At 68.6% G+C, this 54,834-nt stretch carries 61 protein-coding genes and 2 pseudogenes (2 of these 63 cut by a window edge); 32 read left to right on the top strand and 31 right to left on the bottom strand.

The window, feature by feature from the left end:
* Both H0524_RS00655 and H0524_RS00650 read right to left on the bottom strand, forming a co-directional pair.
* Positions 1 to 583, bottom strand: partial view of a dihydrofolate reductase family protein gene (locus H0524_RS00655; protein WP_180196915.1) — the 5' end (the start) only. 680 nt of this gene lie to the left of the window's left edge; 583 of the gene's 1,263 nt are visible here — the first part of the coding sequence; its start codon is at positions 581 to 583; its stop codon lies off the left edge, out of view.
* Positions 584 to 656: 73 nt separating this feature from the next.
* Complete coding sequence (locus H0524_RS00650) at positions 657 to 1,226, bottom strand: hypothetical protein (RefSeq protein WP_180196914.1); 570 nt, start codon at positions 1,224 to 1,226, stop codon at positions 657 to 659.
* A 69-nt stretch (positions 1,227 to 1,295) separates the two neighbouring features.
* Between H0524_RS00650 and H0524_RS00645 the strand changes: the two genes are divergently transcribed.
* Together H0524_RS00645 and H0524_RS00640 are read left to right on the top strand one after the other, a co-directional pair.
* Positions 1,296 to 1,901: a TetR/AcrR family transcriptional regulator gene (locus H0524_RS00645; protein ID WP_180196913.1), complete on the top strand. Its 606-nt coding sequence runs from the start codon at positions 1,296 to 1,298 to the stop codon at positions 1,899 to 1,901.
* A 27-nt stretch (positions 1,902 to 1,928) separates the two neighbouring features.
* Positions 1,929 to 2,210: a hypothetical protein gene (locus H0524_RS00640; RefSeq protein ID WP_180196912.1), complete on the top strand. Its 282-nt coding sequence runs from the start codon at positions 1,929 to 1,931 to the stop codon at positions 2,208 to 2,210.
* On the opposite strand, the gene H0524_RS00635 is transcribed toward H0524_RS00640, so the two are convergent.
* Both H0524_RS00635 and H0524_RS00630 read right to left on the bottom strand, forming a co-directional pair.
* Complete coding sequence (locus H0524_RS00635) at positions 2,211 to 2,405, bottom strand: hypothetical protein (protein WP_180196911.1); 195 nt, start codon at positions 2,403 to 2,405, stop codon at positions 2,211 to 2,213.
* A 163-nt stretch (positions 2,406 to 2,568) separates the two neighbouring features.
* Positions 2,569 to 2,871, bottom strand: a complete 303-nt coding sequence (locus H0524_RS00630) for a hypothetical protein (protein WP_180196910.1) — start codon at positions 2,869 to 2,871, stop codon at positions 2,569 to 2,571.
* A gap of 35 nt (positions 2,872 to 2,906) precedes the next feature.
* Here H0524_RS00630 and H0524_RS00625 point away from each other — a divergent pair, with 35 nt between their 5' ends.
* From H0524_RS00625 to H0524_RS00610, 4 genes are all read left to right on the top strand, one after another.
* Positions 2,907 to 3,416, top strand: a complete 510-nt coding sequence (locus tag H0524_RS00625) for a GNAT family N-acetyltransferase (protein ID WP_180196909.1) — start codon at positions 2,907 to 2,909, stop codon at positions 3,414 to 3,416.
* A gap of 233 nt (positions 3,417 to 3,649) precedes the next feature.
* Positions 3,650 to 4,726: a MerR family transcriptional regulator gene (locus H0524_RS00620; protein WP_180196908.1), complete on the top strand. Its 1,077-nt coding sequence runs from the start codon at positions 3,650 to 3,652 to the stop codon at positions 4,724 to 4,726.
* A gap of 8 nt (positions 4,727 to 4,734) precedes the next feature.
* Positions 4,735 to 5,241, top strand: a complete 507-nt coding sequence (locus tag H0524_RS00615) for a hypothetical protein (RefSeq protein ID WP_180196907.1) — start codon at positions 4,735 to 4,737, stop codon at positions 5,239 to 5,241.
* Positions 5,242 to 5,380: 139 nt separating this feature from the next.
* Entirely contained in the window at positions 5,381 to 6,769 is a 1,389-nt protein-coding gene (locus tag H0524_RS00610; protein WP_180196906.1) for a cellulase family glycosylhydrolase, read from the top strand.
* A 113-nt stretch (positions 6,770 to 6,882) separates the two neighbouring features.
* Here the strand turns inward: H0524_RS00610 and H0524_RS00605 are convergent, their stop codons facing one another.
* On the bottom strand, positions 6,883 to 7,806 hold the full coding sequence (locus H0524_RS00605; protein ID WP_180197109.1) for an aldo/keto reductase: 924 nt from the start codon (positions 7,804 to 7,806) through the stop codon (positions 6,883 to 6,885).
* Between the two features lie 476 nt (positions 7,807 to 8,282).
* Between H0524_RS00605 and H0524_RS00600 the strand changes: the two genes are divergently transcribed.
* From H0524_RS00600 to H0524_RS00595, 3 genes are read left to right on the top strand one after another with little or no spacing between them, the layout of a single operon-like run.
* Positions 8,283 to 8,654 (top strand): VOC family protein, encoded by a 372-nt coding sequence (locus H0524_RS00600; protein WP_180196905.1) that lies wholly within the window; start codon positions 8,283 to 8,285, stop codon positions 8,652 to 8,654.
* Positions 8,641 to 8,805: a hypothetical protein gene (locus H0524_RS24245; protein ID WP_218941299.1), complete on the top strand. Its 165-nt coding sequence runs from the start codon at positions 8,641 to 8,643 to the stop codon at positions 8,803 to 8,805. Before H0524_RS00600 ends, H0524_RS24245 begins: the two co-directional genes overlap by 14 nt.
* 7 nt (positions 8,806 to 8,812) lie before the next feature.
* The gene (locus H0524_RS00595) at positions 8,813 to 9,196 is read left to right on the top strand and encodes a nucleoside triphosphate pyrophosphohydrolase (protein WP_180196904.1); all 384 of its coding nucleotides are present in this window, start codon (positions 8,813 to 8,815) and stop codon (positions 9,194 to 9,196) included.
* Positions 9,197 to 9,563: 367 nt separating this feature from the next.
* On the opposite strand, the gene H0524_RS00590 is transcribed toward H0524_RS00595, so the two are convergent.
* The 10 genes from H0524_RS00590 to H0524_RS00545 form a co-directional block, all read right to left on the bottom strand.
* Positions 9,564 to 9,956: a cupin domain-containing protein gene (locus H0524_RS00590; protein WP_033665817.1), complete on the bottom strand. Its 393-nt coding sequence runs from the start codon at positions 9,954 to 9,956 to the stop codon at positions 9,564 to 9,566.
* A gap of 82 nt (positions 9,957 to 10,038) precedes the next feature.
* Positions 10,039 to 10,950 (bottom strand): SDR family oxidoreductase, encoded by a 912-nt coding sequence (locus tag H0524_RS00585; protein ID WP_180196903.1) that lies wholly within the window; start codon positions 10,948 to 10,950, stop codon positions 10,039 to 10,041.
* Positions 10,947 to 11,564, bottom strand: coding sequence for a TetR/AcrR family transcriptional regulator (locus H0524_RS00580; RefSeq protein WP_180197108.1), 618 nt, complete (start codon positions 11,562 to 11,564; stop codon positions 10,947 to 10,949). The genes H0524_RS00585 and H0524_RS00580 overlap by 4 nt, the downstream gene beginning before the upstream one ends.
* Positions 11,565 to 11,677: 113 nt before the next feature.
* Positions 11,678 to 12,982, bottom strand: coding sequence for an MFS transporter (locus H0524_RS00575; protein WP_180196902.1), 1,305 nt, complete (start codon positions 12,980 to 12,982; stop codon positions 11,678 to 11,680).
* Entirely contained in the window at positions 12,975 to 14,177 is a 1,203-nt protein-coding gene (locus tag H0524_RS00570) for a cytochrome P450 (RefSeq protein ID WP_180196901.1), read from the bottom strand. The genes H0524_RS00575 and H0524_RS00570 overlap by 8 nt, the downstream gene beginning before the upstream one ends.
* A 53-nt stretch (positions 14,178 to 14,230) precedes the next feature.
* The gene (locus tag H0524_RS00565; RefSeq protein ID WP_180196900.1) at positions 14,231 to 14,908 is read right to left on the bottom strand and encodes a DUF5825 family protein; all 678 of its coding nucleotides are present in this window, start codon (positions 14,906 to 14,908) and stop codon (positions 14,231 to 14,233) included.
* Positions 14,889 to 16,793, bottom strand: a complete 1,905-nt coding sequence (locus H0524_RS00560; protein ID WP_180196899.1) for a RiPP maturation radical SAM C-methyltransferase — start codon at positions 16,791 to 16,793, stop codon at positions 14,889 to 14,891. The genes H0524_RS00565 and H0524_RS00560 overlap by 20 nt, the downstream gene beginning before the upstream one ends.
* An 83-nt stretch (positions 16,794 to 16,876) precedes the next feature.
* Positions 16,877 to 17,035, bottom strand: a complete 159-nt coding sequence (locus tag H0524_RS00555) for a hypothetical protein (RefSeq protein ID WP_018215451.1) — start codon at positions 17,033 to 17,035, stop codon at positions 16,877 to 16,879.
* A 5-nt stretch (positions 17,036 to 17,040) separates the two neighbouring features.
* Positions 17,041 to 18,855: a S9 family peptidase gene (locus H0524_RS00550; protein ID WP_180196898.1), complete on the bottom strand. Its 1,815-nt coding sequence runs from the start codon at positions 18,853 to 18,855 to the stop codon at positions 17,041 to 17,043.
* A gap of 261 nt (positions 18,856 to 19,116) precedes the next feature.
* Positions 19,117 to 19,806 carry an ElyC/SanA/YdcF family protein gene (locus tag H0524_RS00545; protein WP_180196897.1) on the bottom strand — a complete coding sequence of 230 codons (690 nt, stop codon included), beginning with the start codon at positions 19,804 to 19,806 and terminating at the stop codon, positions 19,117 to 19,119.
* 86 nt (positions 19,807 to 19,892) lie between these two features.
* Here H0524_RS00545 and murJ point away from each other — a divergent pair, with 86 nt between their 5' ends.
* Complete coding sequence (gene murJ, locus H0524_RS00540; protein ID WP_180196896.1) at positions 19,893 to 21,494, top strand: murein biosynthesis integral membrane protein MurJ; 1,602 nt, start codon at positions 19,893 to 19,895, stop codon at positions 21,492 to 21,494.
* Here murJ and H0524_RS00535 read toward each other — a convergent pair.
* Positions 21,471 to 23,054, bottom strand: coding sequence for a DUF6194 family protein (locus tag H0524_RS00535; protein WP_180196895.1), 1,584 nt, complete (start codon positions 23,052 to 23,054; stop codon positions 21,471 to 21,473). The two genes, murJ and H0524_RS00535, sit on opposite strands and share 24 nt — an antisense overlap.
* Before the next feature lie 83 nt (positions 23,055 to 23,137).
* Between H0524_RS00535 and H0524_RS00530 the strand changes: the two genes are divergently transcribed.
* Positions 23,138 to 23,893 carry a MerR family transcriptional regulator gene (locus tag H0524_RS00530; protein ID WP_180197107.1) on the top strand — a complete coding sequence of 252 codons (756 nt, stop codon included), beginning with the start codon at positions 23,138 to 23,140 and terminating at the stop codon, positions 23,891 to 23,893.
* Here H0524_RS00530 and H0524_RS00525 read toward each other — a convergent pair.
* Entirely contained in the window at positions 23,867 to 25,129 is a 1,263-nt protein-coding gene (locus H0524_RS00525; protein WP_180196894.1) for a M48 family metalloprotease, read from the bottom strand. The genes H0524_RS00530 and H0524_RS00525 overlap by 27 nt on opposite strands.
* A 64-nt stretch (positions 25,130 to 25,193) precedes the next feature.
* Entirely contained in the window at positions 25,194 to 25,805 is a 612-nt protein-coding gene (locus H0524_RS00520; RefSeq protein ID WP_180196893.1) for a GNAT family N-acetyltransferase, read from the bottom strand.
* A gap of 183 nt (positions 25,806 to 25,988) precedes the next feature.
* Between H0524_RS00520 and H0524_RS00515 the strand changes: the two genes are divergently transcribed.
* From H0524_RS00515 to H0524_RS00505, 3 genes are all read left to right on the top strand, one after another.
* A complete protein-coding gene (locus tag H0524_RS00515) occupies positions 25,989 to 27,179 on the top strand; it encodes a cytochrome P450 (RefSeq protein ID WP_180196892.1) in 1,191 nt (396 codons plus the stop codon).
* A 265-nt stretch (positions 27,180 to 27,444) separates the two neighbouring features.
* Positions 27,445 to 27,741: a hypothetical protein gene (locus H0524_RS00510; RefSeq protein ID WP_255435724.1), complete on the top strand. Its 297-nt coding sequence runs from the start codon at positions 27,445 to 27,447 to the stop codon at positions 27,739 to 27,741.
* 81 nt (positions 27,742 to 27,822) lie between these two features.
* Positions 27,823 to 28,200 (top strand): VOC family protein, encoded by a 378-nt coding sequence (locus H0524_RS00505; RefSeq protein WP_180196891.1) that lies wholly within the window; start codon positions 27,823 to 27,825, stop codon positions 28,198 to 28,200.
* A gap of 175 nt (positions 28,201 to 28,375) precedes the next feature.
* Here the strand turns inward: H0524_RS00505 and H0524_RS00500 are convergent, their stop codons facing one another.
* The 3 genes from H0524_RS00500 to H0524_RS00490 all read right to left on the bottom strand — a co-directional run bounded on the left by H0524_RS00500 (position 28,376) and on the right by H0524_RS00490 (position 29,993).
* Positions 28,376 to 29,104, bottom strand: coding sequence for a bifunctional 2-polyprenyl-6-hydroxyphenol methylase/3-demethylubiquinol 3-O-methyltransferase UbiG (locus H0524_RS00500; protein ID WP_180196890.1), 729 nt, complete (start codon positions 29,102 to 29,104; stop codon positions 28,376 to 28,378).
* 9 nt (positions 29,105 to 29,113) lie between these two features.
* Positions 29,114 to 29,413, bottom strand: coding sequence for a TnsA-like heteromeric transposase endonuclease subunit (locus H0524_RS00495; RefSeq protein WP_309224964.1), 300 nt, complete (start codon positions 29,411 to 29,413; stop codon positions 29,114 to 29,116).
* 187 nt (positions 29,414 to 29,600) lie between these two features.
* Positions 29,601 to 29,993 (bottom strand): hypothetical protein, encoded by a 393-nt coding sequence (locus tag H0524_RS00490; protein ID WP_180196889.1) that lies wholly within the window; start codon positions 29,991 to 29,993, stop codon positions 29,601 to 29,603.
* A gap of 358 nt (positions 29,994 to 30,351) precedes the next feature.
* Here H0524_RS00490 and H0524_RS25530 point away from each other — a divergent pair, with 358 nt between their 5' ends.
* Complete coding sequence (locus tag H0524_RS25530; protein WP_180197106.1) at positions 30,352 to 30,585, top strand: recombinase family protein; 234 nt, start codon at positions 30,352 to 30,354, stop codon at positions 30,583 to 30,585.
* Positions 30,549 to 30,833 carry a recombinase family protein gene (locus H0524_RS00480; protein WP_309224963.1) on the top strand — a complete coding sequence of 95 codons (285 nt, stop codon included), beginning with the start codon at positions 30,549 to 30,551 and terminating at the stop codon, positions 30,831 to 30,833. The genes H0524_RS25530 and H0524_RS00480 overlap by 37 nt, the downstream gene beginning before the upstream one ends.
* A gap of 11 nt (positions 30,834 to 30,844) precedes the next feature.
* Here H0524_RS00480 and H0524_RS00475 read toward each other — a convergent pair whose 3' ends face one another.
* Entirely contained in the window at positions 30,845 to 32,437 is a 1,593-nt protein-coding gene (locus tag H0524_RS00475) for a DUF6194 family protein (protein ID WP_180196888.1), read from the bottom strand.
* 92 nt (positions 32,438 to 32,529) lie between these two features.
* On the opposite strand from H0524_RS00475, the pseudogene H0524_RS25525 reads away from it, so the two are divergent.
* The 6 genes and pseudogenes from H0524_RS25525 to H0524_RS00445 form a co-directional block, all read left to right on the top strand.
* A pseudogene (locus H0524_RS25525) lies at positions 32,530 to 32,646 on the top strand (MerR family DNA-binding transcriptional regulator); the annotation flags it as partial.
* A 184-nt stretch (positions 32,647 to 32,830) separates the two neighbouring features.
* Positions 32,831 to 33,226, top strand: coding sequence for a nucleoside triphosphate pyrophosphohydrolase (locus tag H0524_RS00465; RefSeq protein WP_255435723.1), 396 nt, complete (start codon positions 32,831 to 32,833; stop codon positions 33,224 to 33,226).
* A gap of 133 nt (positions 33,227 to 33,359) precedes the next feature.
* On the top strand, positions 33,360 to 34,262 hold the full coding sequence (locus H0524_RS00460) for an ABC transporter ATP-binding protein (protein WP_180196887.1): 903 nt from the start codon (positions 33,360 to 33,362) through the stop codon (positions 34,260 to 34,262).
* Between the two features lie 31 nt (positions 34,263 to 34,293).
* Positions 34,294 to 34,989: an ABC transporter permease gene (locus tag H0524_RS00455; RefSeq protein ID WP_180196886.1), complete on the top strand. Its 696-nt coding sequence runs from the start codon at positions 34,294 to 34,296 to the stop codon at positions 34,987 to 34,989.
* A gap of 2 nt (positions 34,990 to 34,991) precedes the next feature.
* On the top strand, positions 34,992 to 36,236 hold the full coding sequence (locus H0524_RS00450; RefSeq protein ID WP_218941194.1) for a sensor histidine kinase: 1,245 nt from the start codon (positions 34,992 to 34,994) through the stop codon (positions 36,234 to 36,236).
* On the top strand, positions 36,229 to 36,870 hold the full coding sequence (locus tag H0524_RS00445) for a response regulator transcription factor (RefSeq protein ID WP_180196884.1): 642 nt from the start codon (positions 36,229 to 36,231) through the stop codon (positions 36,868 to 36,870). The genes H0524_RS00450 and H0524_RS00445 overlap by 8 nt, the downstream gene beginning before the upstream one ends.
* A gap of 356 nt (positions 36,871 to 37,226) precedes the next feature.
* On the opposite strand, the gene H0524_RS00440 is transcribed toward H0524_RS00445, so the two are convergent.
* Genes H0524_RS00440 through H0524_RS00430 form a run of 3 tightly spaced genes read right to left on the bottom strand, consistent with a single transcriptional unit; the run spans position 37,227 to position 38,750 of the window.
* Complete coding sequence (locus H0524_RS00440) at positions 37,227 to 37,553, bottom strand: DUF885 family protein (protein ID WP_255435722.1); 327 nt, start codon at positions 37,551 to 37,553, stop codon at positions 37,227 to 37,229.
* On the bottom strand, positions 37,496 to 38,041 hold the full coding sequence (locus H0524_RS00435; RefSeq protein WP_180196883.1) for a DUF7010 family protein: 546 nt from the start codon (positions 38,039 to 38,041) through the stop codon (positions 37,496 to 37,498). Before H0524_RS00435 ends, H0524_RS00440 begins: the two co-directional genes overlap by 58 nt.
* A gap of 28 nt (positions 38,042 to 38,069) precedes the next feature.
* Positions 38,070 to 38,750 (bottom strand): alpha/beta fold hydrolase, encoded by a 681-nt coding sequence (locus tag H0524_RS00430; protein ID WP_180197103.1) that lies wholly within the window; start codon positions 38,748 to 38,750, stop codon positions 38,070 to 38,072.
* Between the two features lie 425 nt (positions 38,751 to 39,175).
* Between H0524_RS00430 and H0524_RS00425 the strand changes: the two genes are divergently transcribed.
* The 5 genes and pseudogenes from H0524_RS00425 to H0524_RS24380 all read left to right on the top strand — a co-directional run.
* On the top strand, positions 39,176 to 39,673 hold the full coding sequence (locus tag H0524_RS00425; protein ID WP_180196882.1) for a hypothetical protein: 498 nt from the start codon (positions 39,176 to 39,178) through the stop codon (positions 39,671 to 39,673).
* A 1,291-nt stretch (positions 39,674 to 40,964) separates the two neighbouring features.
* On the top strand, positions 40,965 to 41,279 hold the full coding sequence (locus H0524_RS00420) for a hypothetical protein (protein WP_180196881.1): 315 nt from the start codon (positions 40,965 to 40,967) through the stop codon (positions 41,277 to 41,279).
* Positions 41,276 to 41,677: a hypothetical protein gene (locus H0524_RS00415; protein WP_180196880.1), complete on the top strand. Its 402-nt coding sequence runs from the start codon at positions 41,276 to 41,278 to the stop codon at positions 41,675 to 41,677. Before H0524_RS00420 ends, H0524_RS00415 begins: the two co-directional genes overlap by 4 nt.
* A gap of 238 nt (positions 41,678 to 41,915) precedes the next feature.
* Positions 41,916 to 43,823, top strand: a complete 1,908-nt coding sequence (locus H0524_RS00410; protein ID WP_180196879.1) for a prolyl oligopeptidase family serine peptidase — start codon at positions 41,916 to 41,918, stop codon at positions 43,821 to 43,823.
* Between the two features lie 39 nt (positions 43,824 to 43,862).
* A pseudogene (locus H0524_RS24380) lies at positions 43,863 to 44,106 on the top strand (GNAT family N-acetyltransferase); the annotation flags it as partial.
* Positions 44,107 to 44,239: 133 nt separating this feature from the next.
* On the opposite strand, the gene H0524_RS00405 reads toward H0524_RS24380, so the two are convergent.
* From H0524_RS00405 to H0524_RS00380, 6 genes are read right to left on the bottom strand one after another with little or no spacing between them, the layout of a single operon-like run.
* Positions 44,240 to 45,034 carry an ABC transporter permease gene (locus tag H0524_RS00405; RefSeq protein WP_180196878.1) on the bottom strand — a complete coding sequence of 265 codons (795 nt, stop codon included), beginning with the start codon at positions 45,032 to 45,034 and terminating at the stop codon, positions 44,240 to 44,242.
* A gap of 8 nt (positions 45,035 to 45,042) precedes the next feature.
* Entirely contained in the window at positions 45,043 to 45,795 is a 753-nt protein-coding gene (locus H0524_RS00400; RefSeq protein ID WP_180196877.1) for an ABC transporter permease, read from the bottom strand.
* On the bottom strand, positions 45,795 to 46,727 hold the full coding sequence (locus tag H0524_RS00395; RefSeq protein WP_180196876.1) for an ABC transporter ATP-binding protein: 933 nt from the start codon (positions 46,725 to 46,727) through the stop codon (positions 45,795 to 45,797). Before H0524_RS00395 ends, H0524_RS00400 begins: the two co-directional genes overlap by 1 nt.
* A gap of 8 nt (positions 46,728 to 46,735) precedes the next feature.
* Positions 46,736 to 47,812 carry a hypothetical protein gene (locus H0524_RS00390; protein WP_180196875.1) on the bottom strand — a complete coding sequence of 359 codons (1,077 nt, stop codon included), beginning with the start codon at positions 47,810 to 47,812 and terminating at the stop codon, positions 46,736 to 46,738.
* Entirely contained in the window at positions 47,802 to 48,596 is a 795-nt protein-coding gene (locus tag H0524_RS00385; RefSeq protein ID WP_180196874.1) for a hypothetical protein, read from the bottom strand. Before H0524_RS00385 ends, H0524_RS00390 begins: the two co-directional genes overlap by 11 nt.
* A complete protein-coding gene (locus tag H0524_RS00380) occupies positions 48,593 to 49,780 on the bottom strand; it encodes a pitrilysin family protein (RefSeq protein WP_180196873.1) in 1,188 nt (395 codons plus the stop codon). Before H0524_RS00380 ends, H0524_RS00385 begins: the two co-directional genes overlap by 4 nt.
* 584 nt (positions 49,781 to 50,364) lie before the next feature.
* Here H0524_RS00380 and H0524_RS00375 point away from each other — a divergent pair.
* The 5 genes in view from H0524_RS00375 to H0524_RS00355 are tightly spaced (at most 19 nt apart) and all read left to right on the top strand, a layout consistent with a single transcriptional unit that may run on beyond the window.
* Complete coding sequence (locus H0524_RS00375) at positions 50,365 to 51,903, top strand: B12-binding domain-containing radical SAM protein (protein WP_218941192.1); 1,539 nt, start codon at positions 50,365 to 50,367, stop codon at positions 51,901 to 51,903.
* Positions 51,904 to 51,917: 14 nt separating this feature from the next.
* Positions 51,918 to 53,192: a radical SAM/SPASM domain-containing protein gene (locus H0524_RS00370; RefSeq protein ID WP_180196872.1), complete on the top strand. Its 1,275-nt coding sequence runs from the start codon at positions 51,918 to 51,920 to the stop codon at positions 53,190 to 53,192.
* Positions 53,193 to 53,211: 19 nt separating this feature from the next.
* Entirely contained in the window at positions 53,212 to 53,598 is a 387-nt protein-coding gene (locus H0524_RS00365) for an inorganic pyrophosphatase (protein WP_180196871.1), read from the top strand.
* Positions 53,595 to 54,503: a phosphotransferase gene (locus H0524_RS00360; RefSeq protein ID WP_180196870.1), complete on the top strand. Its 909-nt coding sequence runs from the start codon at positions 53,595 to 53,597 to the stop codon at positions 54,501 to 54,503. The genes H0524_RS00365 and H0524_RS00360 overlap by 4 nt, the downstream gene beginning before the upstream one ends.
* Positions 54,497 to 54,834: the start of a hypothetical protein gene (locus H0524_RS00355; RefSeq protein ID WP_180196869.1), read on the top strand. 661 nt of this gene lie beyond the right edge of the window; only the first 338 of its 999 coding nucleotides appear in the window; the start codon lies at positions 54,497 to 54,499; its stop codon lies beyond the right edge, outside the window. Before H0524_RS00360 ends, H0524_RS00355 begins: the two co-directional genes overlap by 7 nt.

Genomic DNA, 54,834 nt, shown 5'->3' with positions numbered 1-54,834 from the left:
CCGCGACGAGGCGTACGTGACCCTCGGTGGGGGAGGGCAGCGCGTAGCGTTCGTGGAGTTCGTCTTCGTCCAGGTCGATCAGTCCGGCGGCCGGCCACATGTCGCGGATCCGAGAACCGGCGGCGGGCGGCGGCGGGCCCGCCAGCCGCCAGACCAGCTCGGCGAGCCGCTCGGTGAGAAGGGCAGGAAGGCCGATGCGGTCCGCGACTGCCGTGCCGCTGCTGCGGTGCTGTTCGGCATCGTGTCGGTGGCCCCGCACGAGGTACTCCCGGCCGGTGCGGTCCATGGCGTAGCCAAGGTGCTGGCCGTCGACGTCGCCCGAGACGGCGACCGCGTCAACACCGAGGTCCCGCTGCGTGTTGCCGATGCCACGATGACGGCGGCACTGGTCGACCCAGTGGGCCAGGAGTTCGAGCGGGCCATCCCCGTCGACGCCGTTGGCGAGGACGGCGGGCACGGTCGGCTTCGGCGGCCGATGGCTGATCGTGAGCAGCGTCGGTGGGCCGCCCCGGCGCCCGGTGACGCTGAGTTCTTCCAACACCGACAAGATCGAACTGCTCGGGTCCCGCTGGGCTGATGTCATACCTGACCGTTTCGCGCTGGTGGTGGCGTGCTGGTCTGACCCGACCAGCACCGGAGCTGCCCTGGTTGACGACTCATCCCTCTGGGCCCGCAGCGCTAGCGGGGCGGCGTGGTTCCCGTTTGGGGAACACCGTGTACGCGAGGGGCCAGAAGACGAGCCAGATCACCATCGCCAGGCTGAGCTGCCCGATCCACCCCCAGAGTTGCTGGGTCCGCTCGGCGTCGCCGACGAGGGCGATACCAGCGAGCAGAAGAGCGCAGGCAACAGCCCAGGCGAGCAGGCCCCGACCCCACTCGCGCCACTCGTGTCGGGTGCGCTCCGGCCCGTACTGGGGCGCCCGGGTCGGTGGTGGCCCGCCGGCGAACCGGTGTGCGAAGCGTACGTCGGCCCAGCGGACCATGCGGTGACCGAACGCCACGGAGAAACCGAGGTACGCCGCGGCGAGGCCGTGCGCGGCGGTGGCGGTCCCGCCGCGGCGGAGGTCGATCGTCGTGGCGGCAAGCAGGACGAGGTCGACCGTCGGAACCAACAGAAGCAGGATGGCGCCGACGCGGGGAAGGCGAAGCGGGTATCGGGCCAGCAGTCCGGCCGCGAGCAGCAGCCAGAAGGCCACCTCACAGGCGACGATCACCGCGATAAGCACCCCGGACCCCCTTTTTGGCACGCTGTACGATCACCGTAGCAGGGGCTGTCATCGACTGCCGGAGGAGCCGTGCCGAAGATCGTTGACCACGACGCGCGCCGCGCCGAGTTGGCCGAGGCGATGTGGCGCGTCGTCTACCGCGATGGCGTCGCCGCGGCCACGGTGCGAAGCATCGCTGCCGAGGCCGGCTGGTCACCCAGTGCGCTGCGGCACTACTTTGCCACCCAGGCCGACTTGTTGACCTTCGCCATGGAACATGTGATCGCGAAGGCGACCGAACGCTTCGCCGCGGAGAGCTGGACCGGGCCACCCCGCGAGACCGTTCAGCGGGTGCTGGAGGAGTTCCTGCCGCTGGATCGACAGCGCCGCAGAGCGGCTGAGGTGTGGCTGTGGCTGACCTTGCACGCCCAGGTTGACCCGGCCGCCCAGGCGCGACTCAGCGAGGCCGACGACGGCGTCCGGGGGGTCGTCGATGTCGCTGTCGACGCCCTCGCGGCGGCCGGTCTGGTGGCCCGGGGTGCCGACCTCGGCGCGGAGAAGGCCCGACTGCACGCCCTGCTCGACGGGCTCACCCTGCACGCGCTGGTGCGTACCGAGCTCATGCCGCCCGGCCGCCTCCGCGCGTTGCTCGCCGAGTACCTCGACAGCCTGACGAACGCCCGGGACGGTCCGTAAGGAAGTGGATACAGTGAGCCGCAGGTCGTGGCGCTCTACGACGTGTTGGCGCGGGTGTCCCCATCGCCGGTGGTCGACCTCAACTGCGCCGTGGCCGTGGCCATGCGCGACGGCCCGGAGGCTGGTCTGGTGGCCCTGGACGCATTGGACGCCGACGCGTTGCGCGGCTATCACCTGTTCCCGGCGGCACGAGCGGACCTGTTTCGCCGGCTCGGCCGGGCCTCGGAGGCCGCAACGGCCTACCAGACAGCGCTCGAACTCACCGCGAACGAGCGGGCATTCCTGCGCAGACGGCTGGCCGACCTGTGATCACCGAAACGCAAGAGGTGGCCGGTCGCCCTCGAAAGGCCGAGCGTGCCGGGCCTGCCCAGACGCCCGCTTCACCACCGCCTTGGCCGCATTGCGCTCGGCCCGGCCGACCAACTCGTTGGCCATGAACACGTTAAGCAGCTCCAGCGCGTTATCGGTCGCGGTGGCTTCCAACCAGCGCGCCGTCGCCAACAACGTCGCGATCTTGCGCTGGTACCCCAGCGCGGCCAGCCTCGGCGCCTTGTCATCGAACCCCTGCGAGCCAGCTCGATCAACCGGCGCGTCGGCACACCCGTGGCGGCCATATCCACCGCACCCAGGTGCAACCCTGCGATCTCCGCCAGCCGGTCCAACGACTTCACCAGGCCCCGGCCCGTTGGGTTGGTCGGGCCAAGCCGCCACAGATCCAGCTGCGAACGGCGCTGCCCCTCCGGCACCCGCAGCACGTTCTCCAGTTTGGTGGCCTGCTCGCCGTGATCGCACCCGCCAGCGCCGCGTACAGCCGGACCTCTGCCTTCTTCCGTGTGCTGGCCACGTCATCGCGCAGCGTCGTCACCCCCGGCAGCAGCACCCGCTCCGCCTCCCGTCCATCGCCGCCCGCGCCGCCGCGCTCCGCCAGCACGTCCTTGACCTGCCCGCCCCGCCAGTACCTGTTCTTCAATCCAGTACAGGGAACGACCGTCTAGGGTGGGCGCGGTGAACGAACTGCGGACAGCCCGCCTCTGCCTGCGGCCCTTCCGTTTCGAGGACGTCTCGGCCGTCCACGCTTATGCCGGCGATTCCGAGGTGGTCCGCTACATGGACTGGGGCCCGAACAGTCCCGCTGACACGGAGACCTTCGTTTCGTTGGCCGTGAACCCGCCGGACGGCGTCCATCCGTTCGCCATCGAACGCTCGGGCGCCCTGATCGGCGCCGTCGAGCTCCGGGTCACCGCCGCTGCCCACCGCCGCGGCGAGTTCGGCTACGTCCTGGCTAAATCCGCCTGGGGTCAGGGCTACGCCACCGAGGCAGCCGCAGCTGTGCTCACCTACGCCTTCGAACAGGCAGGACTGCACCGGGTCGCTGCCACGTGCGACCCGGCTAACGTCGCCTCCCGCCGCGTCCTGGAGAAGATCGGAATGAGCTACGAGGGCCACCTCCATGACTACCTGCACATCCGAGGTGAGATGCACGACCGCCTTCTCTTCGCTGCCCTCCACCCATGACCACCTCACTTAGACGGTGCAGCGCCCCTTTCCATCGAGGCGTCAGACGACTCAACCAGCATCACGGATGGTGATGACTGGCCTGGAATCGGCGACAGTCGAATAGATGCTCATTAATATTGTGGTCCGCGATGACGACGCGACCCGGTAGTCCGATCACCGCCGTGCGGCGCGGGTAAGCAGTTCGTGACGAGTCCACGGCTGTTGACCTTCAGGTTGGTTGAAGGCTCAGGATGGTCGGCGTGGCAGCACAAGACGATCGGATGACGATCGGGGTTTTCGCGCGGGCTGCGCAGGTCAGTACCAGCGCCCTGCGCTTCTACGACGACTGCGGTCTCGTGCGCCCCCGTACGGTCGATCCAATCACCGGATACCGGTACTACTCGCCGGATCAGCTCGACGAGGTCCACCTGATCCGTCAACTGCGGAAGGTGGGGCTGCCGCTGGGGAAGGTACGGCGGGTGCTTGCCGGCCCCGCCAGGGTGGCCGAGCAGCTGTTGGCAGCCCATCTGAGCTCAATGGAGCGCGCTATCGAGGACGCCCGAGTCGCCCGCACCGCCGCACTGAGTCTGATCCGAGATCGGGAAGATGCCGTGCGTGTCCTACCCGGACAGTTACTTGCCGAGGCGATCGGGCAGGTGGCGTCGGCCGTGGACACCAGCGCCGGCATTCCCGCGCTCGGCGGGGTGCTCGTCGAGATGAGCGAGGATGAGCTGCGGTTGGTGGCGACCGACCGGTATCGGTTAAGTGTCCGGTCGCTGCCGACCGACGGGCGGCAGGTGTCGGCGGCGGCCGTTGTGGACGCAGTCCAGCTGGACCGGGCACGACAGTGGATCGGCGACCAGGAGCACCTGCGACTCGAGTACGGCGATTCGTGCGTCCAGCTCACCGGGCCCGATGGTCTACGGCGGCTGGCGACAGTCGCGGGAACCTTCCCCGCGTACCGGATCGTCCTGGACGGACTGCCCGAGGTGCGGACCCGGGTGGTCGCGTCGCGGGACATGCTGGTGGCCGCCATCGCCGATGATCCACAGGTACGTCTCGACTGCGTGGTGAACGCCGACCTGACCGTGACGTCGTTGTCGCCTCGGGGGAGGCCGAGAGCGGTTCCCGCCGACATCACCGGTGCGCCGGTGGCGATCAGCTTCCGCGCCGCCACGCTCTACCCGGCGCTGGCGGCCAGCATCGGGCCGGACGTGATGCTGCAGATCAGCCAACCCCACCTGCCCGTTGTTCTTCGCTGCGCCGATGACGGCGATCTCACCACCGTGGTGATGCCGGTGGCGGCCAGCCCACCATCCGAAACCTGAGGAGCACCATGGACCAGTCCGTGCGAACCACCCCCGACGAGATGATGGCGAGCATCGGCGCCGCGGTGCAGCTCGGCCGATCTGGGCAGCGCTCCCGGGCCCGCGAGGCTCTCACCGCGCTCTGGGAGCAGATCGGCGCCACCGGCGACGCGCTACACCGGTGCACCCTGGCCCACTACCTGGCCGATGTGCAGGACACCACCCAGGCTGAACTCGAATGGGACGAGCGTGCCCTGGCCGCCGCGGACGACCTTACCGACGGCCGTGCTCAGCGGTACGACCATGCGTGGCAGGTGCGGCTGCTCCTGCCCTCGCTGCACCTCAACCTCGCCGATGACCATCGGCGCCTGGGTAATCCCACGCGAGCGCGGAAACATCTGGCCCAGGCCCAGAGTCTGGTCACGGACCTCCCCGACGACCAGTACGGCGGCATGATCCGCAGCGGTCTACAGCACGTTTCTGAGGCTCTGGCAGCGGGTTCGACGCAGCGTCTCGACTCCCATCCGCCAGCATGATGGTCCGGCAGAACCAGGTCACGTTTGTTATAGACAGGTCACGATACAGTTAAGTAGATTAACAAAACACGCCACGTGGAGTCCCTGTCCCGACACCAGCCACGGCCGAGCTGAGCGGGCGATGTCTCTAGGAGGACCGATGAAGCTGGGCATGAGGACTGTGGCCCTGGCTGGCGTCTTCGCGGTCGTGGCCGCGGGGGCCATGGTGGCCACCACCACCGCCACCGCGGCGGCCGCGCCGACCGCGACGTTCGTCAAGGTTTCCGACTGGGGTAGTGGCTGGGAAGGCCGATACACCATCACCAACGGGGGAAGCAGCACTCTGACCTCCTGGCAGGTCGACTTCGACCTGCCAGGAGGTACCAGCATCGGCACGTACTGGAACGCGCTGATGGACCGCGACGGGCAGAACTACCGCTTCACCAACCAGCACTGGAACGGCACGGTCGCACCGGGCGCCTCCGTGACGTTCGGCTTCCTCGGCTCCGGCTCCGGCAGTCCGAGCGGCTGTCGACTCAACAGCCAGCCGTGCCAGCCGACAGCTCCTCCGACGACCAGTCCACCCTCACCCTCACCGACCACCGCACCTCCCGGTAGCACGCCGGTTGCGGCGAACGGACAGCTGCGGGTCTGCGGTGAACAGCTCTGTAACGACAACGGCAAGGCGATCCAACTGCGGGGCATGAGCACGCACGGCCTGCAGTGGTACGCCAACTGCGCGACCAACGCCTCCCTTGACGTCCTCGCCCAGCAGTGGGGCGCCGACGTCCTGCGGATCTCGATGTACATCCAGGAAGGTGGCTACGAGACCGACCCGCGTGGCTTCACCGACCTGGTCCATGAGTACATCGAGATGGCTACCGCCCGCGGCCTCTACGCGATCGTCGACTGGCACATGCTCACGCCGGGCGACCCCAACTACAACCTGTCGCGCGCGCAGACCTTCTTCGCCGAGATCGCCGACCGGCACCGGGACAAGGTGAACGTCCTCTACGAGATCGCGAACGAGCCGAACGGGGTCAGCTGGGGCACGGTCAAGAGCTACGCCGACCAGGTGATCCCGGTGATCCGGGAGCGGGACCCGGAGGCTGTGGTGCTGGTCGGCACCCCCGACTGGTCGTCGCTCGGGGTCTCCGGCAGCGGCGGCGGCGTGGACGCCATCACCGCCAACCCGGTGGCGGCCGGCAACCTGATGTACGTCTTCCACTTCTATGCGGCATCGCACGGCGACCTGTACTACAACACCCTGGCGGCGGCGGCCGACCAAATCCCGATCTTCGTGACCGAGTTCGGCACCCAGCAGTACACCGGCGACGGTCCGAACGACTTCACCATGTCCCAGCGCTACCTCGACCTGATGGCGAGCAAGAAGATAAGTTGGGTCAACTGGAACTACTCCGACGACTTCCGCTCCGGCGCGGTATTCACCACGGGAACCTGTGCCAGTGGCGACTTCGGCGGAACCGGCCCGCTCAAGCCAGCCGGCAGCTGGATCCGGGACCGCATGCGTACCGCTGACGACTTCTGACCGCCCCTGCACCCGGACCGAACCGCCGCCCCGCCGATCAGCTGCCGGGGCGGCGGTTCCCGGCCCAGGACCTGCTCCGATGTGGCCGAACTGCCAGGCTCGCCACTGCACGTTCACATGCGGATGCGCTGCGACTGATAGGGCGCTTCGAGATCTTCAATCTGTTTCGGGGTCAGCGAAACGTCCACCGCCGCAACAGCATCATCAATGTGCCGCTCCTTGGTGGCCCCCACGATGGGGGCGGTCACCCCAGACTTACTCAGTAGCCAGGCGAGGCCGATCTGTGCTGGTGGGAGGGCGCACTCGTGGGCGACCTGGGCCACCCGTTGGAGGATCCGCTCGTCGCCGCGCCCGTACAACGCCTCCCTGCGGTCGGCGTCGCCGCTGGACACGCGAGCGGTGGCCGCTGCCCCGGTCGTTCCGGCACGGGCGACCAGTCCACGGGCCAGCGGGCTCCACGGGATGACGCCAACTCCCTGGTCGCGGCAGAGCGGGATCATCTCCCGCTCTTCTTCTCGGTAGAGCAGGTTGTAGTGATTCTGCATGGCAACGAACCGGGTCCACCCGGACATGTCGGCAGTGTGCTGCGCTTTGGCGAACTGCCAGGCGGCCATGCTGGAGGCACCGATGTACCGGGCCTTCCCGGCGCGGACCACCTCGTGCAACGCCTCCATCGTTTCCTCGATCGGTGTCTGGTCGTCCCAGCGGTGGATCTGGTAAAGGTCCACATGGTCGGTGCCGAGCCGACGCAGCGACTCGTCAATGGCAGTGTGAATGTGCTTGCGGGACAGCCCACCGTCGTTGGGTCCGCTGCCCATCGGAAAGAAGACCTTGGTGGCGAGTACGTAGTCGTCGCGCCGCGAGAAGATCTTGCCCAGCAGGCGGCCGGTGACCTCCTCACTGGTTCCTGACGAGTACATATCGGCGGTGTCGAAGAAGGTGACTCCGGCATCCACCGCCCGCCGGACGATAGGTTCGGCGGCGTCCTCGGTGAGCACCCACTCGTCGCTCTTGCTGCGATCGCCGTAGCTCATCATTCCCAGGCAGATCCGCGAGACCTTCAGCCCTGTCCTGCCCAAACGTACGTACTGCACGTGGTTCGCCCCCAAGCGTCAACCAGATCACCGTGACCCTACGGGCAGGTGTGTGGTAACACGCACCACCTGAGATCTCCGTCACCTGAAGCTCTCTCGGTGTGGTGTCTCCGAGGTGTCCCCGCTCGGCTGGCCGGGTCTGACCGGGGCAGGGCCGGGGTCCTCCAGCGCCCGGTACAGCGGCGAACGGCCCACGCCGGGGTGCGCGGCGATCGGGGTGACCGACTCACCCCGGGCCGGCCGGACCGGATGCCGAACTGGTCGGTGCTGACGGCGACCGACCGTGCGCGGGGGTGGCTGGCCCGGTCAGGGCGGTGGAAGTGTCGCACCCTATTCCTAGCCTGGGTTCGTCGAACCGTGTGACCCGGCCCGGCTTCCCCTGGCCCGGCTTCCCGCTGGCGAGTTTCCCCCGAGGAGTTATGGTGCTCAACCACATTGGCATCCATGTGCGTGACTTCGGCGCCAGTCGTGTCTTCTACGATGCTGTCCTGGCCACACTTGGGGGGCGTCGCCTGTTGGAGTCCCCGACCCAGGTCGGCTATGGCACCAGCACTCCTGACTTCTGGCTCTATCCGCTGAGAGACGCGGACGAGGGAGTCGAGGTGCACATCGCCTTCACCGCGGCTGACCGGGCTACCGTGCGCGCGTTCCACGACGCCGCGGTGGCGGCCGGGGCGGAGGTGTTGCATGCGCCCAGAATCTGGCCGGAATATCACCCGACCTACTTCGGTGCTTTTGTCCGCGATCCGGATGGCAACAACGTCGAGGCGGTCTGCCATGAACCGGAGTGATCGCCGCCCCGGCTACGCCTGGCACGCGCTCGGCGGCCACCTTGACGGCTCCCGGGCGTTCTGGGGCACCGCGGGCGTCGATGTCCGGGGCGGCTACCGGCTACTAGATAACGGACCACACCGACGACGGTCGAACCCCAGAACGGGATGATGACGGGATGTCCCACAAACAGAAGATCGTTTACGGCAAGCTCGTGCGTGATCGCATTCCGGAAATCATCACCGCCGATGGCCAGATCCCAAGGGTCCGGGTACTGGACGAACCGGATTTACTTCCAGCGCTGATCGCGAAACTGCACGAGGAGGCGGAGGAGGTCGCATCCGCCGAGCCGAACGCGCGACTTGGTGAACTTGCCGACGTGCGCGAAGTACTCGCCGCCCTGACGATCGCGTTTGGCTTCACCGAGGTGGAAGTAGAGGAGGCGGCTGCCAGGAAGCGCGCCGGGCGCGGCGGGTTCGCGCAACGCCTCTGGCTCGACGAGGTGCTCATCCCCCTGACGGGCGAAAATCGGCTGCCCGGGTCTCCGGCGAACCAGCGCTGACGGTTCCCGGTGAACCCAGGGATAGAAGCCGTCCAACTAGCCTGAAGACCCGTGGGTTCCCGCTGAAGAAGCTACTTCCAGCAGGTCGCCGTCGACCTGGCCGACCGCCTCTCCGACGCCCGGCACGTACCACTGCCGTGGGGCGGGCACCTCCCGAGCCTTTAGCGCCCCGCCGAGACCGCCAAGTTCCTCAAGGGCTTCCTGAATGCATCCTCCTGACCCACCCCGCGCCGAATCCCCGGTCGCCCTCCGGAGGGCGACCGGGGTCTCAGCGGTTCAACGCCCGGCACCTTGGCGACATCGGGGGTGGCTCTCCTCCGACAGTCCTGACACCAGGGGATCGCCGGAGGCCGCGCCCCGCCGGAGCTCAGCGGGTCGGCGGCTTGTCCGCGCCGGCGGCCTCGGCCGCGTCGGCCTCCTCCTTGGTGCGGTGCACCGCCTGGTCGGCGTGCAGCGGTGGGCTGTAGATCGTGTAGAGCACCAACGGGTTCTGCCCGGTGTTGACGAAGTTGTGTCTGGTGCCCGCCGGCACCACGATCTGACTGCTCCGAACGATTTCGCGCTTCTCGCCGGCAACCCGCGCTTCGCCGGCACCGCTGACGAAGGTCAGAATCTGGTCCGCGTGCTCGTGCACCTCGTCGCCGATCTCACCCCCGGGTGGGATCGTCATGACCACCAGTTGGAGGTGCTTACCGGTCCACAGCACCCTTCGGAAGTCCGGATTCTTCTCGGCCACCGTCACGATCGTGTTGTGAATCATGTCCTGCTCATACCCGCTGCGGCCGAACACCATGCCGCTACCACCAAGATGCGCCTGCGGCGGCAGCGGCAGCGGCCGCGGGTCAGAGTGGCTCCCCGAGAGGCCCGTACTGTTCGGCCAGGTTTTCGGCCCAGTGGGCGGCGAAGTCCGGTTGGCTGCCGTCGGCGTCGGTGAACCCGTACTCCCGGTAGAGGTCCCAGGTGGCCAGGGCACGCCCGGTCTTGGCCAGGATGTTGGGGTCCGCTGCCAGCGCCGCGACAGCCCGGCCGAGGTAGGCCGGGGTTTCGGAGTGGGCGAAGTTCGGGTCCTGGGCCACCCCGTCGCGCCAGTTGGCCTCGGTCACACCGAAGTGTTCCAGCACGGCCTCCGAACGGAGAAAGCCCGGGGTGATGGCTACGGCCGCCACGTCGTGGGGCTTGAGCTCGGCCGCCTGGGCGACGGCGAGGCGGATGACCGCGGATTTCGCCAGATCGTAGAAGAGGCTGCCGCGGTAGCGGGCGGTGTTGCCGTCGGTCACCTCCACCACCAGGCCGCTGCGGCGGGCGACCAGGAGGGGGAGCGCGTACCGGCTGGTGATGATGTGGGTCTCCACCGCCTGCCGCAGCAGCCGCAGCCCGGTGTCGAGCTCCTGTTCCCACAGTGGATGTTCCCAGTCGGTGAGCGGATCGCCACCCCACACCGAGTTGACCAGGATGTCGAGTTGGCCGTCCTGTTCGGTGGCGACCTGGCCGATGAGCGCCTGGACCTCGTCGGGACGGCTGTGGTCGGTGCGAACGGCGATACCCAGTCCGCCGGCGGCGGTGACTCGCTCGGCGGTCTGTTCGATGGTTTCCGGGCGGGCGAGGTCGGAGCGTTCGCCGGCGCTGCTTCGGCCGGTGACGTAGACCGTCGCGCCGGCGGCGCCGAGCGCGACGGCGATGCCCCGTCCGCCGCCGCGGGTGCCGCCGGCGACCAGGGCCACCTTTCCGGCCAGCGGGCGTACGTCAACGGTCATGACTCCTCCAGATCAGGGTTGGCGTGCGGCGGCAGGTGGGGCGCGAGTACGGCGTCGAGCTCCTGCCGGAGCCGCTGTTCGAGGCGACCTTCGCGCTCCAGCGCCCAGTTCAGGCCGGCGCCGGCGGTGACCGCCTGCACCGTGCGGGCCAGTGCCGCGGGGCTACGGTTGGTGCGGAGCTCGCCGGTGCCCACTGCCTCGGTGAGTAGCTGCTCGATCATTCGTTGCTGCGTGTGGTGAATGGCCAGGGCGCGTTCGTAGAGCTGCGCATCACCGAGGTCCATGCACAGGAACGCCAGGTGATTGGCGTAGCTCTCCGGGGTGCTCAGCGGCGCCGCGGAGCGCACCATCAGGGTCGTCAGGGCGCCGAGCGCCGAGTCGTGCGTGCGACGCACCTGCCCTACCAGCTCGCTGATGTCCTTCTCCGCCTGGTCGGCGAGGGCGAGGAGCAGGCCATGTTTGGAGCCGAAGCGTTGCACCAGGGTTGCCGGGGCCAGTCCGACCGCGCGTGCCACGGCGGCCAACGTGAGACCCGCCGGGCCCACCTGACCCATGACCTGCGTTGTCGCACGCAGGATCACCGTATCGTCAACTCCGCGCGGACGTCCCACCAGCGCCGCCCCCTGACGTTAATAAATAATCGTTCATTCATTAACGCAGGTGGCTGGGCCCCGGGCAAATCCCGCCGCTGCCGGGCCCACGTCCGCTGGCCAGGGCCGATCCACCGTCACCGCTGCCGTAGTTCGCGGCGGGCGAAGCCGTAGCCGAACGCGGCCACCAGTGCTGCCGCCGTGGCGAGGAAGACCGCCGCGCTGCCATATGCCTCGATCACCAGACCAGCGGCGATCGTGGAGAGCGGAAACAGACTCAACGCAGCGAAGACGATCGCGCTCATCACCCGGCCGAGCAGGTGCGGTGCGGTGCTCTGCTGCACGATCGTGATCACCAGCACGTTGGTGACGGTGCTGGCGAGGCCGGCCACCGAGAGTGCGACCACGGCGCCGAGATAGCCGGCGAAGGGCACCAACGCGACAGCCACACCCAACACCAGGCCCGAGACCATCGCCGTCGATCCGCGTCGGGGCAGCCCGGTCAAACCGGCGGAGCAGAGTCCACCCACCAGCGAGCCGGCCGTGAAGGCGGCGAGCAGACCACCCAACCCACCCGCGCCAGCGGCGAAGTCGTCATTGTTGAGCGACGGTAGACCGACCCGGACCATTCCGCCGACGGTGAGGTTGGCGATCGCGGTGACCAGCAGCACGGTACGCAACAGCGCCGACTCGCGAAGCAGCTGCCAGAACCCGATCTCGGGACCCGCCAGCGGCGGCGTCGGGTCGGCCGCTGCCGGCGGTGGTGACGTGCCGCCACCGGTAGCGGCTGCCACCGGCATCGCCGCAGCGCGCCCCACGCTGCCGATCATCGCCAGGCAGGCCGCCGAAACGGCGAAGGTCACGGCATCCACACCGAACGCCACCGCTGGCGAGAGGGCGATCACCACGAGTCCGGCCGCGCCCGGACCGATCATTCCGGCCGCGAAGGTAGCAGTGCTGTGTAGCCCGTTGCCGGCCTGCAACTGCTCGGCGGGTAGCAGCCGCGGGGTGATCGCGTAGGCAGCGGGCTGGAACAGACCGGCGCCCAGCCCGGTGCCGGCCACCAGCACCGCTACGGCGAACATGCCGCCAGCCTCGGTCACGGCAACCACGACGATGCCGGCGGTGAAGAGAACCCGAATCAGGTCAGAGATCAGCATCACCGGCCACGGGCCGATCCGGTCGGAGAAGATCCCGCCCAGCGGTGTCGTCACCAACCGGCACAGCCCGTAGCCGGCCACCAGTAGGCCGAGATCGCGCGCGCCGCCGCCGAGCTGATAGACCAGAAACGGAAGTGCCACCGTGTGGAAGGCATCGCCAAAGACAGAGATCAACTCGGCCGCGAACAGCAGCCGGTAGCCGCGGGTGCGCAGGGGGGCGAAGCTGAGCTGTGGCCGGAACCGGCGAGTGATGGAGGTGGCCGCCGTCGTAGCCTCAGCCATGGAGGGACACCGGAAGTGACTCCAGTCCACGCAACATGATCGTGTCTCGCCATCGGAGCTGACGCACCTCGGTGGCGAGTGCCAGCCTCGGGTGCCGCCTCAGCAAGGCACCCAGCGCCACCTCACCTTCGAGTTTGCCGAGAAACGCGCCGAGGCAACGGTGCAGGCCGTGGCCGAAGGCGAGATGTCCGGTGTCGTGCCGGTCGAGGATCAGACGGTCGGCGTCCGGGAAGCGGTCGGGGTCCCGGTTGGCGCCGCCGAGCGACACCAGCACCAGCTCACCGGCGGGAATCACGACATCGTCAACAGCGACCGGCGTGGTGGTGAACCGTAGCGTTGCCATGGCGACCGGGGACTCGTAGCGGAGGAACTCGTCTATCGCCTCCGGCAGTGCGGGCTGGTTTGCCAGCAGCCACCGGTGCTGGTCGGGGTTGCGCATCAGAGCGAGGGTGGCGGTGCCGAGCAGGTTGACGGTCGTCTCGTGCCCACCGATCAGGAGCAGGAAGACCATGCCGATGATTTCGTCGTCGGTGAGCTGGCCCGCGTCCCGCGCGGCCAGCAGCTCCGTCAGGAGGTCGTCGCCGGGCCGGTTCTGTCGTATTCGTAGCTGAACGGCGATGTAGTCGGTCATTTCCCGCAACGCCGTGGCGAAGGCGGCAGGGTCGTCGTCGTGCGTCAGGATCGCTGTTGACCAGGACCGGTAGGCGCTTCGCTCCTCGGCGGGGAAGCCAAGCAGCTCACAGATGACCAACATCGGAAGCGGGAAGGCGAAGTCCTGCACCAGGTCCACCGTCGTTCGACCGGCGAGCCCGTCCAGCAACGAGGTGGTGATCCGTTCCACCAGCGGCCGCATCGCTGCCACCCGTCGAGCGGTGAACGCGCCCTGAACGAGGCGCCGTAACCGGGTGTGGTCCGGTGGGTCGCTGTTGAGCATGTGGACGATGTCACCGCCGAGGGTAACCCCGGCGACCCGGTTGTCGGCCAGGGCCTGGGCGCGGCGGGAGTCCTGCCCGAATCGTGGGTCGGCCAGCGCCGCCCGCACATCCCGGTAGCGGGCAATGACCCACATCGGGAGGCCCTCGTCGCTGTGCAGGATCGACACCGGGCCGTTGGCGCGGATGCGGGCCAACGTCGGGTACGGATCGGCGATATACGGCACCGGTGGCGGGGCCGACGTGCCGGTCACGGTCTCCACGGCTCTCCTCGCGGTTGGGGCGGTTGAGGCGGTTGGCGGGAGAAAGGGCCCACCTACACGCTCAGGGCAGGAGACGGCCACCGGTACGCCCGGGTCGGCAGCCACCACAGATACCCGGACTGCTCGGCGACCAGCCGTGCCTCGGTCAGCTCCTGGCGTACCGGAACGGGTAGCTGCCCGGCCGGGACCCCCTCCGTCAACTCGGTGATCGCCGTCAGGTGCGCTGGTTCGTCGATGGTGTACATCTCCAGGGTGCCGAGCCGCCGGTCGCGTACCTCGGTGAACCCCGGGCCCCGCCGGGACACGCACATCCCCAGGAAGAACGACGTCTGCCAGCCCCGTACCGCCGCGTCGTCGCCGACACCATCCACTCGAGCCGGCGGATACAGATGGTTGAACAATCCTCGACCCGCGCAGCCGTCGTGGCAACGGGCGACCCACTCCACCGAGATCGCGTAGGCGGTCAGCTCCCGGAGCAACACCAGGGTGCGGGCGGCGACGACGCCCGCGTCCGGACACAGGTCGACCGGGTCGGTGAGCCGGACCTGCCGGACGCCGAGGCGGTAGAACTCGGCGACGACGGGCTCCCACGCGCCAGTGATCCGTCGGGTACCGAGAGACATTCCCGGGACCCGGGCCGTGGTGGGCTCGTAGTCGCGGGACAACTCGAGCTCGACCCCGGTTGCGCTCCACTCGGTCAGCTCGGCGAGCTCAGGCGACGACGGTGGCACGCGATTCCTCCTCAAGTCGCCGGACGGCAGCTCGGCGGTGGTCGATCCGGGTCAGTACCTGATTGTGGGACTCCACGGCGAGGTGCACCTGGTAGCCGCCGTCGTGAAACAGCAGGCCCAGCGCCGTCCACCGGGACAGCAGCGGCTCGACGGCCGCCGTGCCGCCGGGCACCTTCGCGACGAGGGTCGCGACGGTACGGGGCTGGCCCAGGAGCCGAAACAGCTCGACCTCGGCCGGCGTGGTCAGCTCCAGCACGGTCCAGTCGTAGCTGGCGCGCCGGCTGACCAACACGATCCGGTCGGCAAGCTCCTGGTACGTGAGCCGGCTGACCGGATACTGCGCCTGCCAGGCGCCGAGTGCCGCGTCGAGTTCGGCGGCCTGGGCTCCGTCGATGCCCCTCGGCGCCGACGTGAAGACGTACGCCAGGTCGGCGAGCTCGGTTTCGGGCAGCCGGTAGATCTCGGCGTACTGGGGGGCCGGCCGCAGGGTGGCGAACCCCAGTTCCGGGCGGTCGAAGTAGGGGCTGTACCGCTCGATGGCGATCCGGGTCGAGCTGATCGGTGGCTCCAGATGGTGCAGGGCCGGCAACTGCGCGACGACGCTGGTGTAGTCCCGTGCCGTCTCACCGGGGAACCCGTACAGGTAGTTCCAGCTCGCCGTCACACCGGCGCTCTGCGCGTCGCGCAACGCCCGTACGTTCTGGCATCCGGTGACGCCCTTGTCCATCAGCCGCAGCACGTTGGTGCTGAGGCTTTCCACCCCGGGCTGGACCTGCACGGCACCGCCGTCGCTCAGCTGCTGGAAATGGTGCCGGCGCAGGTTGGCCTTGACTTCGAAGTGGAGGCGGAGATCGTACTCCGATTCGGCCAGCCAGCGCAGCACCGTGTCGAAGTAGGCCATGTCCAGGATGTTGTCCACAACGATGAAGTCGAGCAGTTGGTGGCGGCGTGCCAGGTCGAGGAGCTCGTCGAGGAACCGGGCTGGACTCTTGCTACGAAACTGCATGAACGACCCGTTGAGCCCGCAGAACGTGCAGTGATGCTTCTCGCCCCACCAGCAACCGCGGGAGCCTTCGACAACCAGCTTGGGCGCCACCCAGTCCGCCGCCACCGACGCGTCCAGTCGCTCCAGGTAGCCGGTGTAGTCGGGAGCGACGATGTGGGTTGGCGGCAGGGGAGTGGACGACATCGGGTTGGCCTGTCCCGTCCCGTCCCGGTCCCGCCAGCACAGGCCGGCGATTCCCGCCAACTTCGTCCGGTCAGGTGCGGTGGTCAGCGGATCGAGTGCGTCCAGTAGGTGCGGGAAGGCGACCTCGCCCTCACCCCGCACGACGTAGTCGACGTAGGGAAAGTTGCGGTGCAGCGCCGCCCCCTGCGGCCCGTCGCAGTTGGCGCCACCGAACACGATCCGGGTCTGCGGCCGTAGTTGTTTCAGCAGCCGGGCGACGGCCAGGCTGGCGGTATTCTGCTGGAATGTGGTGGTGAAACCGACGACATCGGGTGCCGTCGCCGCCAGTTCGGTCGCGAGACCGCGGATGAACTCGGGCACCACCCGGTGCAGCGACCCGGTCCGTGCGATCTCGGCGTCAGCGGTGCCGTTGCCGGCCAGCAGCCGGGTGTAGGAGTCGAATGACCGGTCTGCGTCGTCGAGCAGGCCGGAGAAGACCCAGTCGCCGGCGCCGAGGAAGTAGGAAGACTCCGAGAAGTACTGATAGTCGGCCAGCGTGAGGTCGGTGACCCGGGCCGCCCAGTCCACGAAGTCGAGGTTCGCGTAGCGGACCTCGACTTCGTGGCCACCCCGGCTGGCTGCCGTACGCAGGATGCCCAGCGCCAGCGACGGAACATCAATCGACCCCCACGGCATGCTGACCAGGACGACCTTCATCGCGGATCCTTCCGTTGGTGGGCTCCGTTCCGGAGCGGGCTGCTCCGGAACGGAGCCGTCGAACTCGCGGTCACCACCGGTGGCTACTCGCTGACCGCCACCTTGTCGGCCGCTGGATCGGTCCCGCCGCTCCGTTCGGCCGCAACCGCCCGATCCATGTCGAGGAACATCTTCACCACGACCGCACCGCGCTCCCGCTCGTTGGTGGCGATCGGGTCGTGCCGTACGCTGCGTCGCTTCATGCGATTCACCTCCCTCCCTGGCTGGTTGGCTGGTACGGACGGCCGTCCGCTGTGGCCGCCCGGGTTCGGTCCGGTCCCAGTGCCTGACCGGCGTACCGGAGTAACTCGTCGAACGCCCGGGTCTGGCTGGCGGCGTCGCCGAGATGGCCGCCGGACATCCAGTGCAGTTGGTGCGGCACCCGGCGGTGGCGCAGTGCAGCGACGTAGCGCCGCACCTGGCCCGGCGGGCAGCGGTCGTCGTCGCTGGCGGCAGCGATGAACAGGGGGCCACGTACCTGATCCAGGTAGGTCATCGGATTGGCCGCGCGGTATCGCTGCGGTACGTCGTCGGGCCCGCCGCCGAAGAGCTCGTCGTCCACCTCGCGCAGCGCCGTCGTGGTGCCGCGGTAGGCGGCCGGGTAGTCGGCGATGGGGGCGACGGCGAGACCGACCGACCAGTCGGCCGGGGTGGCTCCCATCGCGAGGAGAACCAGGTACCCGCCCCACGAGTATCCGCACAGGCCGACCCGGCCTGGTGTGGCGACGCCGCGGTGGAGCAGGTGTCGCCGTACCGAGGTGAGGTCGTCCAGCTGGGCCAGCCCGACCCGGTGGCCGTATCCCCGTTGCCACTGCGGCCCGTACCCGGTCGATCCCCGGTAGTTGGTGCGCACCACCGCGTACCCGGCGCGCACCAGCAGCTCCACCCGAGGGTCGTAGGCGTCGCGGTCGTGCAGGGACGGCCCGCCGTGGACCAGGAACAGGGTCGGCCATGGCCCGGCACCGGGCGGGGTGGCCAGGAAACTGTGGATCCGGCCGTAGGGCTGGGTGGTCCACAGTTCGCTGCGCCGGGCTGTGCCGGTGGGCTGCGCCGGGCCAGCCGCTCGTGGTGCTGCCCGGGCCGCTGCGCCGAGTTCGGCGACCCGGCGCTGGGGCGGCACCGACCCACCGGTCCAGACGTAGTGGATGTCGCCGCCTGGTGCGCAGGTCAGATCCAGGATGGTGCCGGGTGGGGTGGCGATGGTCGCGGGTTCACCGCTGGTCAGGTCGGCCAGCAGTAGCCGGCTGCGACCGGCGTGGTCGTGCTGGATGAGCACCTTCCCGTCCGTGCCGTACCAGTGGGCGGTGACCTCGGTGTCGTAGGAGAGGGCTGCTGCCGGTGCGATACCCCGGTCCGGCTGCCAGGTGCCGACCCGATACCCCTCTGGTGTCTCGACTATGACCAGCAGCTGCGGGTGGGACCGGTCGCCGGGGCGGAACTCGAGCGCCCAGATTCGCCGGTTGTCGCTGCCAGCTACGACATTGAGCTGACCGTCGCTGAGGCGAATGACACTGATCGCCGTGTCGCTGTCGGCCCGCCCGGCCAGTGCGACCGTGTCTCCGTCAGCGGTCAGATCGACCAGTGTCGCGTAGCCCGCCGCGGCGGCCACCAGCTGCCCGGCTCCGCCGGGTCTGCCCACATAGCAGCGGGTCTCGGTTTCGGTGCCGATGCCGACCGCGACCCGGCTGCCGGAGGCGTCGAAGGCGATCCCGGTCTGCCGCCCGGGCGGCAGACCGGTGAGGGCGGCGGGTGGTGTCGTCGGGTCGGTAGGGGTCGGCCGGAACGGTTGCCGTCGCCAGAGCCCGATCCCCGCCGGGTCCGCGTCGAACCACCAGAGGTGCCGGCCGTCGGGTTCGATGTCGTAGCCGGCCACGCCGTTCGGGACGGTGGTGCGGACCTGCCGCTGGTCAGTGCGCCGGTCCCACGCCAGGACCTGGGTCAGGCCATTGTCGACGCAGACCTCGACGGACCTATCAGGCCGCTGGGCAGCGAAAGCAGGCGCGTAGGGAATGTGCACAGTCACCCCGATCCAGGCCAGGCACTTACCGGATCGTAATCGACCAATTGCTTTCAGTAAATAGACGATCGCCGTCGGCTGTTCGGGAGTTTCAGAATAGTTTCTCAAGCCAGGAAAGTCGTTTATTGCCTTATTTTAGGTACTGGAGCTGGGCTATGCCGTTAGCGTCGGCTCATGTGGCTTCGTGCTGTCCTGGGTGCCATCCTCACGCGGTCGTACGCGCTGACCCCGGTCTGGATCTACGCGGGGGCGGCGGTGGCCTGCTGCTCAGGGGACAAGCCAGCCAGATCCATGGTTGCTCCACAACCAGGAGAGGTAGCGCCGCAGTTCCTGCCGCGTGGCGAGCCAGCCCTTGTCCTGGTAGGTGAGGATGCGTTTCACCTCGCCGGAGATCAGGTTCTCGGAGGTGGCGCCGGTCTCCGGGATCGGCGTCTGTGGGGCGACGGCCGCGGGAGCCGGGACGACGGGTATGCGGATGCCACGTCTTTCCAATTCCTTGAGGACGGTGAGATAGAACCGCGGCAGATGGTAGGGGGAGGTGGTGAGTGCCATGCTGGTGATGGCACTCTCCTGCACCTGGTCTGCGATCCAGGCGGCCTGCCGGCCGGTGTTGGGCGACGGGTCCGGCTGTAGCTGGAGCCCTTCCCGGCGGCGGAGGCCGAGACCACGTAGGTAGTCGAGTGTGACCTCGGTGTAGGTCTTCTCCGCCGGGTTCCCGCTCGTGACCAGCAGGTGGCGGAGGCGGGGGTTTGCCTCCCAAGCCCGGATCGCATGGGTGAAGCGCCACTCTTCCCCCTGGCCGGTCGCCACTGCGACGGCGTCAACGTGGCTGGTAGCCGCCGGAGGTATGGACAGGATCATCGTGGTGGCCTTGGTCACCTCGAGGAGTTGGCTGGCCGAGAAGCCATTCAATTCTTCGTCCTGCACAAATCGGGCAATCGCCGACTCGGTGCTCATCTGGGCCTCCAATCGGGGGCTGGGCAGGGCTCCGGGTGCCGGGGCAGGGCTCCGGGGTCGGGCGCCCGTGCGCTAGGAAGGTCGCCATGACGGAAGGATCTTCTCTTAGCCGCGCGGGTCGGGCCATGGCGGTGGCGACGTTGGTATCCCGGGCCGTCGGCTTCGTCCGGCTGGTGGTGCTGGCCTCCGCGCTGGGAATGGGAAGTCGTCTGCTGGACAGCTACAACGTGGCGAACACCCTGCCCAACGCCGTCTACGAGCTTGTCCTCGGAGGTGCGATGGCCAGCGTGGTGGTGCCACTGCTGGTGCGTGCCGCACTGACCGAACCCGATGCCGGGGTGCGTTACGCCCAGCGGCTGCTGTCCCTGCTGGCCTACGGGCTCGGGGCCGTCACCCTGGTGGCGATGATCTTGGCCCCATGGCTGGTCGCCGTCTACACGCCGGGCTTCTCCAGTGAGCAACACGACCTGGCGGTGCTGCTCAGCCGGTTCTTCCTGCCCCAGATTCTGTTCTACGGCCTCAGCGCCACCGCCGGTGCCGTGCTCAACACCCGGGGCCGGTTCGCCGCGCCGACGTGGGCTCCGGTTGTCAACAGCCTGATCGTGATCGCTGTCGGATTGACCTACCTGGCGATCGGCGGCACCACCAGTATCACGTCGATGCCCGCCGGGCAGCTGCTGTTGCTCGCCGTGGGCACCACCGCGGGCGTCTTCGCCCAGATGACCCTGGTGGTGTGGGCGCTGGCACGCAGCGGCTTCGCCCTTCGGCCCCGGCTCAACCCACGGGGCATCGGGATCCGTCGAATCGGCCGGCTCGGCGGCTGGGTCCTCGTGTCGGTCGTCGCCGCGCAGATCCTGCTCGCGGTGGCTACCCGGGTCGCCTCGATCAGCGAAACGGGCGGGGTCAGCGCCTTCCAGACCGCGCTCGCGGTGTTCCAGATGCCATTCGGGGTCATCGTCATGTCGGTGATGACCGCCATGCTGCCCCGGCTCAGTCGCCACGCCGCCGGCCGCCAGCACGCCCACATCGTCGAGGACCTGTCCCAGGCCGTACGGCTGGCCGTCGTCGCCATCGCCCCGATCGCGGTAGCCCTGACGGTACTCGGCCCGCAGATCGCCACGCTGTTGTTCGCCCACGGCCGCAGTTCACCGGCGGCGATCGCCCTGCTGGGGACGGTGGTGGCAGCCTTCGGGTTGGCCCTGGTGCCGTTCACCGGCTTCATGATTCTGCAACGCGGGTTCTACGCCCTGCAGGACACCAGGACCCCCGCGGTCATCACCGTCGGGGTCACCGCCGTCGGCGTGGCCGGATGTTTCGCCGCGTCGTGGCTACTACCCCGCACCAACGCCGTGGTCGGGGTTCCCCTCGCGTACGCGGTCGCCTACACGGTGGGCCTCACTGCTGCCGCCCTTCTCCTGCGCCGCCGACTGGGCCGGATCGACGGGCACCGGCTACTGCGTACGCATGCCCGGGTGGCGGTCGCCGGCGTCCTCTCCGGTAGCGGTGCTGGCCTCACGGTCTACGCCCTCGCCCCGCTGCTCGACTCCCCGAGCAGCGGGGCGTTGATCACCGTGACCACGGCGGGCATCATCGGCTGCGCCGTCTACGTTGTGGTGGCCCGCCTGGTGCACCTCACCGAGCTGCGGCAACTCGTGACAACCGCCCTAGCCGGCCGCAGATTCTGCTGATCTGCTGCGGGAGCGAGCCTGATCCACCAGCCGGGTCACGTCCGCCACGGTGGCCGGGCCCGGATTGACCACACTGACCCAACCCCGCACGGCGTAGACCGGATGGGGCAGCAGGCGGTCCGGCTCCGCGAAGTCGAGCCCGTCGCGGTGTACGGCGAACTCCTCCGGGCCATAGCCGAACAGGTTGCGGAACTCGGCGCGCCCCACCTCGATATTCAGCCGGTACCGTCCGGGGTCGGCCAGGCGGGACCGCTCGTCGAAGCCCGGGACGTCGTGCCCGACGATCGTGGCGAACGGTCGCACCCGTTCCGCGCCGGTGAAGAAGAACCGGTCGCCCCAGGTGTGGGGCGGCTGCTCGGAGCCCGGCGGGATCCGGGTCTCGGTCACCCCCGTCAGGCCGGCGATCCGGGCCGCGTCGGCCGCGCCCGGCTCGGAACCGATGTGCAGGATCGCGTCGCAGGTCCCGACCGTCGCCGCTTCCAACGACGACAGCCCGAGCAGGTCGGCCGCGCGTTCACGTAGCTCGTCCCCGGTGGGCGGCGGAAAGATCCCGGTCTCGGCGCCGAGTTGATGCTCGTAGGTGCCGGGCTCCGGCGGCCCGAGACCGAGCGGCCCGCTCGCCCCGAGGCTGCCGGCCACGTACACGTACCGCTTGCCGAGTGAGGCAGACACGATCGAGCCGGCGCCGTTCCACTGGAAGGCCAGGTCCTGGCCCTCCCAGTGGCTGTCCCACCGGCCCGGGTGCCGTTGCAGATGGACGTTGTGGGCGGAGACCAGGACCGGTCCCCGGTCCCGCTCGAGGGCGATGATGTCGAGCAGGTTCTGCGCCATCAGCGCATCCCGGACGGCGAGCAGGCGACGGATGCGCTGCGACTGGGTGCCCGTTACGGCCATCGCGCCGTGGTAGGTGAGCAGGCCGACAGCCACGCTGGCGAGTACCGTGGCGCGGTTCCAGGACTCCAGCGACGTCTCCCGGACCAGGCGGGGCGCGTCGACGTACAGCTGCGTGCGGAAGTCCTCGGCGATCCCGCGTAGCGTCGTCGCCTCCGGTGACCGGCCGGGAGATCGCGTCGCGTCGTACATGATTTCGGGGGCGGTCCAGCGCTCCTCAGCACCGACGAGGCCGTCCAGGTCGGAGACGGTTTCACCGAGGTAGTCGCGCAGTTCACGCAGCATCGGCCCGGGACTGGGTGCGCCGGTGATCTCGGTTGGGGCGTCGAAGCCGTGGAAGGTGACGCGCTCGTCGGGCGGCAGCTTCTCGTTGTGGGAGCGCAGCCAGTCGACCAGTTCGCGGCTGGCGGGGTGGGCGCCCCAGCCGTGGCTGATGCCGGTGCTCAGGTCCACCTCGTCGCGGCGGCCCTGCACATAGTCGTTGACGGCGAGCCCGGCGGCCCGGTCCGATTCGATGGCGATGGACCGGAAGCCGTGCCCGACGAGGGTTTCGAGGATCCGATTGCGTAGGTGGGGGAAGGCCGGCTCCCCGTGGTGGGGCTCGCCGATCGCGAGCAGCCGCGGCCGGTGGGCGCGGACCAGGGCCTGCAACTCCGTATCGAAAGCCATGACCTTAACCGTATCGTTGAACCCTCGGTTTAAACTGTGGCCATCGTTCAACGGGAGATCGGCTGTTGAAGTCTCAAAAGGCGGTGTACCGTCCGGTGGACCTTGCCCGGGTGCACGGGCTCTCCGCGCAGGCGGTCCGCAACTACGAGGCGGCCGGAGTGATCCCGCCGGCTTCGCGGACGCCGAGCGGCTACCGCAGCTACACCGACAACCATGCGGGCGCGCTGACCGCCTACGTCGCGCTGGTGCGGGGGTACGGCTTCCAGCCGGCCGGGCAGATCATGAGAGCGGTCCTCCGGGGCGACCTCCCCTCCGCCCTGACCGTTGTCGATGCCGCCCACGTACTGCTGCACCGCGACCGGGAGACCCTGGACCAGGTTGCCGCGGCGGCCGTCGTGCTGGCCTCCGGAGCCACCTCGGCCGCGCCTGGTCCGGCCGTGTCGGTCTCCGTCGGTGTTCTCGCCCGCCGGCTCGGTGTCACCCCAGCGACGCTGCGTAAATGGGAGCGGGCGGGCATCCTGGCCCCAGCCCGGTCCCGGACCGCGCGGGTCTACTCACCCGAGGACGTACGCGACGCCGAACTCGCCCACCTCCTGCGACGCGGAGGCTACCTGCTACACCACATCGCTGCGGTGATCGAGCAGGTGCGCGCCGCCGGCGGGGCCGGCCCACTGGCGGCGTCGATCGAACAGTGGCGGGAGCGGCTCACGACCCGCGGCCGGGCGATGCTCACCGGATCCGCCCGCCTCGCGGACTACCTCTCCCATCTCGAGCAGCTCCGTCGCGGTGACACCGCCACCTCAGCTAAGGACTCACCAGGCCAGCACCCGGCGGGCTGACTCGTACTCCTTGGTCAGCTCGTCGTCGATGCGAGAGGAACGCTGCTGGGTGAGCACCACCGCCGGATCGTGCCGCTCAACGCCCTCGAGCATCAGGTGACGCAGACCGGTGGGCGGATGGGAGGAGAACAGCGACGCCTCCTCGCGGCCCGACAGCTGCCGCAACAGCGGCAGCTGGTCGGCACCGGCCGCCCGCGACTCGGCGACCGCCGCCTGCCACCGTTGGGCACCGTGTCCCGCCCTGGACTCCCGGCGTACGGCGAGCGACATTGACTCGACCCGTAGCGCGGTATCCAGCAGGCTCGTCGCGGCAGCGGTTCCCGCGGCCTTCGCGGACATCTCGTCAGCCAGGTACTCGGCCCGTTGACTGTCCCGTAGCGCCACGCACACGAGTGCCACATGCAGCACGAACAACAGACGGGACAACGGGTATTGGATGACCCGCCCAAGGGCCGCCCCGATCCACTCGATGAGGCCGGGGGCGGTCGACGGCGCCGGGCGGAGAAGGTCCGCCGCGGAGCCGAGGGTGGTGAACGCCGGCTGGGTGAGCAGCATCCGCCGCGGGTCGCCGTTGACGAAGTGGCCGAGTTCGTGACCGAGCAGGGCGACGCGTTCCTGCGGTGCGAGGGACCCCCAGTACGGCAGTCCGAGACACAGCACCCGCCGGCGGATGCCTACCGTTGCCGCGTACGCGTTGAAGTCGGCGTTGACGGCAATCACGTCGGGAGCCGGCGCCCCTACCGCCTGCGCCACCTCGTCCACCAGGGCGAAAAGCTCGGGTGCGCGGTCTCGGCGGAGAACGTCGGCGGCGGGGTCGAGCCGCCCGAAGCGGGGCCGTAGTCCGACGGCGAGGGCGAGCAGGGGAACCGCCAGCAGCAGCGACGGGCCCGGGAAGGCGAAACCGACGAGCAGCCAGATCCCGGTGGCAGCGAGGGCCACCACGCCGAGGAACAACAAGCAGGATGCGGCGGCGGTGACGACGGCGGCTGCACCGACGCCACTACTGCCCAGCGATCGCCCGAGTAGCCGGTCGAACTGGCGACGGGTCATCCGGTACCCGATGTCGTGGATCCGTCGGTCCAGCCAGCGCCAGCCGAAGAACGGGCCGATGCGCTCAACGTCGTACGCTTCGAGGTTCCACTCGCAGGCCGGGCACCACGGCAGGGCCTCGCGCGGAGCGACTGTGACAGTGCCGCACTCCGGGCAGGTGTCACCGATAGCCCTGGTATCGATCATGAGGGCTGATTCTGCCGACCAACGCTGACACCGGGTACCGCCCGTTTGGCCGATCTGTTGACAGTCAGGTTCCGTGCTTCCCGGATGCCGGCTGGGGTACGACGGCTGGTCGGTTGGCCAGCCATTCCTGGCGGGTGGCCGCGTACTCAACCTCACCGTGCCCGCCGCCGGGCAGCGGGTCGTCGAAATGCCGGTGGAAGGTGCGTACGTAGTCCAGCCCGACCGCGGCCATGGTCGCGCGGGAGGGCAGGTTCACCGCCATCGTCTCGGCGAAGATGCGGCGCAGGTCCAGGTCGGCGAAGCCGTGCCGGATCAGTTCACGGGCGCCCTCGCTGGCCAGACCTTGACGCCAGTACCGGCGCAGTAACCGGTAGCCCAACTCCGCCTGCCCCTCAACCGGCCCCTGATCCGCGCGTTCCGGCGGCTCTAAAACCCACCATCCGACAAACGAGCCCGCCACCAGCCCGGCCCAGAAACCGAGCCCGGGGACCTTCGACGCGGCGGCGATTCGCTGCCGATGCACCTGCGCCACTTCCGCCCGCTGCCGCGGCCGGCCCAGGTAGCGCATGACTTCCGGATCCGCGTCGAGCTGGACCTCACCCGCCAGGTGATCGTCGCCCAACGGCACGAGTTGGATTCGCGCGGTCCACAAAATGGCCTGGGTCACGAGGGGCATAATGGCGCGGTCGAGCGGGTCGCCTCAATCGATTTCACCACGTCTGCATGCCGGCGACCCTCGGCCCGGTGCCGCCCCCAACCGGGCACTACGAAGGCTCCTATACTCGACGAAGCCAGGGTCTGCTGCACCGATACCCCGATCGTCGCCGCTGCCACGTTCCACGTGTTGGCCCAGGAGGGCATGACGTCACCACCGGCTCCCGTCTTCGACCAGCTCCTGCTTCGCGACCCGCACCGGCGGTACAACGCGCTGCGGGACGAAGCTCCGGTGCATCACATCCGCACGCCGGACGGCGCTCCCGCGTGGTTGGTCACCCGCTACGACGACGTACGAGCGGCATTCACCGACCCGCGCCTGTCGGTCGACAAACGCCTCAGCAGCACCGATGGTGAGCACGGTTCGTCGCTGCCCCCCGAGCTGGACGCGCATCTACTCAACCGCGACCCGCCCGACCACACTCGGCTCCGACGTTTCGCCGCCGCCGCCTTCACCCCTCGCCGCGTCGCCGACCTGCGCCCCGCGGTGGAGCGGATCGTCAGCACGCTGCTGGACGGTCTGGCTGGCAACGACCAGGCGGAGCTGATCGGCTCCCTCGCGTCACCGTTGCCCCTGCAGGTCATGCAGGAACTCCTCGGCCTGCCCACCCAGACCAGCGTCGACTTTCGGACGTGGACGAACACCCTGCTCTCCGCCGACGCCAATCAGCCCGCCCAGTCCCGATCGGCCATGGTCAACATGCGGCGGTTCCTGATCGAACAGGTGGCACACAAGAGAGCGCAGCCCGGCGATGACCTGCTGACGGGTCTCCTCGCCGCCCGTGCGGACGGCGACCGGCTCACCGACGACGAACTCGTCGCGATGCTCTTCCTGCTCATGTTCGCCGGTTACGACAACACCGCCGCGCTCATCGGCAACGTAGCCCACGCGCTACTCACCAACGCGGAGCTAGCCGACGCGGTACGCACCGGGTCGCTGGCCGTCGATGAACTCGTCGACGGCGTCCTGCGGTGGAACCCCTCCTTCCCGCTGGCAGTACGACGGTTCGCCCGTGAACCCGTCACCATCGCCGGCCAGCTGATCCCCGCCGGCGATCGCATCTGGCTCTGTCTGGCCAGCGCGAACCGCGACCCCGCACAATTCACTGAACCCGACACACTCGGTACGGCCGGCATGCGGCGCCCGCACCTGTCCTTTGGTCACGGCATCCACTACTGCCTGGGTGCACCACTCGCCCGCCTCCAGACGACCGTGGCCGTCACCAGCCTGCTCAACCGCTTTCCCGGGATCCGGCTGGCCGTGTCTGCCCAGGACATCCGGTGGCGGGAATCGTTCCGACTACGCGGGCTGGTCGCCTTACCGGTGTTCCTGTAGGTGACGGTTGTGGCTCGGGTGGAACCTACGGCTGAGTGAACCGCAGTTGAGCAGCGCAGCAGGCCCGTACCATGTTCTTGAGGTCCTCGATCGGGGCACGCCGCCCCAGTCGTGGAAAGCCGCCGGGCCGAGGTCGCGTAGCTTGTACACCCGGTCGGCAGCGCGTAGCCGCTGGTACGCCTCCTGCTCCAGGCCGGGTCGCAGGTGCTCCGGCAGCGGTGCCTGTTGCTCGGCCCAGGCGCGTAAGGCGTCACAGTTCGGTCTTATGAACGCGCTCGCTGGCGAAGGCCGAGCACACGGGATCCTGGTCAACGCGATCTGCCCGGTGGCTGCCACCCGCATCTTCCGTCGTACCGTGCAACCGCACGAACTCATGCCCGCGTCGGTGGCTCCAGAAGTCGCCGTTCTTGTCTCCCGCGAGTGTCCCTGCACGGGACATGTCCTCCGGGCCGCCGGTGGTGAGTGGAGAATCTACCAGGTCACCGCGGTGCAGCAAGCCGCCCTCGGCTGCGATGCCGCACCGGAAGACGTGCTGGCGTGGGCGAGCCACGCCACTGGTTGAGTCGAGCAGCTGTGTGCCGTACAGCCGCCGGCCGGACGGTGTGAGGATGTCGACCATGATCCGGGAAACGAGGCGCGATCGATGATCGCCGAGCTGGAGTGTGTCGTTCTGGACTGTCCAGATCCGCCCGGGCTGGCCGAGTTCTACCAGGGGCTACTTGGTGGGACGGTCAACCAGGTTGATCCGCGGTGGAACACAGACGACGACTGGGCCACCCTGCACACCCCCACTGGGTTCGTCTTTGCCTTCCAACGGGTCGCTACCTATCAGCCGCCACGTTGGCCCGCTCCGGACCATCCGCAGCAGTTCCACCTCGACTTCCGAGTTGTCGACCTCGATGCGGCGGAGCAGCAGGTGCTGACGCTCGGCGGGACCGTGCTGGACCGCAAACGGGGCTGGCGGGTCTATGCCGACCCTGCCGGACACCCGTTCTGCCTCCTGCCAAACCGATCCACCTGACGCTGCCGTACGACTACCAGCGGGTCGACTTTCCCGACTGGTGGCTGCCTCAAGTTGGCTGGCAGAGGAATCGCCCTTGTTCTGCCAGTGATTCTGAGGCAAGTCGGGGATCTCGCCTTCCAGCAATGGTTCGGCGGGAACAGCCGGGAGGTTTAGGTTGCCCGGGTTGGCTGCTTCAGGTCGAACGTTCGGCGATGAACACGAGCTCTCGACCCGGGCGATCGGGCGCCTCCCGCACGTCGAGGACTCGGTAGCCGTTGGCGGCCAGAGTCGATTCGACCTCGTCATGACTGCGGAACCGGAGGGTCGAGTCCGAGGTGATGGTCGCGCCGCCGATCAGGAAGCGGTAGGTGTGCCGGAAGGAGACGAATGGCAGGTCGACGTCGGTGACCTCAAGGCGCTGCTCCACCGGCCCGATGCCGGGGATGTCAAGGGTGATCGGATCGACGTCCGCTGCCCATTCCTCCCAAGCGCGATGTTCGGGGCATCTGGTTTCGAAGACGAGATAGCCGTTCGGGCGAAGGGCGGTGTGGATGCTATGGAGGGTCTGCGCCCAGTCGTCGTCGGTAAGGAAGACTTGGGCCACGTTCCCTGTCATCGTCGCCAGGTCGGCATCGAGCGCCGGCAGTGCCGTGGCGTCACCGTGGATCCAGCGGATCCTCCCCGCCTGATCTTTCAGCTTCGCGATCTTGAGTGATGCTTCGGCTGGGTCGACGCCCACGACGTTGTAGCCGCTTCCAGCGAGCAGGATCGCGAGGGATCCTGTTCCGCAACCGATGTCAAGCACGAGGTTCGCGGTCAGCTCGCCGACGATCGCGAGGTAGGCGGCCAAGTCGTCGCGGTCTCCATCGAAAGCGTCGTAGACAGGTGCGAGGCGAGGGTGGGCAAAGATCGCATCGGGCATCCGGGGACCCTATCCACCGTCAAGCGGTTCGGCGACGGACATGACACCCGTTCCGTCCGCCTTGCGCGCAAAGAAGTCCGGCGGGTGCGACCGGACCCCACTGCCCTCCGGCCAAAATAGCCAGAACGGTTGTGCCGCGAATGCGACCACCGTCGGGTCGAAGTCCATTGCCATCGCCTCGTCCCGCTCCAGCCAGGACTCGTACCCGACATGCCTCCCTGAACTGGCCGACCAGTAGCAGCCCGGGTAGTTGCGCTGACCCCAGTACGACGGAAACGATCGCACCGGCGACAGCCGCTCGAATGGCACCCATCGCAGCCTCACCATCGTCCGACGGACCTCATCGCCGTCGGGACCGACATACGCAACTTCGAATCCGGCCGGAGGGACCATCCGGGAACCGGGAATGGCCCGGAGGCGCTTCGCCAACCCTGGCCTCCTGACGACGTCTCTTGCGTTGACCCCACGGGGGCAGATCCCTGTCGCGGAATGGAACTCAGTCTCCGTACCAGTGGAGCGACAGGCCCGGCTCGTCACGCCATCGCACCAGCAACGCCCGTAGCGCCGCCACCAGTCCACGCTCCACGTTGTCACCAGCCACCGTCTCCAGACGGTCGACTTCGGCATTGAGCTGCGGCAGATCCTTACGGCGGAGTACGCCATCTGACCATGGGTCGAGCTGGCCCAAGATCGGCAGTCGGCTTCCGCCGGCCGCGTTCATCAACGGCAGCAGCCTCTCCACAGACACGTCGAGCAGCAAGCCGCGCTCCTCCGCGGTGGCCCACTCTTCGGCGTCGGCGCGATTGTGCTCACGCCGCTGCGCCCGGGTAGCACGACGCAGGCTCTGCGGACGCGGCTGCGGAGGGCGCAGCACCAACAGCAAACCCACCCGGCGACGCTATGGCATCACTTTCACTGAGCCAGCATCAGATCCACCGATCCACGGCGTCAACTGCACTGCGTCGCATCAGGCAGGTGCACCGAGCCAGGACAGACACCACTGGACCCCGCGGTAGCGACTGCGGACACCGGTACACCATAACCGTCATTATGATGCATCGAAATTTTGTCCGTTTTGTTCGGTCCTAAGGATTGTCGGATTATCGGTAATAGAAATTCGATAATTAGGGGCGGCCGCACAGTCAGGGGCGTCCGCGAGGGCCTGATCGGGCTGGCCTGGGTGTCGACCGACGCCCAGGAACTCGCTCGGCAGATCGACGCGCCCAAGGCCGCCTGGCTGCGGCCGGATCTACCTCGACAAGGCATCCGGCAAGAAGGGCACGACCCGCCCCGTACTGACCGCGGCCCTCGAGCACATACGCTGCGGTGGCACCTTCGTCGTACTCGACCTGACCCGGCTGGGCCGCGATACCCGAGAACTGCTGGCCAGCATCGACGATGACCTGCACGCTCACGGCCACCACTGTCGTACTCCGACGGCGTCGTGCTCGACACCAGTGATGGCATGTCCGGGGAACTGATCTTCACCCTGTGGGCCGCCATCGCCACGTTTCAGCGCCAGCAGATAGTCAAGGGCACCCGCGAAGGTCTCGACGCCGCCCGCGCCCGCGGCCGGGTCGGGGGTAGGCCGCGGGCGCTGAGCGCCGAGCAGGTCACCGACGCGCGGATCCTATTAAGCGCTGGTCAGACTCAGGCCGCTGTCGCTGGCAAGCTCGGCGTGTCCCGGTGGACCCTCAAACGTTCTCTGGACTTCGTCGTGGGGATCTGACGCGCCTGGACTTATGAGCGCGGGTTCCTGCGGTGTTCGCGTTCGGCGCTGCGGGTCCTTGCTTGTGTGAGCAGTCGTTCTACCTCGTCCGCGGTGGCCGGGCCTGGGTTGACCACGCTCGCCCAGCCCTGCACGGCGTAGGCCGGGTGGGGTATCAATCGGTCGGCCTGCGCGAATTCGATCTCGTTGCTGTGCGCGGCGAATTCCTCCGGGCCGTAGCCGAACAGCCTCCGGAACTCGTCGCGGCCGACTTCGATGTTGAGCCGGTACCGTCCGGGCTCGGACAGGCGGGACTGTTCGTCGAAGCCGGGCACGTCGTGCCCGACGATCGTGACGAACGGACGTTTTCGGTCCTCGCCGGCGAAGAAGAACCGGTCGCCCCAGGTGTAGGGCGGCATGTCGGAGTCTTCCTGGATCCGGGTCTCAGTCACCCCGGGAAGACCGGTGATCCGGGCGGCGTCGGCCGCACCGGGTTCGGAGCCGATGTGCAGGATCGCGTCGCAGGTCTCGATCGTGGCACTGTCCAGCGGGAAATGCCCGAGTAGGTCCACCACGCGTTCGCGCAGGTCGTCACCGGCCGGGGGCGGGAAGATCCCGGTATGTGGGCCGAGCCGGTCCTCGTAGGTACCGGATTCCGGTTGCCCGAGGCCGACGGGGCCGCTGGCCCCGAGGCTGCCTGCCACGTACAGGTACTTGTCCCCGAGCAGCGGCGACACGATCGAACCGGCACCATTCCATTGGGCGGCCAAGTCCTGACCGTCCCAATGGGTGTCCCACCGGGATGGGTGCCGTTGCAGGTGGGCGTTGTTGGCCGAGACCAGGATCGGCCCGCGGTCGCGTTCGAGCGTGAGGATGTCGAGCAGATTCTGCGCCATCAGCGCGTCACGGACGGCGAGCAGCCGGCCGATCCGCTGCGACTGCGTGCCGGGTTCAGCCATGGCGGCGTGGTAGGTGAGCAGACCGATGACGGTGGTAGCGAGCACCCTGGCGCGGTGGAACGCGTGTGTGCCGGTGTCGGCGATCAGGCGGGGTGCGTCGGCGTGCAGCTGGGTGCGGAGGTCTTCGGCCAGGCCGCGCAGTGCGGCGGCCTGTGGTGAGCGGCCGGGCGATCGGGTCGCGTCGAACATGATTTCCTGGTCGGCCCAGCGGTTCTCGTCACCGACCAGGCTGTCCAGATCCGGTGCCGGCACGTCGAGGTAGTCGCGCAACTCGCGCAGCAGCGGGCCGGGGCTGGGTACGCCGGTGATCTCGGTGGGCGCGTCGAAGCCGTGGAAGGTGATGCGTTGCTCGGGCGGCAGCCCGTCATTGTGCGCGCGCAGCCAGTCGACCAGTTCTCGGGTTGCTGGGTGGGCGCCCCAGCCGTGGCTGATACCGGTGTCCAAATCCACATCGTCGCGGCGGCCCTGCACGTAGTCGTCGACGGCGAGGCCGGCGGCGCGGTCCGACTCGATCGCGATCGACCGGAAGCCGTGCCCGGCGAGTGTTTCCAGGATCCGGTTACGCAGACGCGGGAACGCCGGTTCGCCGTGGTAGGGCTCACCGATCGCGAGTAGGTGTGGCCGGCGGGTGGCGAGCAAGGACGTCAACTCGGTGTCGAAAACCATGACCTTAACCGTATCGTTGAACCACCGGTTGAACCTTTTCCGTATTCACCAGGGGAACCGCCGTTTGAAGCCTCAAACTCGGGTGTCGGCCAGTGGATCTGGCACGGGCATGGACTGTCGCCGCAAGCGGTCCGCAACTACGAACAGGCCGGGGTGATCCCGCCCGCCGCCCGGACCGCGACCGGCTACCGGGCTACCCCGACGACCATGCCAGGGCGCTGGCCGTGCTCGACAGCGTCCATCTGTAGCTGCACCGTGGCCGGGAGACCGTGGAGTGTGTCGCCTCGGCGGCCGCCGTGCTCACGTCGGGCACACCGGGCCACGCACTCTTGTTGAGATCATGTCAGTGGACCACACGACGGCGGCCGAACCGCCGAACGGAATGATGACGGGATGCCCCACCAACAGAAGATCGTTTACGGCAAGCTCGTGCGTGATCGCATTCCGGAAATCATCACCGCCGATGGCCAGATCCCAAGGGTCCGGGTACTGGACGAACCGGACCTACTTCCAGCGCTGATCGCGAAACTGCACGAGGAGGCGGAGGAGGTCGCAACCGCCGAGCCGAACGCGCGACTTCGTGAACTTGCCGACGTGCGCGAAGTACTCGCCGCCCTGACGATCGCGTCTGGCTTCACCGAGGTGCAAGTAGAGGAGGCGGCTGCCAGCAAGCGCGCCGAGCGCGGCGGGGTTCACCCAACGCCTCTGGCTCGACGAGGTACTCATCCCCGACGGGTGAAACTCGGCTGCCCGAGTCTCCGGCGAACCAGCGCTGACGGTTCCCGGTGAACCCACCCTTCGGCTCAGCTCAACCCACGGGAAGCCATCAACCAGGTGGCGGATTTTTGGATCATCAGAATCCAGGGGCCGATGTGGCCGGCGGACCGATTCGGACGCGGCGCCGGGCGCAGATCCTTGGTGCGTGGCAGTCATCGAAGTCAGGGATCTTCGCAAGCGGTACGCGGATCTGATGGTGCTGGACGGGGTGTCGTTCAGTGTCGAGGAGGGCGAGATCTTCGGCATCCTCGGCCCGAACGGTGCCGGCAAGACCACCGCTGTGGAGTGTGTGGAGGGTCTGCGCCGGCCCGACGGTGGGTCGATCCGGGTGCTCGGCCTCGACCCGATCGAGAACCGGGGCACACTGTGCGAGCAGACCGGCGTCCAACTCCAGGACACGCAGCTACCGGACAACCTGAAGGTGTGGGAGGCGCTGGACCTGTACGCCTCGTTCTACGCGAAACCCTGTGACTGGCGGGAACTACTGCAGCAATGGGGGCTGGAAGACAAACGCGATGCCCGGTTCGGCAAGCTGTCCGGAGGGCAGCGGCAGCGGCTGTTTATCGCGTTGGCGTTGGTGGGCGACCCACGTGTGGTGTTTCTGGACGAGCTGACCACCGGCCTGGACCCGCAGGCCCGCCGCGCCACCTGGGCTCTGATCAAGCAGATTCGCGCGACCGGTGTGACCGTCGTTCTGGTCAGCCACTACATGGACGAGGTCGAGGAGCTGTGCGACCGTGCCGCCATCTTTGACCAGGGCCGCATCGTCACACTGGACACCCCGTCCGGCATTGTGGCCGAGATCGACGCCGAGTACGAGATGCGGTTCACGCTCATCGCCGGTGACCTGGCCGACGTGGCCGGCCTGCCCGGGGTGGTCCGGGTGACCAGGAACGGGGACTACGTCGTCGTGACCGGCCGGGGTGACTTCGCGGCCGCCGTCACCGCCCAACTCGCCCGTGACCACGTACTGGTCAGCGACCTGCGCATCGACAGGCGCACCCTCGACGACGCGTTCATCGCCCTGACCGGCCAGCCCTTCGACTAGCCCTGTTTCGAACCGACAAAGGAAGGCGATTATGGGCAAGCTTGCCGTCGTCGAAGTGAAGCTGCTGGCCAGGGAGCCTGGGGCGATCTTCACGCTGCTGATTCCGCTGTTCATCCTGCTGGCGTTCGGCAGTTCCATCGAGCCCGGCGACACCGTTCTCCTACCGATGGCGTTGGCGATCGCCGTGGGACTGGTGGGGCTGTACCTACTGCCGACGACCCTGGCCACCTACCGCGAGCGAGGCATCCTACGTCGGATGTCCACCACGCCGGTCCGGCCCGCGAACCTGCTCGCCGTCCAGGTCATTCTGCAGCTGGTCCTGACGCTGACCACGGGTGCGCTACTGATCGCGATCGCCGGTACCGTCCTCAACGCTGACCTGCCCACCGCCGTGGGGCAAATCGCGGTGACGTTCCTGCTCGGCACCGGGGCCATGTTCGCCGTCGGCCTGCTCATCGCCGCACTCGCCCGCAGCGGCCGGACCGCAAACGGCCTCGGTGTGTTGCTGTACTTCCCGATGGCCTACCTCGCCGGGCTCATGCAACCCACCGACCAGATGCCGAAACTACTCGCCCGCGTCGGCGAGTACACACCGCTTGGCGCCTTTCGACAGAGCATGCACCAGCTGTGGACGGACACCACGCCCAGCCCGGTCCTGCTCGCGGTCCTCGCTGCCTATGGTGTGGCGATCAGCGCCGCGGCGGCCAGGTTCTTTCGTTGGGAGTGACCATGACGGAACGGCTGGAACGGCTGGAACGGCTGGAACGGCTGGAACGGTGGGAGCGGCCGGAGCGGCTGGAACGGTGGGAGCGGCCGGAGCGGCTGGAACGGTGGGAGCGGCTGCAGGAACGGCAGCTGGCCGTGGCGCCCTACGTGCTGCTGGCGGTCGCCGTCGCTCTGTGCCTGGTGACAGGGGAACGGCCATGGCCGATGCTCGCGTTGGCCGCGGCCGCGGCCGGCTGGCTGTGGCTGGTGCCGCGTGGCCCCGCGTACGTCGCCGGGCTGGTGGCGTTGATCGGCCTGCTGTGCACACAGGGGACTTGGTTCGCGCCGTTCTTCGGCTTCGTCGGCTACCTACACTCGTGGTGTTACCTACGAGGCCGTTGGCGCTTCGTCGGGGTGAGCGCTACTGCGGCGATCAGCGTCCTGACCTACAGCGGCGGGCCGCCCGAGGCCACCCCGGCCAGCGTCCTCACGTTCCTGTTCTTCACCGCGGCGATCGTGGGTGGGGTCGCGATGTTCAGTTTCATTGGTGATATCACCCGGGAACGCAGCGCCGAGCGCACCCGCATGGTCAAACAGCTCCAAGACACCATGCGAGAGAACGCCGGCCTACAGGCCCAACTGCTGATCCAGGCTCGTGAGGCGGGCGTCCTGGACGAGCGGCAGCGGATGGCCGCCGAGATTCACGACACGCTCGGCCAGGGTCTGACCGGCATCATCACTCAGCTACAGGCGGCGCGGCGGGCCGAGGACTGGCAGCGACACGTGGACATCGCCGTCCGGCTGGCCCGCGACAGCCTCACCGAGGCCCGTCGATCTGTGCATGCGGTCGGCCCCGGACATCTGGCGGCGGCGCCGCTGGACCAGGCGCTGCGGGCGGTCATCACCGAGTGGGGGGAGCACAACGAGATGGCCGCCACGTTCACCGTCACTGGTACGGTCCGGCGCATGCATCCGGAGATCGAGGAGACGCTGCTGCGTACCGCGCAGGAGGCGTTGGCCAATGCGGCCAAACACGCCGACGCGTCCCGGGTCGGGCTCACCCTCTCGTACATGGAGGATGTCACCATGCTGGATGTGCGTGACGATGGTGCCGGATTCGACCCGACGCAGGTCCGCGACGGTGGTGGTTTCGGCCTCACCTCGATGCGCAGGCGGGTGGACCGCCTCGCGGGCACCCTGGAGATTGAGTCGGCGCTGGGCGCCGGCACAGCGATCTCGGCCAGTGTCCCGGCGGTGACCCGTGATTGACCCGCCGATCCGGCTACTCATCGTTGACGATCATCCCATCGTCCGGGGTGGCATCCGCGGGATGTTGGACGGCGACCCGCAGTTCGAGGTACTTGGCGAGGCCACCAACGGCGCGCAGGCCGTGGACCTTGCCCGCGCGTTGGGTCCGGACGTGATCCTCATGGACCTGCGGATGCCCGGAATGAATGGGGTAGCCGCGATCCTGGAGCTGACCAGGGTGGGCGTAACGGCCCGCATCCTCGTCTTGACCACGTACGACACCGACCGTGACGTGCTGCCCGCCATCGAGGCCGGCGCCACGGGCTACCTACTCAAGGACACCGGCCGCGATGAACTCGTGCACGCGATCCACGCGGCCGCACGCGGCGAGGCGGTGCTGTCCCCGTCCGTCGCCACCCGGCTACTCGGTCAGGTGCGCACCCCGGTCAACGCGCTCAGCGCTCGAGAGCTGGAAGTCCTGGCCCTCATCGCGGAAGGCACCACCAACCGTGAAGCTGCCAGGAAGCTGTTCATCAGCGAAGCAACTGTGAAGAGCCACCTGCTGCACGTCTACGCCAAGCTCGACGTCAACGACCGTGCCGCGGCGGTCGGCGAGGCGTTCCGCCGGGGCCTCCTAACTGTGGACAGGGGCTGAGCTCAGCCCCAGCGGCCGGTGCCCAGGCCACAGCTGCCACCAACCAAGGAAGCTAACCCTCCGTGATCGCCCAGGCGGCGAGAGCACCCACATAAGCGAGGGGCAGCGCCACCGCCGCGACCCCGACGAGACGCGGTGTACGTCTTTCGCGCTGGGTGTATGACAGCAGTGTCCCAATGGAGATCAGCATGCTGACAAGTGCGACGATGACGTACCAGGGCATGCATACTCTCCGTTTCACCAACTTGTCGCGCGAAGTGTTACCTTGCGCGGAACCGTCAGCCTCATTCCGGTAGGACCACTTCAGGTGGCTGGTCCGCGTAGCCCCGGACCGCGCAGCGCCCAGAGGGCTACGGTCACTTCCGGGGTGCGGTGCGGCTTGCGGGCCCGGTCTCAGTGCTTACCGATGATGGCCGGCCCGATCGCACGTGGTCAACCTGCTGGAGGGCGGCGGTCAACTGGTCCAGGCCCAGCGAACCCAGCTCCAGCGCGTGCCGGTGGAATGCGCGCCGGTCGCCGGGGAAGGACGAGCGGCCGGCCAGCCACACCCGCTCGCCCGCCTTGTAGGCCAGCGCCTGACCGGGCCGCCGGCGTCCGCCCGAACCGGTCAGTCCCGCCCGCTGAATCAGAGGGCCAGCGCGACCGCAGCCCCGCTCAGCATGAGAATCCCGGTCGACAGGCATGTTCGGTGCGCGCCGACGATGGAGCCGGGGCCGCCTTCGCGCTCGGCGCGGTGGCTGACGAGCGCGGCGGCCAGCGCGATCGTAGCCCCCAGCACGAGGTAGAGCGGGGTTCCGTAGAGCCACGAATAGGGCGCGAAGTGCACGACCAGCAGGATGACCAGGCCCAGCGGCACCAAGGTGTACCGCCTACTCAGGACCAGGAAGATGACGATCGGGAGGCCGAGCAGCTGACCAGTGGCCATCGTCACCGAGAGCGATTCGAGGGCGGCATGGTGGGGTGGGGGTGGGCCGGGGGTCAGGAGTGTCAACGCCAGGGCCACCGGCAGCGCGACCATGCCCTGGAAGAGCGTGACGATGGCGGCGGTCCGCACACTGGCCTTCGCCCACGCCATCGCGGCGACGAGCCAGGTGATCCCGTACGCGGCCAGGACCGCCCACCCGTATCGGTTCGCCGCGGCCAGTGCTCGCGTGTACTCCTCGACATCCATGGCTCAACGCCTCCGGGCCCGTCGATCGTCAGAGTGAGGTTGTGCTGCCTTGCCGCAGGAACGGTTCGACCGCCGCCAGGAACCTGGCCGGCTGGTCCCGGTGCACGTGATGGCCCGCGGTGATCGTGACCATCCTGGCGTTCGGCATCCGTGCCGCCGTTGCCGCCAGCAACGCCTGCCGGTCGTCACTGCTGGCCCCGTCAACTATCAGCGTCGGTGTCTTTACCATGTCTGTCCCCTCCCACCAGGCCGGATCCGGGTCGGTCAGTTGCGCCCGAAGCGCGTTGACCACCGCGAAGTCAAACGGTGTCGGCTCGTCCGGCGCGGCCCGCGGCGGCCGGTACAGATCCCCGGGCCGGGGCACGGTCGCGTCCTCCAACACCAGCTGCGTGACCCGGTCCGGGGCTGCCTGCGCCACCAACATCCCCACCACCGCCCCCATGGAATGCCCGACCAGCGCGGCGCGGGTCAACCCCACCGCATCCAAGAAGCCGAGTACGTCGTCGCGCATCAACTCGAACGAGTATGTACCAGGCCGGCTGCTGTTCCCGTGCCCCCGCAGATCCAGCACGAACACCTGGAAGGTGGTAGCCAGCTCCGCCAATACGGGCATCCAGCCCGGCCCACTGTCACCCAGGCCGTGCAAAAGCACCACGGGTTGCCCGGCCGGATTCCCGACCAGTTGGTAGCTGACGCTGACCTCACCCACATCCACCGAATCGATCATCCACCCACTGTAGCCAGAGGACGTTGACTGTCGCGGGAGCGAAGGGCCCGGGTAGCGAGTACTCGATCGGGTGCAACCTGGGAGCGGCCTGGCATGTCTATTACTACGGGCGGATGAGGTAGCCCGGCAACCTGTTTGGAGGGGGAGCGATGCGCAGGAACGGAATCGGTTTCGGTCGGCAAAGCTGGGTCGCCGCCATGGCGGTTGTTCTGGCCGGCGCGATGGTCGGAGGGCTGGCGGGCTGTGGAGTGGATGAGGTGCCTTCCGGCGCGCCGGTGACGACCGGGGCACCGACGGCAGGCGGGGGACCGTCGGCAACGCCCTCCACGGGTGCCGGGGCCGACCCCCCGAGCACGGCGAAGCCGACGGCCGTGACGCCCGACGGGACCGGTGGTAGGACGACGGGTGTGCCGAGCCTGCCGGCATCGACCCGTCCGTCCGGTACGCCGAAGCCCCCGGTGTCGTACGACCCGGCCGAAGACATCACCGACCTGGTGACACAGACCACGGGCCTGCGGCTCGACCGGCCAGTGGACGGCATCCGGCACGGCAAGCTGGCGGTGACCGTCCACAACCGTGGACCGGAACCGGTGTGGGGGCTGACCTTCATCGTCGAGGTGCCGGAGAGCATGACCGTAGACGGTGGTGACTGGTCGGGCTGCACGCCGCTCCGTTCGAAAGAGTCCGGGTTCCCGGCGGGGGCGAAGTGCGACAAGGGCTACCTGGCTCCCGGCAGGTCCCGGACGTTCCGGCTGGGCATGAAGTCGCCGGCGGCTAAGGATGGCGCGGACAGCCTGCAGTCCCGTTGGCTGGTTGACGTCTGGTCCGGTGGGAAAGACGACGCTTTTTACCGGGATCTCGGGCCGGATGACAACCGGCGTATCTTCTTGGTCTACCGTGCCTGAGAGCGTCGGCGCTGTGGCCCGTCCGACTGGCAGGGTGAGGTAGTCGAACTGTCGTGAGTTCGCAGCTCGGCTGGCATCGAAGTAACTGTGAGTGGTATACGCTCTCTACCTCACTTGTGGGCTTCGGAGTTGAGTCTGGTGAGAGCGCTTATCGAACCGTCGCGCATTCGGCTCGGTCTCCCGGCAATCAACTACGCTGCGTGTTTAATGAAGGCCGTGAGTAGGGTTCACCCGAGGTCGGATCCCTGCAGGTCGATCGAGATGCTGGCGTGGTGCGGAACGACTGGGATCATGTCGGGCGGCTGTGGACCAACGGCGAGCAGTTCCTCGCCATTGACAGCGCCGGGCGCAGTGATTGGCGTGGGCACACCGATGGCGAGTTTGATCGGACCGTGCACTTGACGTGGCGGGAAACCTGGCTCACGGTCGGCTCGCGGATGGCGGCTCTCGTCGGCGGAGACGGCGTCGTTGGGGACGACAGCTGGGTCGAGTGCCGGCAAAACACGACTCACCGTCGCGGGGCGTCGACCCGGGGCTGCTGATCGGCACGGACGGTGTGACGGCGTACCGGTTGAAGGTCCGCTGGTGTACGACGCTTGACGATGAGAGCTGTTTCGCGCGCTGGCTGCTCATGCCAGTGCCGGCCGGTCATTGACTGCCGTGCGCTCGGAGACAGGCACGGCGTGCTCAGATCGACGCCGAGCAGGCTCGGTTCTCAGCGTCCATGCTCGCTGGGGGCGTCGCTGGACCAGGTTGTGCCGGCCTCACGAGCGAGTCGCGTGGTGGTAGCCGCGGTGGCGACGACGGGCGCTGGCCTGTCAAGGACGTGCTGGCGAATCGCGACGGCGCAGCCGGCTGCGGCTGGGATGCCGAGGGCGTTGATGAGCGTGGATGGGCTGCGAGGGCGGATCGCCTGGCCGGAGCGCCGGCCCCCACCGTGCTCGCCGCGAGGCTGCAGGCCAGCTGTTGGTCGCGCCACCCGTCGAGCATCGCCCGCGTATGCCCTGCTCAAAGCGCTGATGCCCGGCCGTCCGGACGGCATGCAAAGTGTCGCCAGTTCGCATCGAATGCAGTACACGTCAGAAGGAAGATCGGTACAGCGGTTAGGTCTGCGACCGGTAGCGGCGTACCAGGTGCAGCGCGTCGAGGACCGGCCGGTGCGAGTTGTCGCAGCGGCCATTCGTACACATATTCTATCCACATGTTGTGGAAAGGAGTCCGGGGCGGGTCTATCAATACCTGTTGGCGCGCTTGCCAGCAATCGCGGGTGCTACCGTAGTAAGGTTTCGGTATGACCGAGTTCCGTAAGTTGTCGATCAGCGTGCCTCCGGATGTGGCCGAGACCCTGGAGAGCCAGGGCAAGGGGCGGGCGAGCGCCTATGTGACCGGGGCAGTACGTGCGCAACGGGCATGGGAACAGTTCCGTGCTGAGCAGGGGCGTCGGGGGGTCATCCTCACTGATGAGGGGATGACTGCCGCTCGTGCGCGCCGGTACGCGGTGCAGGCCGAGTGGACGCCCGAGCGGTACGCCGCGCTGCAGCAGCAGGTGCGTGAGCACGTGGAGCGTGGGTTGTCCGGCGGCGACCAGCAGGCGCCGGCCGCGTGAGCGCCGAGGACCAGGGGGCTCCGATCACCCTGGTGTTGGACCGGTCGGCGGTGTTGGCGTACGTGGCCGGGTCGATCCACGCTGTCGAGCCGGTAGCGGAGGTGGTCACCGACCGGCAGCGGGTAGGCGTCACCAGCGTCACCGTCGCCGAGGCCCTGGCGCTGCTGGCCGATCCGAAAGGCCGGGAGGATCTGCACGCGCTGCTGGGTATGGATGCCTGCGTGGTGCTGCCGACCTGGGGGGAGGACTGGCTGGAGTTGGCCTACTGGCGCCAGGTCACCAGCCGCGCTGACCTGGCCACGACGGTGCGGGCAGCGCTGGAGCATCAAGCGTCGATCCTGACTGGCGAGGGTCATCGCTACGCCGACGGCCTACCCGTAATCCACATGCCTGGATAGGCTCTGCGGATGGACAGGACTTGGGCGACCGGCCGGAAGTGAGTTGGGTAGCCACACCCTCTACGGTGGAGCTTGATGGACCAGGCCTCGGCGGCTGTCAGTTGTCAGGCTCCGGTGGCAGCTACCGGTGCACGGCGTCAGCTGCACTGGCTGCCGGCGGGACCGTGACGTTCCGGTTCGACTTCATCGCACCGACCGGTGCGATGGCCGACGGCCGACCAGGCGGCAAGCTGGTCGCATGAAAGCTCTGACCGCTGAACTCGTGGTGGATGGTCGTGCCCCACAGACCCCGGCGCTCGCCCCGAACGGCCGTACGATGTGTTACGTGCTGGCTCCCACCAGCCGAGTCGGTGACCACCTCGACACCGAGTTGTGGCTGATCGATGTCGACGGTAGCGGTGCGGCACGCCGGGTGACCGCGGACACCGCGACGGAGTCCCAGCCGCGCTGGTCCACAGACTCGGGCACGCTGTTCTTCCTGTCCGACCGCGCCGAGCGCGGCGTCCCGCAGTTGTACCGGCTCACTCTCGCTGACGGCACCAGGACCGGGTTGACCGGGTGGCGGGCCGGTATCACCGACCACCTGACCCTCGCCGACCCCAACCAGGTCGCCCTGCTCGCGCAGGATGAACCCACCGAGGAGGACGAGCGCCGCGCCCGGGACCGCGACGACGCTGTCGTCGTCGGGGCGCGGGAGCCACGGGCCAGGCTGCGACTGCTCGACCTCGACACCGGCCAGGTCACCACGCCGAACGTGTTCGGCGATCGGCACGTCGTCGAACTGCGACAACGACCGGACGGCGGCCCGCTCGCCGTGCTCACCCAGGCCAGTGCCGACAACGACTACGGTCCCCGCACCGCCCGGCTGCACCTGTTCGACCACCACACCGGGATCGCGGAGGACCTTGGGCCGGTCGCCGCCGACGCGCGCTCGCTGGCCTGGTGGCCAGCGGAGGACGGTTGGCACCTCGGATACCTCGCCCTCACCCCACCGGGTCTACAGGCCGGTAGCGCCGTGTTCGACCTTGCCCTGGACGATCGTGTCCTGCGGAACCGCACCGCCGGGCTGTCGATGTGCCCCACCGAACTGCGCCAAACCGACGCCGCCGCACTGGTGGTGTTCGCCGAGGGCCTGCACACCACCCTGGCCCGGATCGACCCCAACGAACTCACACCCCTGTCCCAGCACCGGGGACGTCTCGACGGCCTCACCGCCACCCGCACCGGCGCGGAAGTCGCCGCGCTGACCGGCAGCCGGTATCAACTCCCCAACGTCTACTTCGGGTCACCGGCCGGACCGCTGCGAAAAGTCACCGACACCCGTCCGGAACTGGCCGGGATCCCGCTCGGCACGCAGCAACCGCTGACTTACCACGCCGCCGACGGCCTCGCTCTGGACGGCCTGCTCGTCCTCCCGGTGGGAAAGACCGCGGCTGACGGCCCGTTCCCGCTGGTCACGATCGTGCACGGGGGCCCGTACGACCGGCACGCCGACCGCTGCCAGTTGTTCTGGTTCCCCAGCGGCCAATGGCTGGCCACCGCCGGCTACGCGGTGTTTCTGCCCAACCCGCGCGGTGGGCAGGGCCACGGCCACCAGTTCGCCGCCCGCGTTGCGGGCCGGGTCGGCCGGGAGGAGTGGACCGACATTTTGACCGGCATCGACCTGCTCGTCGCCCAGGGCATCGCCGACCCCGACCGGCTGGGCATCGCCGGGTCGAGTCACGGCGGCTTCATGTCCGCCTGGGCCGTCGGCCAGACCGACCGGTTCCGTGCCGCTCTGGTCGGCGCCGGCGTCACCGACTGGGGCATGCTCGCCGCGACCGGGGAGAACGGCCAGTTCGAAGCCGCACTCGGCGGCAGCACCGGCTGGTCCGGCATCGGACCGCACCCGCATGACGCGGTCAGCCCGATCTCCTTCGCCAGCCGCATCCGTACTCCGGTGCTGATAATGCACGGTGCCGAGGACACCAACGTCCCGCTCGGCCAGGCCGTGTATCTCCACCGGGCGCTACGCCACTTCGGCGTTGAGCACGAGTTCGTGATCTATCCGAGGGAGGGCCACTCCATCCGCGAGCGCGCCCACCAACTCGACGTCCTACACCGCACGCGTGCCTGGTTCGACCGCTGGCTACGCCCGGAACGCTGACGTGCCCGCCCGTGAGGTGGCCGGTTCGACCGGGGCAGGATGCCGCCTGTGGCCCAATCAATGTGGTGGACCAGGCGGATCCAACTCGTGCCGTGGAGTGACGACCATGTGGACAGTGAGGTCGAGCTCGACGTGGATCCGGAGGCCATGCGCTATCTGGGCCGGCCGAGGCAACGGGTGGAGGTGGAACAGGCGTATCGGCGGAGAGTTGCCGCCGCGTCAACGGTTCCCGGGTTCGGCTTCTGGGCTGGTCGAGGGCCCGTTCGTCGCTTGGTGGATCTTGTAGTCGCCGGAGCGCACGGATCAGGCGGGGAGGAGGGGAGCCCGTAATCTGATCCGGCACGGCTTCGCCGATTCACGGGACAACTTTCCATTCTTGATTCGCACTATGGACGGCGCGTAGCGGAAGGCCGAGGTTAGTGCAGGGCGAGTGTCCCGGCACGGACGCTGTGCCGCAGCGACCAGGTGAGGGACAGGTAGCCAAGCAGGCCCCAGCCGGCGGCAACCAGCAGTTCGCCGGCGAGCGGCGCCATCGGCACCGGGGTGCCGTCCACGGCGGCGCGCAGCGCGGGCATGGCGTGACTGACCGGAAGCACCTGCGCCACGGCGTGAGCGAACCCGTCGGCGGGGGTGGGGAAGTTGACGCCGCACAGGGCGAGGATCACGATGGTGACGCCGGCGGTCAGGTAGGTGCGGCTCTCCGGCCAACGCAAGCTCACGCCGCACAGCGCGAGTGCCAGCTGGTAGGTGCTCGCCGCCATCAGCAATTCGATCGCGAAAACTACCGGTAGACCCGGATAGTGCACCTGCCGGGCGGTGAGTAGAGGGAGCGCGCACAGGGCGACCATGGCGGTAATCATGCCGTCCGCCACCCAGTACAGCCCGCGGGACGCCATGACCAAGTACGGGTCGGCCCGGCTGAGCAGAAGGAACTGCAGCGTGCCCCCGCGCCGTTCGGCAACGGTGGACGAGACGACACCGAGGGTACCGAACGATGCCAGGACGGCGGCGTTGCCGACGGCGAGAAAGCCGTCTGTGCCGGGCGAGCCGACCAGGCGGCCCAGCGTCGCGAAAAACATCACCTGGCAGAGAAGACGCAGTAGCCAGCCGAACAGCCAGGAACGCCACGTGAACATGGCGCGGTAGTCCGCGTAGGCGGCGACCACCCCGTATCCAAGACCGCGCAGGGGAGCGGGGACGGCAAAGCGCATGGTTCTCCTCAGTGATGCAGAGGCACGGCGCCGCTGCGAGCCGAGCGCAGGACGCGGCGGAGCATCAAGACGCCGACGGCCACCTGTGCCACGGTCAGCGTGAGTAGCACACCTAGCCGCGCAGCCGGCGCGTCCAGGTCTCCCGCCGCCGCGTCCCGCAGGAGCTGGAATCCGTGGGAGAGGAAGAAGCAGTCGGCCACCCAGCGGAAGGGCGGCGGAAGCCAGGACACCGGCAGGGTGAGTCCGCCCAGCAAATAGAAGGGGTACGTCAGGGTGTTCTGCATGGTGCGGGCCGCGCGGACCAGCACCAAAAGGCCGCTGACCAGCAGAGCAGCTCCGGCCGTACCGATGACAAGAATGACCGCGACCAGCAGGCAGAACAGCGGGTCTGCCAGCCTGGTCGGCAGGCCGAAGAGCCGGCCGACCAACAGAACTTCACCGAGGACGGGCAGGCTGAGCGCGCTGCTGACGGTCACCCGGAACACGAGTGAGACCAGATAGGTCGCCGGCGTCAGTAGCGAGTACTCCAGGGTCCCCTCGATGCGGTCGTCGTCGACCACTCGGGATGCGACGAAGACTGCGTGTGACCACATGCTCATGCCGAACGCGGTCAGCGCCACCGCCGTGGCTGCTGTCGCGCCCCGGTGGTGCCGGACCAGGGAGAAGAACACCACCGAGTAGAGCGGAGTCACCAGCAGCACGGCGAATAGGCCGGGGCTGCGGACGATCAGCTGCCATTGGGTACGGGCGAGGACGAGCATCAGAGCGCGAAGTCTCGGTCCCGGATGATAGCGCGGTACACATCGGACAGACCGGGTCGCGTCACGGACATCTCAGTCACCTGTGCCTCCGCCAGCAGGGCCAGTACCTTGGCTAGCGCGATGTCGTCTGTCACGTGGGCGGTGACCTGGCCGGCGTCGCACGACACGATCGAGGTCCGCGGCACCCGCCCGATCGAGGCGGCCAGTGCCGGGTCGACCTGGAGTGCCGTCACGATGCGCGGCGCGGTGAGGCCGGCGAGTAGGTCGCTGGGCGTACCCGATCGGAGCAGCCGCCCGTGGTCGATCAACGCTACCCGCGAGCACAGGTCCTCGGCCTCGGGCATGTCGTGGGTGGTGAGCAGCACGGTCGTGCCGTCCGCGCTCAGTTGCCGTACGACGTTGCGGAAGGCCAGGGATGCGTGCGGGTCTAGACCGTTCGTGGGTTCGTCCATGACCAGGACGGCCGGCTCGGTGAGCAGAGCCCGGGCCAGGTGGACGCGTTGCACCATGCCCCGGGAGAAGGTCTCCACCCGCTCGTCGGCCGTCTCGGTGAGGCCGAGATGGTCGAGCAGGTGGCCGGTGCGCCGCCGGCTGGTACGCCCGTCCAGCCCCTGCAAGGCGGCCCAGTAGGCCAGGTTCTGGCGGGCCGTGAGCCGGCTGTAGAGCCCGCGGTCGCCACCCACCAGCAGGCCGATGCGCTTGCGCACCTGCCGGGACTCGGTCACCACGTCGTAGCCCTGGATCTGAGCTGTTCCCGCGCTTGGCAGCAGCAGCGTGGTGAGAATCCGCGCCAGGGTGGTCTTGCCCGCGCCGTTCGGGCCGAGGAGCCCAAAGACCTCTCCCGCCTCGATGTTGAGGGTGAGCCCGTCCAGCGCGGTGCGCTCGCCCTGCCGGAGGGCGTACCGGCGGGTGAGATTCCGTGTCTGCACCATGGACACGGCTACCGACTGCCAGCCTGGACGTCGAGGAGAGCCAGCTCAGCCTGAGCCCGTTCGTACAGCTCGGGATCCACGAGTTCGTCCGCTACGAGTAGCGCGTCCAGCACCGGGGTTCGGAGCAGGGTGAGGTCCGGCGCGGCCTGATGGAAGTGGCTCCGCTCCCAGCTTGGCCGGTCCGGCACGCGGCGCAGTGGCATGCCATAGCGGGGCCGGGTCGCTGTGGTTCCGTCGACGCTCGCGATCCCAGCGTCCCGCCGGGTCGTCTCGCGCGCAACGGCCCCGGAAAGCGTCTGCGCGAGTTGCGCGAGGTGGGCGGCGGCTGCCCGGTCGGCGGTGTAGGTGAGCAGTTCGGATAGTTCGGGTGCCAGCAGGAATCGGTCGGCGCTGGCGACGAGGGTGACGTCGTCCGCGACCGGCTGACTGGGTCCGAAGAGGACTAGCACGTCGATCGCGTCCTTGGCGGTGAACTCTCGCTGGAACCGTTCCTCGGCGAGGCTCAGTAGGTCGCTAAGCCAGGTGTCCGCCGGCAGGGCCGGGCGTAATGGCACGCTGACGAAATTCCCGCCGAACGCCATCGTGCCGACTTCCACCTTGACGTCGCGGTCGAGCAGAGGGTCGTCGGCCGGCCGGCTCAGCGCCACCATCAGGTGCGGGGCGTCCGCGGCCGGCAGGACGGAGATGTCGATGTGCTCCACCGGCTGGTCCCGGAGCATGGCACGGACGACGCGCCACAGCACGACCTCGTCGGCGACGACTAGGTCCAGGTCCCCGACCGGGCGCACCAGGCCCGGGGGGTAGCGGTCGGCAAGGGAGGGACCTTTGACCACGCGGACCTCACCCGCCTCTCGGGCCCGCGCCAGCAAGTGCCGGTAGCCGGCGGCACGGTGGCGGGCCCGGCGTAGCTCGTCCGCCGATCCGCTGCCCAGGACGATGCCTTCGTGTTCGGCCACGGACAGGACGAGGTGGGGCAGTGCGACCGAGGCTTCCCGGGCGGCCCGCAGCAGCGCGCGGAGGCTGCGGTGCTCGTCGAGGCCAAGGAGCCGATAGAGCAGCTCGATGGTGATGCCGTCAGCGATCATCGATGCTGCTCTCCAGGGGTACGGCGTGAAAATGGTGGTCGACAAGCCAACCCTTGCGGGTCAGTGAACTGACGACGCGGTCGCCGACACCCGGGTCGGCTCCGTGGACCACGTGACCCACGAGGGGGAGTCCGGCCGCGGCCGCGGTGGCGACGCACACCGCCACGAGGGCCTCGCGCGCAGCCCGGTTGGTGGCCGGTTCCACGAGGACATCGAGCAGTTCCACGAAGTCTTCGCCGGTGACCTGGTCGTGGCTCTCCAGCAGCAGAATCGCATGACCGGCCGGCTCGTCCCGGGTGCCGACCAGATAAGAGAGCCGGTCCGGCGCGGCCAGGATCTGCTCGGCCAGCTCAGCCAGCCGCTCGGCCGGCGCGGACCCGCCGGCCGCCGCCAAGAATGCCTGTACCATCCACTTCGCTATTCGCGCATCGTCCGCGGGTTCAGCCGGCCGGACGGGTGGCTGGGCCAACGCCTCGGTGCCGGGCCGTGCCCCGTGCCGCACATAGGTCAGGTACGGTGACCAGCCCGACGGCGGCTCCTGCGGGGCTGGTACGCGCACCACGGCCCGATCGGCCTCCGGGAATCTCTCCGCGAGGTGACGCACCAGCCGCCGCCGGCGCCGCGCGTCCGTAACGAGGCCGGGATCGCAGTACTCGACGAGGCACTGCGTCTCCCCGGTCACCGGTTCCGTCAGCGTGCCGGCGACGAGGACGAGACTGTCGAGCTCGTGCAGCAGGCCGCTGTTGGCTGCTGCGCTCAGATAGCGGGCATGTGGTGCGGTCATCGGGGTTCCGGGCGGACGACCGTCACAAGGCTGTCGCGGATACGTCGCGCGGCGGCGCACACCTGTTCGGCGGTGACCGCGCCGAGCCGGGTTAGGTCCTCCTCCAGCGACCACGGCACCGCGCCTGCCCGCGTACGCTGCCCGAGCCGGCGTGCGTACTCCAGCGGTGCCTCGCCGTCGAGGATCAGCTGCATCTGCGCCTGTCTGCGGGCGGCGAGCAGGTCGTTGGGGTCCGGACCGGCGGTGGCGAGGTCGTCGAGGGTGGTCCGGATGACGTCGAGGAGCCGGTCGCCGTTGACCGGTTCCACACCGGCCAGGATCCGCCAGGCGCCGCTCTCGGCGTACCCGCGTGACCACGCGTCGAAGGAGTAGGCAAGGCCCTGCTCGTTGCGGAGCCGCCGATACAGCAGGGAGGAGGGGCTGGCGCCGCATAGGCTGGCCAGGACCGTGTCCGCATACCCGTCTGAGGACCCGGCCGCGGCGCAACGGCTACCCACGCAGATCCAGGCGAACTCGTCCGGCCAGGCCGGCGGGGCTGCGACGACCTCCGGTGACAGCGCGACCTCGAGCCGCGCGCTGTCTTCCGAGCGCTGCCGGAGGATCCGGTGCGCGGTGTCGGGAATCTCGGGGCCTACGACGGTCAGCGACATGGGGGCGGCCAGGAATCGCTCTTCGTACACCTCGCGTACCTGGAACTGGGTGATGGAACGGACCTGCTCGGCGCTTCCGCCGACCGGCCGGCCGAGGGGGTGGCCGGGGAACAGTGCACCGAAGAACGCGTCCTGCACGGTGTCGCAGGGATCCGCGCCAGCGGCGGTGAGCTCCTGCAACACCACCGCACGCTCCTGTTCCAGGGCGGTGTCGGTCAGTGCGGAACGCAGCACGCTGTCCGCCAGCCAGCCGACGGCCTCTCCTGCGTCCTCGGCGTGAACGCGCAGGTGGAAGAGCATAATCTCCAGTCCGGTCTCGGCGTTGGCCTGGCCACCGAGGCGCTCGATCCGCTCGCATAAGGACGGCTGGGCGCCGTCCGGGGCGGCCATGAGTAGATGCTCTAGCAGGTGGGCGACCCCGCCGTTGCCCGCGGGATCGTGCCGTGACCCGTACGCCACCGCCAAGCACAGGCTGGTCGTGCGGAGACGGTTGTTGACGACACCAATGACCGGGATCTGAGGGGTGGCGTCCATAGGGTGCTGACTTTTCCTTCCACACGGGTGGTCCACGGGTGTATTGGCCGGAGCGGCAGGCGCGGATGCCGCCCCTGAACGGGTCTGGAGACGGCACCCGCTCGAACTCAGCGCTCCTTAGACTTGGGCTTGTCCTGCGTACGGATCTTGTCAAGCCGCGGGCGGAGTAACATGAGAACCTGGCGCATTGTCATCACCTCCCTCCGCGTACAAACAGCGGGATGGCCTCCCAAAATGCGGTTCCGCCATCGACGGGACACAGCAAATCGCGCAATGCGTCGAACGGTCCGCATCCTGTTTGGATGATAATCCAGACAGGGACCCTGTCCAGGGGTTGTGATTGTTACCACATCGACCTTTGCCGCTGGCATCGTGGTCCCTGTTCATTCTCCGGATTCCGTTCCGGGGTGCCTTGCCATGCCTGCGAACGGGTGGCATTATGTGCGCTCCGACAGAGCGCAATAGCATGCGTGGACGGCGCAGTCCGTCGGGTGTTTAAGCATGATCAACGACGATCGAGAGGGCGGACTGTGGCGGCAGACACCCGTGCGGGCCTTCCCATCGTCCTGAGCACACCCGCGCCGGTGACCCATCGGACCGCCGAGGAGAACCTCGGTCTCGGTTACCTCGCCGCGGTGTTGCGCGCCGACGGATGGCGGGTCGTCATCGTCGACGGCTGGCTGGAGGGTCTCACCGCGGCGCAGCTCGCGGAGCGGATCGCCGGGCACGCGCCGGGGCTGGTTGGCTTCGCCTGCTACCGGTCGAACATTGCTCGGGCGATTGAGACGCTCAACCTCGTCAGACTCGCCGGCGCCCGCCCGTTCACGCTGGCCGGTGGGTACGGCCCGACCTTCCACGCACATGAGTTCCTGCAGGCCGGCTTTGATGCGGTGGTCCGTGGCGAGGGGGAGCAGGCCATCCTGGCAGTCGCGCGGCATTTGGCGTCCGGCACTCCCGCACTCACCGAGATCCCTGGCCTGAGCACGCTGACCGCAGACGGCCTAGCCCACCATGCGCCGCCGCCGGCGAAGGTGCCGATGGACGACCTGCCCGACCCTGCCCGAGACACGCTGGCGCTGACACTGCGCCGGCGCAGCCTGGTCCATGTGCAGACCGCCCGCGGATGTCAGGCGAGCTGTACGTTCTGCTCGATCGTCGCGTTCGAACGGGTCGGCGGCGGCGCGACGTGGCGCCAGCGCGGCATCCCGCGCATCGTGGACGAGCTTGAGTGCCTTATGGGTCAGGGCGCCACCCACTTTAAGATCATTGATGACAGTCTGGTTGAGCCGCCGCGCGACGAGCAGTGGTGCGCGGATCTGGCCGACGAGGTCAGCCGGCGCGGCATCCGGCCCCGGCTGCGCGGTTCCATCCGCGCGGACCGGGTCACTGAGCCGGTCGTGGCGGAACTCTCGCGGGCCGGCTTCTTCTCATTCTCCTGCGGAATCGAGAACTTCGCCGAGAGCGCATTGCGCCGCATGGCCAAACGCGCCGACGTCGCACAGAACTGTCGTGCCCTCGACCTCTTCCAGCAGTACGGCATCTATGTGCAGGCCGGCCACATTCTTTTCGACGACCGGACTACCCTGAGTGAACTGGCCGAGAATCTGGCGCTCATGGGGCACTATCGGTGGACTGTTTCGAAAGGCATCTTCACCGAGATGTATGCCGCCAACGGCACCAACTTCACCCGCCGCCTGTCTCGCACCGGTCAGCTCCTCGGAGACCCGCAGGGCCTGGGCAACAACAAGTACCCGCTCACCGATCCGGCCGTCGAGCTGGTCTACCAGGCGCTCAAGACCTGGCACAAGGCCCACACGGTCGTCTACGACGAAGCCATCGACCCGGTCTCGGCGCCCAAGGCCCTGGATCCGGAGTCCCTGCGGGAGTTTCACGGCCTCGGCATGGCGCTGCGCTCGGCAGACCTGGATTTCTTCGCGCTCGTCATGTCGGTCGTGTCTGCCGGCGGCCCGATCGAGCGGCTGCGCCAGGAAGTGGCCGAGTTGACTGACGCGGAGCTATCCCGGACGGCGCGTTGGTACGACGACTTCCGGCTCTCCGTGTCCCGGGCCTACGCCACCGCCGGGCTCGTCTACGACGGCGAACCGAATCCGTTCATCTGCTGACGAGGAGTTCCCGCATGACCCCAGCCCCGCACCAGCCGACCACGCCCACCCTGCCGTGGGAACGGCCAAAGGCCCCCGTGCTGCTCGGCTCCATCAATCCCAAGGAGCACTTCGAGCGCCCGGTCGGACCGATCGAGCACGAGGAACTCGAGGAGTGCCCGGCCACCCCGCTCAACATCGGGTGGACGCTGGGCAACGACTGCCCATACCGCTGTACGCACTGCTACTCGATGTCGGCCCGCGAGAAGGGCATGAACTTCTCCGTCGAGATCGTCGACCGCATTGTTGATCAACTGGTGAGCATCGGCGTCGAGACCGTAAACCTGGGCGGTAACGAGCCGCTGTTCACCAACGGCCCAAACCCGCGGGACACGCTGCTGCCGTACATCATCGACCGGCTCGTGAACGTTGGGATCCTGGTCGGGCTGACCACGTCTGGCATTACGGCCCTGCACCTGGAGCGGGACCACAACAAGCAGTGGCGGCGGCTCAACGACCTCGACGTCAGCTTCGACTCGCCGTTCGAGGACGAGCACAACGCCAACCGCGGTGCGAAAATCTTCAAGCAGGCCATCCGCTCGCTGGAACTGGCGCAGCAGTACGACCTCGACCACACCATGATCATGTGCGGGATGAACTGGAACTTCACACGCCGACACCTGGAACGCATGGTGGAGATGGCGCTCCAGTACGACGCCCACATCCGGATCAATCCCATCAAGCCGGTCGAGGCGGCCCACATGGAGTCGCTGCTCAGCGCCGAGCAGTATTACGACGGATTCTCGTATCTGATGTCCCGGTGCAGTCCCGTTGACCTCGGCGAGCCGCCGATCGCGGCGGTCACCGACTACCAGGGTGCCAAGGGGTGCCCGTGCGGGCGGACCTCCTTCCGGATCCACTCCATCACGCCTGACGGCCGGATCCCGGTATCGCCCTGCGTCTACCTCCACGACTACAAGTTCGGTGATCTGCGCGTTGACGACCTCGCTGATATCGTCCAGTCGCCGCAGTTCAAGTCGTTTCGTCGGCGCAACGCCAACCCGGAGGCCATCCCTGGCTGCGCCGGCTGCGACCTGATCCAGCAGTGCCGCGGTGGCTGCGCCGGTCGCTCGTACCTGCACCACGCCCACGAGACCGGCGAGCGCTCGCTGTTCGCCCGGGACCCGTACTGCCCCAAGGACATCGCACCCACGCAAGTCTTCCCCCAGCGACCGCAGGTGCCCACCGACAAGCGGCTGGTCCACATGGACTACCTGTGTACCTGGATCGGCAAACCGCAGCGCGGCTGACCTCACGGAGAAGGACACCATGGGCAGAGCCACCGAACCGGGCGAGACCTCCCTGCACCTGGCGCAGGCATACCTCGGTGTACCGGTCCGCGTCGTCGTCGACCGACCGTTGGGTTCGGCGCACCCCCGCGCCGGCTTCCGGTACGAGCTGAACTACGGCTACCTGCCGGGCGTCACCGCGCCCGACGGCGACAACCTCGACGCCTACCTCGTCGGGGTGGACACCCCCGTGGCCGAGGCCGAGGGCGTCTGCGTGGCCGTGGTACATCGCCTCTACGAGGACGACGACAAGCTCGTGGTCCTCGTGGCCGGGGACGAGCCGGACGATGCGCGGCTGCGGGAGCTCGTCCACTTCCAGGAGGGCGACCGTCCCTACGAGATCGTCCGTCCGTCGCCATCCGCATGACGCCTGGCGTCTCACTCGTCACCGAAGTGCCGGCCGCCCTGGTGCGCCGGGTCGGGCAGCGGCTCGACGCCACGGCGGTCCGGCAGATCCGCGCCACCCGGGAAAAGGATCGGTCCGCCAACGCCTGGTTCCGCGCCGAGGTGGCGTCGGGCCCCGCGTTCGTCAAGTGCTACCCCCGCCCCGACCGGGCCCAGGCCGAGCGCGCCGTCGCCCGCGCCCTGCCGCCGGGGATGGCAGTGCCGTTTCTGGGCGGCGGTGCGCTTGGCGGGCCGGGCGACTACCCGGAGTACAACTGCTTCGCCTGGCGTGACCTCGGGCCGGTTCGGGCCGACCCCTACGGCCTGCGTGCCGCGGGCGAGCGGCTGGGTGCCTTGCACGCCGTGACACCTCCGGCTGGCCTCGTACCTCGGGAGGTCGGCCCGGCGGCCTACGACGCCCTGCTGGCGCGGCTGCAGGAAGTGTCTCCCTACCTCGACGACCGGCTGCGCTTCCGCCTGGATGGCGACTGGGCCCGGGCAGTCGTGACGGCTGCCGGGTCCGCTGCCCGAAAGGCGTCGGTGGTACTTCTGCACGGCGACTTCTCGCTGCGCAACATCGGGACCGCGGCCAATGGTACGACGCTGCTTTTCGACTTCGAGCGGGCCGAGACGGGCCCGCCCGAACTGGACCTGGAGCGGATCTGGGACCGGGAGGCCACGGCTTCCGGCGGTCATCCCGCATTGCTGGCCGGATACCGTGCGGGCGGCGGCGCGGCGGAGCCCGACCCGGTGCTGCTCACGTATGCCCGACTGTGCTGCGCGGTGTCCACCCTCGTCGCCGCCGGCCGTACGGGCGACACCGAGTTCGCCCGCGAAGCGCACGTGATCCTCGACCGGCTGCCTTGGCGCGGGGAGCCGGCGTGGTGACCGGACGCCGGCCTGGCCTGGACGTGCGATCGGCGGTGGCCGCCTACCGGCTGACCGGCGACGCCGACGCCGTGCACCGGCTGGCCGCGCTCGCCGCGCCGTTCTTCCAGCCGGCTGCCCCGGACCCGACCGCGTGGATGGTCCGGCTCCACGACCGCCTGCCCGGCACACCGGTCGTCGCGGCGACCGGCGGAGAGCCCGCACACGTCCCAGAATGGTCGGTGCCCAACCGCGAGATGCACGTCTGCTGCGAGGATCCGGCCTATCTGCCGCTGTTCGCGCTGCGCTACCTGCGAACCCTCGACCGTGCCGAGGCAGTGCGGCGCGGGGC

The sequence above is a fragment of the Salinispora sp. H7-4 genome, from assembly GCF_013416675.1.
Lineage (GTDB): Bacteria > Actinomycetota > Actinomycetes > Mycobacteriales > Micromonosporaceae > Micromonospora > Micromonospora vitiensis.
This window is presented reverse-complemented; position numbering and strand designations above follow the sequence as displayed.

Bases quoted from the DNA above. Each gene is read 5' to 3' on its own strand.
- H0524_RS00620 (WP_180196908.1), top strand. From the start codon at position 3,650: ATGGTCGGCGTGGCAGCACAAGACGATCGGATGACGATCGGGGTTTTC.
- H0524_RS00615 (WP_180196907.1), top strand. From the start codon at position 4,735: ATGGACCAGTCCGTGCGAACCACCCCCGACGAGATGATGGCGAGCATC.
- H0524_RS00610 (WP_180196906.1), top strand. From the start codon at position 5,381: ATGAAGCTGGGCATGAGGACTGTGGCCCTGGCTGGCGTCTTCGCGGTC.
- H0524_RS00605 (WP_180197109.1), bottom strand. From the start codon at position 7,806: ATGATGAGCTACGGCGATCGCAGCAAGAGCGACGAGTGGGTGCTCACC.
- H0524_RS00600 (WP_180196905.1), top strand. From the start codon at position 8,283: ATGGTGCTCAACCACATTGGCATCCATGTGCGTGACTTCGGCGCCAGT.
- H0524_RS24245 (WP_218941299.1), top strand. From the start codon at position 8,641: ATGAACCGGAGTGATCGCCGCCCCGGCTACGCCTGGCACGCGCTCGGC.
- H0524_RS00595 (WP_180196904.1), top strand. From the start codon at position 8,813: ATGTCCCACAAACAGAAGATCGTTTACGGCAAGCTCGTGCGTGATCGC.
- H0524_RS00590 (WP_033665817.1), bottom strand. From the start codon at position 9,956: ATGATTCACAACACGATCGTGACGGTGGCCGAGAAGAATCCGGACTTC.
- H0524_RS00585 (WP_180196903.1), bottom strand. From the start codon at position 10,950: ATGACCGTTGACGTACGCCCGCTGGCCGGAAAGGTGGCCCTGGTCGCC.
- H0524_RS00575 (WP_180196902.1), bottom strand. From the start codon at position 12,982: ATGGCTGAGGCTACGACGGCGGCCACCTCCATCACTCGCCGGTTCCGG.
- H0524_RS00560 (WP_180196899.1), bottom strand. From the start codon at position 16,793: ATGAAGGTCGTCCTGGTCAGCATGCCGTGGGGGTCGATTGATGTTCCG.
- H0524_RS00555 (WP_018215451.1), bottom strand. From the start codon at position 17,035: ATGAAGCGACGCAGCGTACGGCACGACCCGATCGCCACCAACGAGCGG.
- H0524_RS00545 (WP_180196897.1), bottom strand. From the start codon at position 19,806: ATGAGCACCGAGTCGGCGATTGCCCGATTTGTGCAGGACGAAGAATTG.
- murJ (WP_180196896.1), top strand. From the start codon at position 19,893: ATGACGGAAGGATCTTCTCTTAGCCGCGCGGGTCGGGCCATGGCGGTG.
- H0524_RS00535 (WP_180196895.1), bottom strand. From the start codon at position 23,054: ATGGCTTTCGATACGGAGTTGCAGGCCCTGGTCCGCGCCCACCGGCCG.
- H0524_RS00525 (WP_180196894.1), bottom strand. From the start codon at position 25,129: ATGATCGATACCAGGGCTATCGGTGACACCTGCCCGGAGTGCGGCACT.
- H0524_RS00520 (WP_180196893.1), bottom strand. From the start codon at position 25,805: ATGCCCCTCGTGACCCAGGCCATTTTGTGGACCGCGCGAATCCAACTC.
- H0524_RS00515 (WP_180196892.1), top strand. From the start codon at position 25,989: ATGACGTCACCACCGGCTCCCGTCTTCGACCAGCTCCTGCTTCGCGAC.
- H0524_RS00510 (WP_255435724.1), top strand. From the start codon at position 27,445: ATGAACGCGCTCGCTGGCGAAGGCCGAGCACACGGGATCCTGGTCAAC.
- H0524_RS00505 (WP_180196891.1), top strand. From the start codon at position 27,823: ATGATCGCCGAGCTGGAGTGTGTCGTTCTGGACTGTCCAGATCCGCCC.
- H0524_RS00500 (WP_180196890.1), bottom strand. From the start codon at position 29,104: ATGCCCGATGCGATCTTTGCCCACCCTCGCCTCGCACCTGTCTACGAC.
- H0524_RS00475 (WP_180196888.1), bottom strand. From the start codon at position 32,437: ATGGTTTTCGACACCGAGTTGACGTCCTTGCTCGCCACCCGCCGGCCA.
- H0524_RS00465 (WP_255435723.1), top strand. From the start codon at position 32,831: ATGCCCCACCAACAGAAGATCGTTTACGGCAAGCTCGTGCGTGATCGC.
- H0524_RS00455 (WP_180196886.1), top strand. From the start codon at position 34,294: ATGGGCAAGCTTGCCGTCGTCGAAGTGAAGCTGCTGGCCAGGGAGCCT.
- H0524_RS00450 (WP_218941194.1), top strand. From the start codon at position 34,992: ATGACGGAACGGCTGGAACGGCTGGAACGGCTGGAACGGCTGGAACGG.
- H0524_RS00440 (WP_255435722.1), bottom strand. From the start codon at position 37,553: ATGCCTGTCGACCGGGATTCTCATGCTGAGCGGGGCTGCGGTCGCGCT.
- H0524_RS00435 (WP_180196883.1), bottom strand. From the start codon at position 38,041: ATGGATGTCGAGGAGTACACGCGAGCACTGGCCGCGGCGAACCGATAC.
- H0524_RS00420 (WP_180196881.1), top strand. From the start codon at position 40,965: ATGACCGAGTTCCGTAAGTTGTCGATCAGCGTGCCTCCGGATGTGGCC.
- H0524_RS00410 (WP_180196879.1), top strand. From the start codon at position 41,916: ATGAAAGCTCTGACCGCTGAACTCGTGGTGGATGGTCGTGCCCCACAG.
- H0524_RS00405 (WP_180196878.1), bottom strand. From the start codon at position 45,034: ATGCGCTTTGCCGTCCCCGCTCCCCTGCGCGGTCTTGGATACGGGGTG.
- H0524_RS00400 (WP_180196877.1), bottom strand. From the start codon at position 45,795: ATGCTCGTCCTCGCCCGTACCCAATGGCAGCTGATCGTCCGCAGCCCC.
- H0524_RS00395 (WP_180196876.1), bottom strand. From the start codon at position 46,727: ATGGTGCAGACACGGAATCTCACCCGCCGGTACGCCCTCCGGCAGGGC.
- H0524_RS00390 (WP_180196875.1), bottom strand. From the start codon at position 47,812: ATGATCGCTGACGGCATCACCATCGAGCTGCTCTATCGGCTCCTTGGC.
- H0524_RS00385 (WP_180196874.1), bottom strand. From the start codon at position 48,596: ATGACCGCACCACATGCCCGCTATCTGAGCGCAGCAGCCAACAGCGGC.
- H0524_RS00380 (WP_180196873.1), bottom strand. From the start codon at position 49,780: ATGGACGCCACCCCTCAGATCCCGGTCATTGGTGTCGTCAACAACCGT.
- H0524_RS00370 (WP_180196872.1), top strand. From the start codon at position 51,918: ATGACCCCAGCCCCGCACCAGCCGACCACGCCCACCCTGCCGTGGGAA.
- H0524_RS00365 (WP_180196871.1), top strand. From the start codon at position 53,212: ATGGGCAGAGCCACCGAACCGGGCGAGACCTCCCTGCACCTGGCGCAG.
- H0524_RS00360 (WP_180196870.1), top strand. From the start codon at position 53,595: ATGACGCCTGGCGTCTCACTCGTCACCGAAGTGCCGGCCGCCCTGGTG.